Genomic DNA, 41,555 nt, shown 5'->3' on the forward strand with positions numbered 1-41,555 from the left:
ACTGTACGGGCCCCGTGGTTTTTGCGGCGTCCATCCACCTGTCGCTGAACGCGCCGAATGCTGTCTTCCAGGAATCGGTTCGTGCCTATTATTCCACCTGGTATCGAGATCTCGTCACCGTCATGCCGCGGATCGAGAACGGCATGATCTACCCGTTCGAGGGGGCGGGGCTGGGGCTAGAGCTCAGCGACTACGTACTAGATAATCCCGACGTCCAGCGCCGCACCACGTCGGTTCGTGACTTCTGATGCTGGACTTCCAGCCCATCGGCGGGGTCAGCCTGGCACTCGGCGAGAGCCCGGTGTGGGACGACAGGCGAGAGCTGGTTTTTCTTTGCGACATCCCGACCGGCAGGCTGCTTGCGTTGCGGCTCGGCGAAGGGATCGTCCGGGAGTGGGTGCTCGGGGAGAATGTCTGCTCGATCGGTTTGTGCGAAAGCGGCCGGCTGGTCGTCGCGCTCTCTCGCGAGATCATCCTTTTTGATCCTGACAGCGGCCTGTCGGAGCCTCTGGCGCAGCTTGACGGGGAATTGGAAACGAACCGGTTCAACGACGGCAAGGTCGGCCCCGACGGCGCGTTCTGGATTGGCACGACGGACCAGCGGGCGCAAAGAGAGGCGATCTGTTCGCTCTACCGGATCAGTGTCGACGGCCAGATGGTTGTCAGGAAGACGGGCCTTGTCATTTCCAACGGTCTCGCCTGGTCGCCGGATGGACGGATCATGTACCATTCCGATTCCGCCGGCCGATGGATTGAGCGGCATGACTTCGACCCAGCGACAGGAGCGATGGGTGAAAAGCTGCGGATCGTGGAGCCCGGCGAGACGGACGGGCGACCGGACGGCGGCGCCATCGATTGCGACGGCAATTACTGGAGTGCCGGTGTCTCAGCCGGTTGTCTCAACGAGTATGCGCCGGATGGCACACTGCAGCACAAACACGCAGTGCCGGTCCCTTCGCCGACCATGCCGTGCTTCTGCGGGCCGGACCTGAAGACGCTGCTCGTGACCTCGCACCGTTATCTTTCGACCGAGGCGCTCGAGCGCCATCCGCTCGCCGGAAGCGTCCTCCTGGCGCAGTCGGCGGTAGCGGGCACGCCGGTCCATCGCATGCGGGAGTTCTGACCGTGTCAGGGGAGACGGCGACCGTGCATCACCTCACGGCACATGGCTATGATCTCACAGTCGATGTCGAACACGGTGCCAGTCTCACGGCGCTCCGATGGCGGAAAACGGACGGCACCTGGTTCGAGGTCCTGCATCCATGTCCGCCGGCCAACACAGCCAGGACCGGCGGCTGCTTCGTCATGGCGCCGTTTGCCAACCGGCTGGACGGCGGTCGGTTTCCCGGCACGGCTGGCCCCATCCCGCTGCCCGTCAACAGGCCGGAGGAGAACTTCGCAATCCACGGCTTTTCCCGCGACCGGGCTTGGAGTGTGGTCGACGCGTCAGACGATCGCCTGACGCTCGTCGATGAGTTTGCTGAGCCAGGCAATCCGTTCGCCTACACGCTGACGCAGGAGATCAGCCTCAGTTCTTCCGGTGTGGAACTGCGGCTGCGTCTCACCAACACGGCGACAGAGAGCCTTCCCTACGGCCTCGGCTTTCATCCGTGGTTCCGCAAGACGGCGAGCACGCGGCTCACCTTTGAAGCGACGACGGGTTTTGGGCGGGATCCACGCGGCTTTGCGACAGACCCGGTCCCGCCAGACCAAGGCCCGACGTTCTCGTCGGCCGTGGATGTTTCGGCCATGCCCTGGTTCGACGGTCACTATGCGGGCTGGACATCCCGGACTGCTGCGATCGACTGGTTGTCGGACGGGGGAAGGATGACGATGCAGGCGAGGGGAGCACTGACCAACCTGCAGGTCTATGTGCCGGATAACCTACCCGTCCTCTGTGTCGAGCCGGTCAGTCACGTGCCAGATGTCCACAACCGCCGCGACCTGGCCGGGTATGGCGACGTTGCGCGGCTTGCGCCTGGCGAAACGATCGAGGGCACCATGATCCTCTGCTGCTCCGGCACCAGCCAGCCAGACGCGGACCAGTGCCGTGGTCTACTTCATCGATGCGAGCAGTGCCTTGCTTCCCGCGGTCAGCAGGCCGATATCGGTGCAGCCGGCAACGAATACGAAGCCCATGTCCAGGCATCGCTTTGCATCTTTGGGGCCGACCAGAATGCCGGGCGGTTTTCCGAGCTTCCGGATCCGTTCGGCAGCCGTTTCCAGAACTGTCCATACTTCCGGGTGGCCCGGGTTTCCGAGATACCCAAGGTCGGCCGAAAGGTCGGCAGGCCCGATAAAGATGCCGTCGACGCCATCGACCGCGGCGATGGCCTCAAGGTTTGCGAGTGCCTCGCGTGTCTCGATCTGGACAATAATGCAGATTTCCTTTTGCACATCGGCCAGTTCGGAGACAAAGCGGCCGTAGCCGTTGGCGCGGGATCCGAGCGAAAGGCCGCGGCTGCCACGCGGAGGATAGGTGGCACGTTCGACGGCCGCCTTTGCTTCTTCCGCGTTCTGGACAAAAGGCAGGAGCAGTGTCTGCGCGCCGGCATCCAGGTATCGCTTGATCAGCACCGGGTCGTTCCAGGCCGGACGCACCACAGCACTTGCCGGCGTCGCCCTCAACGCCTGCAACTGCGTCACCACACCGGGAAGTTCGTTGGGCGCATGTTCGGTATCCAGCAACACCCAGTCAAAGCCTGCCTCGCCCAGAATTTCAGCGGCGATGTTCGAACACAAGCTCGACCAGGCGCCGATCTGCGGCTGCATGTCCTTGATCGCCCATTTGAACCGATTGCGGTCGCTCAGCATTGTGATCGCCCTAGCGGCCGTTGTTCTTGCGCCAGGCCTCGTATTTATGCTGGTACTCATCCTTCGTGCCCGGGTAGAGGCCGATGATGGCATCTCCCGCTTTCACCTGTTCGAGCACGAAATCCTCGTAGCTTTCCATTGCCGTGCACTCGTCGGCCAGTTCTTCCGCAAGGTGGGCCGGAATGACCATCACGCCGTCGCGGTCGCCAACCAGCACATCGCCGGGAAACACGGCGACATCACCGCAGGCGATCGGGACGTTGATGTCGAGCGCTTCGTGGAGCGTGAGATTGGTCGGTGCCGAAGGTCTGGCGTGGTAGGCCGGCATGTCCAGTGCGCCGATCCCGGCTGCATCGCGAAAGCCGCCATCGGAAACGACGCCGGCGGCACCGCGCAAAGCGAGCCTGGTGATCAGGATCGACCCGGCTGTGGCAGCCCGTGCATCCTTGCGGGCGTCCATGACCAGGACTTGGCCGGGAGGGCAGGTCTCGATCGCGACGCGTTGAGGATGGTCGGCATTGCGAAAGATGGTGATCGGATTGCGATCCTCGCGGGCCGGGATATAGCGCAACGTGAAGGCCTGGCCGACCATCACCTCGGTCTTCGGCGAAACCGGCACAACGCCCTGGATGAACTGGTTGCGCAGGCCGCGCTTGAACAGCGCAGTGGCAATCGATGCGGTCGAAATTTTCTTGAACTTGGCGCGGGTAGCGTCGCTCAGCACGTAGTCGGTCATTATGTTGCCTCTCTCAGACATGGGCTCTAGTAGATTTCCGGTTCGCCGGCAGTCTTGCCGAAACCGGTCTCCAAGAAATCGAAGTCACAGCCCTGGTCGGCCTGCGTCACATGGCGGGAAAACAGCCAGCCGTAGCCGCGCTCGTAGCGGGGCTTCGGGGCAACCCATTCGGCCTTGCGGCGCGCCAGCTCCTCTTCGCTCACCAGCATGTCGAGGCTGCGGGCCGGCAGGTCGAGACGGACGATATCGCCGGTCTTCAGAAGCGCAAGCGGCCCGCCGATATAGCTTTCGGGCGACACATGCAGCACACAGGCACCATAGGACGTGCCGGACATGCGCGCATCCGATATCCGAAGCATGTCGCGATGGCCCTTCTTGATCAGCGCCTTGGGAATGGGCAGCATGCCCCATTCGGGAAAGCCCGGTCCGCCGAGCGGCCCGGCATTGCGCAGCACAAGGACATGGTCGGGCGTGACGTCGAGATTTTCATCGTCGATTGCCTTCTTCATTTCCGGATAGCTGTCAAAGACCAGAGCCGGGCCCTGGTGGACATGATATTTCGGATCGCAGGCGGCCGGTTTGATGACGGCGCCGTTGGGGCAGAGATTGCCGCGCACGACCGCCAGCGAACCCTCGTGATAGACCGGGTTGGACAGAGGTCGGATGACATCGTCGTTGTAGACCTGGGCTCCTTCGAGGTTCTCACCCATCGTCTTGCCGGTAACGGTCATGACTGACAGGTCGAGGCGGTCCTCGATCTGCTTCATCAGCCCCCGCAGCCCGCCCGCATAGAAGAAATCCTCCATCAGGTAGTCTTTACCGGAGGGGCGAACATTGGCGATGAGCGGCGTGACGCGTCCGAGAGCGTCCAGATCGTCGAGCGTCAGGTTGACCCCGGCGCGGCGCGCCATCGCAATCAGGTGGACGACGGCATTGGTGGAACAGCCGGTTGCCATGGCGACGATCGCCGCATTGCGGACAGCCCCTTCGCTGATGATCCTGTCCGGCGTCAGGTCTTCCCAGACCATATCGACAATCCTCCTGCCACAGTCTGCGCCCATGCGCTGGTGATTGCTGTCGACCGCCGGGATCGACGAGGCGCCCGGCAGTGTCAGACCCATGGCATCGGCGATGGCGGTCATCGTCGAGGCGGTGCCCATGGTCATGCAGGTGCCGGCCGAGCGGGCAATGCCACCCTGCACGCCGAGCCACTCTTCGTCGGAAATATTGCCGGCGCGGCGTTCATCCCAGTATTTCCAGGCATCGGAGCCGGAGCCAAGGATCTTTCCGGCGTAGTTGCCGCGCAGCATCGGTCCGGCCGGCAGGTAGATCATCGGCACGCCGGCGCTGATGGCACCCATGACAAGGCCGGGCGTGGTCTTGTCGCAGCCGCCCATCAGCACCACGCCATCCAGCGGGTGGCAGCGGATCATTTCCTCTGTCTCCATCGCCAGCATGTTGCGATAGAGCATCGACGTCGGCTTGATATTGCTTTCGTCGACGGACAGAGACGGCATCTGTACCGGGAAGCCTCCGGCCTGCAAGACGCCACGCTTGACGTCCTGCACACGCTCCTTGAAATGGGAGTGGCAGGTGTTGAGCTCCGACCATGTGTCGAGCACGCCGATGATCGGCTTGTTGCGAAAGTCCTCCTCGCCATAGCCGAGCTGCATCATCCGCGAACGGTGGCCGAAGGAGCGCAGGTCGTCAGGCGCAAACCATCGCGCGCTGCGCAGTGTTTCAGGTGTTTTTCTATCTGTCATGAGACTGACCTTGTTGGGCACGCAAAGGATGAGCTGAAGCCTATTCCTTCATGCCCCATTTCTGAATGGTGTGGCGCTCGATGGTCTGGAAGACGAGGTTTTCGACGATCAGCCCGATGATGATGACCGTCAAAAGGCCGGCAAACACGGCGGGAATATCGAGCAGGTTCCGGTTTTCGAAGATGAACCAGCCGAGACCGCCCTGGCCGGACGAGACGCCGAAGACGAGTTCGGCGGCGATCAGCGTGCGCCACGCAAAGGCCCAGCCGATCTTTAAACCGGTAAGGATCGACGGAAAGGCAGCCGGCACCAGAATGCGCAGCACATAGGAAATTCCGGTCAGCCCGTAATTGGCGCCGACCATGCGGAGCGTCCGCGATACGCCCAGAAACCCCGAATGGGTGTTCAGCGCCACGGCCCAGAGCACCGAATGCACGAGCACGAAGACGAGGCTGGAGGCACCGAGACCGAACCAGATCAGCGCCAGCGGCAGAAGCGAGATTGCCGGCAGCGGGTTGAACATTGCCGTCATGGTTTCGAGAAAGTCGGTGCCGATGCGGGTGTTGATGGCAAGGACCGTCAACAGGGCGGCCAGAACCGTACCGATCGTATAGCCCATGAACAGGACCTGCAGCGTTGTCCAGATGCGGGCCGGCAGCGTGCCGTCGGCAAAGCGATCGACCATGGTTGTCAGAGTGTCGCTGAGGGTCGGAAAGAGCAGCGGATTGTCGAGATAGGTCGCATAGACCTGCCAGATCACCGCGAGCGCCAGGATCAGCAGCGCCTTGCGCAGCGCGCTAATGCCCCACAGCGTCTCGAAGGCGCTGAGCTTCTGCTCGACCGGCTTGACGTTGTCATAGGGCTTGGAAGACTCGACGTCCGACGCAAGGATGATGTTTGGAGACAGCATGGCTCTATTCCTTGTGACCGGGCTCGTTCGAAAACAGCAGGTTGTGGATGTCTCGCTCGAGCGCTGCGGCGCTGCCGTCGGTCTGGCTGACCTTGTCGACATCGACGACCTCGGCCTTCACCCGGCCCGGATGCGGCGACAGAAGCAGAATGCGATTGGAGATCTTGATCGCCTCGGCGATCGAGTGGGTCACAAAGATCACGGTGAACTTCGTGTCTTCCCAGAGCTGCAGCAATTCGTCCTGCATCTGCCGGCGGGTGAGGGCATCGAGCGCGGCAAACGGCTCGTCCATCAGGAGGATATCCGGCTGCATCGCCATGCCGCGGGCGATCGCGACGCGCTGCTTCATGCCGCCCGATAGCGTGTGCGGATAGCTGTCCATGGCGCGGGTGAGTTTCACCTTGTCGATATACTGGCGGGCCAGCGCCTCGGCCTCGTCCTTTGGCAGCTTGCGGGCGACGAGCAGCGGAAACATGACGTTTTCCAGCACCGTCTTCCAGGGCATCAGCTGGTCGAACTCCTGGAACACCATCATCCGGTCGGGGCCGGGACGCGTGACCTGGCGGCCATTGATGTGGATCGTGCCGGACGACGGGGTCATATAGCCGCCGACCGCCTTCAGAAGCGTGGACTTGCCGCAGCCGGAGGGGCCGAGCAGCACGAAACGGTCGGACTCGCCAACCTGGAAACTGACGTCTTCGGTGGCTGTAATCAGCAGATTGGGCGTCTTGTAACGCAGCGTTACGCGGTCGACCGAGAGGAGAGGGGCCTTGGCTGGAGCCGGCGCGATGCGCTCGGCGGCAGAAACGGTTGCCTGCATCATGGAGTTTACTCCGTAAGAGGAGCAGCGGCGCATGCCGCCGCTGCAAAGGACGTTACGGGTCTCAGTTGCCGTTGAGATAAGCGCTGTCCGCCAGGTAATAGTCTGTCCAGGCCTTTGGCATGGATTTGAGCGTGCCGACCTTGTGAAGATGTTCGGCAAACTTCATGGTGCCCTGCGGATCGGTGCGCCATTCGTCCATTCCAGGCTCCTTCATCATCGCCATCAGGTCGTCGATGCTGGTCTTGTCGCCGGAGACCGACTTGTAGGCTTCGAGCGCCCCCTTCGGATCCTTCTTGATGAAGGCAATCGCTTCCTCGGTCGCGGTGCGCAGGGCCTTGACCAGTTTCGGGTTTTCTTCCGCAAAGGTCGTGGTGGTGAAGAACGTCGCCTGGGTCAGCGCGCCGCCGAGGATTTCGCGCGAGTCCGTTACCTTGTGGACGCCCGGCTGCTTCAGTTCGAGATACTGGAAGGGCGGCGCGGAGAAGTGGTTCTTTACCTCATGCTTGGAATTGGCAATCGCCGCAACCGCATCCGGATGGCCGAGCTGGACGGTGTTGGGATCGAATTTCTTGACCTGGTCTTCGCCGTAGAGCTTGGCGGCTGCCATCTGCAGCAGGATCGCCTGGGTCGAGACGCCAACGGTCGGTACGGCGATCTTGTCGCCCTGCTGGATGTCCTTGAGAGTGGTGATGCGCGGGTCGTTGGAAACCATGATCACCGGCTGTGCCGAGCTGGTGATGATGCCCTTGACCTTGCCGCGGGTCCGATCCCACAGGAGCAGGAGGTTGCCGGTGCCCGTATTAACCACATCGACATTGCCTGCGAGCAGCGCATCTGTCTGGGCGCCGCCACCGCTGAAAGTCCGCCATTCGACCGTGATGCCGGACAGTCCGTCGGCGGCTGCCTGTTTCTCGATCAGCTTCTGGGTCTCCATCACATGGCTTGCCAAGTAGAGAATGCCCGGCTGACGGGTGATCGAAAGCGTCGTCTTTTCCGCAGCATGACTTGGTGTGGCAAGCCCAAGGGCCAGCATCATGGCGGTCATCCCGCCGATAAGCAGTCGCATTTGTTTCCTCCAAGAAAGGGGCATGTGTTTGCCCATGCCGCTCTCACTCCCAAGCGGACGAGGTCATTGAAGCACTAAAACATCAGTGCATCAACCCTGATTTTGTGTTTAAGTGCCTTGGTTAGGTGACAGGATTGGATGGGTGCATGAATGGAATGATCAGGGGCGGGCAACTAGACCGATCGCGGCAGGTGGCACTGCAGGTTCACGAAATCCTGCGGGAGCGTATCCTCAAAGTGCAACTGGTACCAGGTACGGTTCTCTCTCGCGCATCTCTCCAACTGGAATTCGGCGTCAGCCAGACGCCGGTGCGTGACGCCTTGATGCGTCTTCAGGAGGAGAGCCTGGTCGACGTTTACCCGCAATACGCCACGGTCGTCGCAAAGATCGACGTGGATCATGCGAGACAAGCGCAGTTCCTGCGGCTCTCGATCGAGCTTGAGGCAGTGAGGCGTCTAACGACAGATGCACCGGCCGAGACAGCCGCGGAACTGCGCGAGATTCTGGCCCGGCAGGCCACGGTCGCGACACCGGAAACCTATGACATTTTTGACAGCATTGACCGTGACTTCCACAGGAAGCTTTATGAAAGGACAGGCATCCTGCAGCTTTGGGCAAGCGTCAGGCGTCAAAGCGTCCATCTCGACAGGCTAAGACGGCTCCACTTGCCCATGCCCGGCAAGATGCAGACAGTGCTTGGCGACCACGAGACAATCGTAGAGGGCATCGCTTCCGGCAGACTTGCGGATGCAGAGGCAGCATTGCGCAAGCATCTGTCCGGCACGCTGTCCAACATTGATGTGATCAGCTCTGAATTCCCCACCTATGTCCGCGTTTGAGCAGCTTCAGTGCTGGAGCCATCTGGTAGGGTGCGATCGATCTGATGCAGTGTCTTCATGCATATTACTGTATTAGCTGCGTGTTCGTGTGAGCTCTTTTCAATGGGATGATACTGCATCTAGCGCCGCGGGTTCGATTGCCATCAAGGCGTCGGAAGGGTTCGACATTGGGTAAGCGGAAATATTTGTCCGCTTACGATGGGTGCCACAGGTTCGCATACTTTCAAGGCGGCCGATTTTACAGGTCTCGGCGCAATCACGCCCCGCAACCAATAAAACTTGTAAATTAGACCATTCCAAATATTTGGATTAAGCTCCTCGGCATAACGGTCGAGGAGCTTTTTCTCCTTTGTGTCGATCTCACCAGACGCGATACGCGCCATCAGATCGTTGCTGGCTGCCGCCATGAACTGCAGCTCCATAAGATACAAGATCTCCAAGGATATGATGTTGTTGGCGATATCACCGTGAACCTGCAGGGTTGTCGGTTGGTAACCCGGGATCTTGTCGATCAGCACTGTCTGCATCAGATCGCGCTAGGTGTCCTTGTCGCCATTGTTGCACGCGAGGAACAGCAGCTTGGGTTTGGCAACCTTTGCTGCTTCCAGCTCGGCGATGTCCGCGCAAGGCTTCGCGACATCGCGGATGACTGTTCCAGTCGCTTGGATTCATCCGTTCTCTCGCAAGTAACCTAAAGTTGTAGACAGGATACGAGGGGATCCGGACGGACTGTTCCCGATAGATGGTTCGAGCACAAAGCCCGCTATCTTGCGGGTCTCCTGCATATCGATCCAATGGTGGGTCATCACTATTCACGAGCATTGCAATCGAGTTTAGAGCGTCAGGTGACTACAGGATCTCTGCGTTCATAAAGAGCTCCAACTTTGTCAGAACGCCCCAGACGATCCGGGCCATTTTAGCGGCAAGCGCGACTACAGAATGCATTCGGGCATGGAGAACATACTCGAATTGACGCTTCAGCAGGGTTTCGCCCAGCTAGTTCTCTGTCCCATCACTCCAACTAGACACATGGCCTAAGAATTGCGTGTGACCGGGAGATAGTGAGCCGGGAGACGTCATTGGCAGTTTACGCGCCCATCCAATGCACCGTGATTGCGCTGAGCTGCATCGGAATGAGAGCGATCAGCGCATTTTTGCGCCATGATAGGACCAAAGCACTTGTGTTGCCGGTCATTGCCGTACGCGATCTCGAAGTAAGGCAAACCCTGATCGTCGCGAGCAACAGGAGTGCGTCTTTGCTCCGGGGTCGGGGGGCTGCGTCAAGCGTGGGTCGCTTGCATCTCGCATGCCATTGCTCTGTTGCCCCGGCATGAGCAGATCAAAAATCACCACCGACCTGACGATCCTGGTCATCGACGAGAACGCCATCCGGGGTTCGATCATCGAAGAGGGTTTGAACGAGGCGGGGCACCTGAATGTCAGGGTCATCCATGAAATGCAGGGCGTGGCGCGGCTGATCGAGACGATGGATCCGGATGTCATCATCATTGATATCGAAAATCCAAATCGTGACATGATGGAGCACATGTTCCAGCTCACCCGGATGATTTCGCGGCCAATTGCCATGTTCGTGGACAGATCCGATACGGCGGCGATCGAGGCTGCTGTTGATGCCGGGGTTTCGGCCTATGTGGTCGATGGCCTCAAGAAAGAACGGATCAAACCGATCCTCGATATGGCGGTGAGCCGCTTCAATGCCTTCAGCCGGCTGCAGCGCGAACTCGCCGAGGCACGCAGTGCGCTTGAGGAGCGCAAGGTCATCGAGCGGGCCAAGGGCATTTTGATGAGGATGCGGGGGATGAGCGAAGAACAGGCATACGCGCTGCTACGCCAGACGGCGATGAACGAGAAGAAGAAGCTGGCAGACATCGCGCAAAGCGTCGTCACGGCTGCAGGAATGCTGCTTTGAGCGCGGCATCGATCGGAGAATGCTGGTGAGTGATCGTGTTTCCACGCAATCTGGCGACAGCGCCGTCAAAGCGCCGTCACGTGTCCGCGGCAAGGAGCAGAGGCTTCTGCGCGCGGGATTCATCCCTTTGATGGATGCCGCGATCCTGATCGTTGCAGCCGAGCTCGGCTTTGCGGAAAGGGAGGGACTGCGTCTCGAACTGGTACGGGATGTCACCTGGGCCAATGTGCGGGACCGGCTGGCGTTTCGTCAGTTCGACATTGCCCATATGCTGTCGCCGATGCCGGTCGCCTCCATGCTGGGGCTGGGATCCAATCCTTCGCCGACGATCACACCCTTTTCGCTTGGCCGCGGCGGCAATGCCATCACGCTGTCGGCGCGGATCTTCGAGCGGATGAAGTCGTTGACGGGGCTTGCTGATGATGCGGGCGCGCTTGCCAATGCGAAGGCTCTCGCGGCTCTACTCGCCGACATGCGCGCCCGCGGCGAAGCCATGCCGACGCTTGGCATGACCTATCCGTTTTCCTCGCACAATTACGAGTTCCGCTACTGGCTGGCAGCTGGCGGCATCAATCCGGACCGCGACGTCAAGCTGGTCGTAGTGCCGCCGCCGCTGACATCCGATGCGCTTTCGGCAGGCGCGATCGATGGATTTTGCGTCGGTGCGCCCTGGAACATGATCGCCTCTGAACGCGGGACTGGCAGGATCGTCGCGGCCAAGCAGGACATATGGCCTCTGGCGCCGGAGAAAGTGCTGGGCATGCGGCCGGACTGGGCTGAGACCAATGCCGATACGGTGTCGCGCCTCATCGTTGCGCTCGACAGGGCAGCGCGGTGGTGCGACGACGCCCAGAATCACAACGAACTCGCAGAGATCCTCAGCGCCCCCGATTATATCGCGGCGCCGACGAGCATTATCCGCAGTGTCCTCAGCGGCGAATTCAGTCTGGATGCGCAGGGCACGACGCGGGTCGTTCCCGACTACTTTCTCTACCACGGCAAGGCGGCAAACTATCCGCGGCCGGACCAGGCAAGCTGGATCTACAGCCAGATGATCCGCTGGGGGCAGGCTGATTTCAGCGAAGAAGGCATGGCACGGGTCACGAGCGCCTTCCGGCCCGACCTCTACGAGATGGCGCTGGGTGCAAACGCGGCCACCCCGGATGAGCCGGGCGAACGAAGTGCATCGGGATATGATGGCTTCATGGACGGGGAGATTTTCGACCCTCGTGATGTGCAGGCCTATGCGGAGCATTTTGCGGTTCGCTCGACGTCATCAGGCGACGACGTGACCGAAGCGTAATCGCGCGCGGTGCGCAAAGCTGAGGCATCTGCATCGAAAGTCAGGCTTCATAACGTGCAGCGCCGCTTGCCCTGCAATCGGCTACGCGTTCGGCAACTGTCCGTAAATGCAAACTAATCGTTCCCGTTGATGGCCTTATTTCGATCTGGCACGATGTTTGCTTGTATCTAACTGTCCGCGGTCAATGGCGATCGCAGGACAGATGAGCGCCCGATCAGGCGCAAATACCCATCCGACACCGACGTCGCATGCTCCCTTGCCGTCCGGCGCTTATCGCCCGGACCCGGCAGACGGGCACGCGGCGTTTTTTTGTTTCCGGATCTCCGTCACACCAGAGGGGCACAACGCTATGACGAAGACTACAGGAATGAACATCAACCGCCGGCAGATCCTGAAGATCAGTTCTGCCGTTGCTCTGGCAAGTGCTGTGCGCGCCGCATTTCCGTCCGGCGCCTTCGCCGCCTCGGCAGGTCCGGAAGTCAGCGGCCTGAAGATCGGCTACATCGCGCTGACCGACGCCGCGCCGCTGATCATTGCACAGGAAAAGGGCCTGTTTGCCAAGCATGGCCTGCCGGATGTGGAAGTGCTCAAACAGGCATCCTGGGGCGCGACGCGCGACAATCTCGTGCTCGGCGGTGCCGCCAACGGCATCGACGGTGCGCATATCCTCACCCCGTTGCCCTATCTCATGTCCACCGGCAAGGTGACCCAGAACAACGTACCGGTGCCAATGTCGATCGTTGCCCGCCTCAACCTCGACAGCCAAGGCATTTCGGTTGCCAAGGAATATGCCGGGACCGGGGTCCAGCTCGATGCTTCCAAGCTGCGGGAGGCGTTTGCCGCCAAGAAGGCTGCCGGCAGCGAGATCAAGGTCGCCATGACCTTTCCTGGCGGCACCCATGATCTCTGGATCCGCTACTGGCTCGCCGCCGGCGGCATCGATCCGGACAAGGACGTGTCGACGATCGTGGTGCCGCCGCCGCAGATGGTGGCGAACATGAAGGTCGGCAACATGGACGCCTTCTGCGTCGGCGAGCCTTGGAACGAGCAGCTCGTCAACCAGGGTATCGGCTTCACTGCCTGCACCACCGGCGAGATGTGGAAAGGTCATCCGGAAAAGGCGCTCGGGCTTCGCTCCGACTGGATCGAGAAGAACCCGAATGCCGCGCGTGCGCTGATGATGGCCGTCATGGAAGCCCAGATGTGGGCCGACAGCATGGACAACAAGGAAGAGATGGCCGCCATTCTTGGCAAGCGCCAGTGGTTCAACGTGCCGCCGAAGGATGTCGCCGGACGCCTCAAGGGCACCATCAACTACGGCAATGGGCGCCTTGTCGAGAATACCGGGCTGGAGATGAAGTTCTGGAAGGACCATGCCTCCTATCCGTTCAAGAGCCACGACGCCTGGTTCCTCACCGAGAACATCCGCTGGGGCAAGTTCGCACCCGACACCGACATCAAGGCGCTGGTCGACAAGGTCAACCGCGAAGACATCTGGCGCGCGGCAGCAGCCGATCTGGGCATCGCTGCCGCCGACGTTCCGGCGTCGAGCTCGCGTGGAAAAGAGACCTTCTTCGACGGCAAGGTCTTCGATCCGGAAAACCCGAAGGCCTATCTCGAGAGCCTGACGATCAAGGCAATTGCCTGAAGCAGCGGCCCCTCACGCGGCAGCGCATGGGGGGCCTGTCTTGTCCAGAACGAACATCACTTGAAGGGATCACCATGACTGCAACAGCCCGCAAGTCAGACCAGGCAACAACGCCAAAAACGCCGGCGGCGTCGGAGAAAAGCGCGACCGTTGTCATGATGGTCCAGCCCCCAGCCCGCAAGCTCAACATCCGGCGCGCCGCCACTGCCGTCTGTCGCAACGTACTGCCGCCGCTGGTGGTCCTGATCGCGCTCCTCGCCATCTGGCAGATCGCCTGCTCCGGTGCTGGCGCTACTTTGCCACCGCCATCACAGGTCTGGATCGACAGCTATGACCTGATCGCCCATCCGTTCTTCGATTTCGGGCCGCAGGACATAGGTCTTGCCTGGCGCGTGCTGATCTCGCTTCAGCGTGTCGCGATTGGCTTCGGGCTTGCAGCAGTGGTCGGCGTCTTCCTTGGCGCCCTTGTCGGGCAGTCGGTCTGGGCCATGCGCAGCCTCGATCCGATCTTCCAAATTCTGCGCACCGTTCCGCCGCTTGCCTGGCTGCCGCTGTCGCTCGCCGCCTTCCAGAATTCCAATCCATCGGCGATCTTCGTGATCTTCATCACCTCGATCTGGCCTGTGATCATCAACACCGCCGTCGGCGTGCGCAACATTCCGGATGACTATCGCAACATCGCCCGGGTCCTGCGCCTCAATCAGCTCGAATTCTTCATCCGCATCATGGTGCCGGCGGCAGCCCCTTACATCTTTACCGGCCTTCGCATCGGCATCGGCCTGTCGTGGCTTGCCATCGTGGCCGCGGAAATGCTGACCGGCGGCGTCGGCATCGGCTTCTTCATCTGGGATGCGTGGAACTCCTCGCGCCTCACCGACATCATCGTGGCGCTCGCCTATATCGGCGTGACCGGCTTTGTCCTCGACAAGCTGGTGGGCCTGCTCGGCTCGATCGTCACCCGCGGCACCGCCAGGAATTGAGGAGACGGCCATGAGCGCCTACCTGAAAATCGATCACGTCGACAAGAACTTCGAACGCGCCGGCACAACAACAGAGGTGCTGAAGGACATCTCGCTCACCATCGACAAGGGCGAGTTCGTCTCCATCATCGGCCATTCCGGTTGTGGCAAGTCGACCCTGCTGAACCTGATCGCCGGCTTGACGCGGGTTTCCGCCGGTGCCGTCCTGCTCGAAAACGTAGAGGTCAATGCGCCGGGCCCGGAACGCGCCGTCGTTTTCCAGAACCATTCGCTGCTGCCCTGGCTGACCGTCTATGAAAACGTCAATCTTGCGGTCTCCAAGGTTTTCGCCGGCAGGAAGACGCGGGCCGAAAAGCATGACTGGGTGATGCGCAACCTGGACCTCGTCCAGATGGGGCATGCCAAGGAGAAGCGCCCTTCCGAAATTTCCGGCGGTATGAAGCAGCGCGTCGGCATTGCCCGGGCGCTCGCCATGGAACCGAAGATCCTCCTGCTCGACGAACCTTTCGGCGCGCTCGATGCGCTTACCCGCGCCCATCTGCAGGATGCGGTGATGGAGATCCATTCCCGCCTTGGCAACACGATGATCATGATCACCCATGACGTCGACGAGGCCGTGCTGCTCTCCGACCGCATCGTCATGATGACCAACGGCCCGGCCGCCCGCATCGGTGAAGTGCTTGACGTGCCCATCCCGCAGGTGCGCGACCGCATCGCGCTCGCGGCCGACCGAACCTACCTCAAGTCCCGCGAAGCTGTACTGAAGTTCCTCTACGAACGTCACCGCTTCGTCGAAGCTGCGGAGTAACCGACATGACGGAAAAGCTCGTTATCATCGGCAACGGCATGGCGCCCGGTCGCATGCTGGAAGAACTGTTCGAAAGTGCCCCCGGTCGTTTCGACGTGACCATCTTTAACGCCGAACCGCGCGTCAACTATGACCGCATCATGCTCTCGCCGGTGCTTTCGGGCGAGAAGTGCTACGACGATATCGTCATCCACAATGACCATTGGTACGCCAGCCATGGCGTGACACTGCACAAGGGTGCAAGGGTCACTGAGATCGACCGCCAGGCGAAGACGGTCACCTCGGCCAACGGCATTACCGCAGCCTATGACAAGCTTGTCATCGCCACCGGTTCTCTCCCGTTCATCATCCCGGTTCCGGGTCACCAATTGCCCGGCGTTTTCGCCTACCGCGATCTCGCCGATGTCGAGAAGATGGTCGAGATTGCGGGCGCCAAGGGCCGCGCCATCGTCATCGGCGCCGGGCTGCTGGGCTTGGAGGCTGCTTACGGGCTGAAGCGGCAGGGCATGGAGGTGACCGTCATTCACCTCAACCCGACCATCATGGACCGTCAGCTCGATCCGCCGGCCGCCTATCTGCTCGAAAAGGCGCTGACCGAACGCGGCATCGACATCATCACCAAGGCCAATACCAAGCGGATCCTCGGCACCGACAAGGTGGAGGGTATCGAACTGGACGACGGCCGCGTCATCACCGGCGCTATGGTGATCATGGCCGTCGGCATCCGCCCGGCGTCGAGCCTTGCCAAGGATGCCGGCATCGCCGTCAACCGCGGCATCGTCGTCGACGACGGCATGATGACCTCCGACCCGAACGTTTTTTCGCTCGGCGAATGCGCCGAACACCGCGGCATCTGCTACGGGCTCGTTGCGCCCCTTTATGAAGCCGCACGGGTTCTCGCTGATCGCCTCATCGGCGGGACCAGCGAATATCATGGCTCTGTCGTCAACACGAAGCTCAAGGTCACCGGCATCAACCTGTTTTCGGCAGGCGATTTTGCCGAAGCGCCCGACCGCGAGGAAATCGTGCTGCGCGATGCGTCCGCCGGTATCTACAAGCGGCTGGTGCTGAAGGACAATCGCATCATCGGCGCGGTACTCTACGGCGAGACGGCGGATGGCTCTTGGTTCTTCGACCTGATGAAACGCGGGACGGATATCTCGCAAATGCGCGACACCCTGATATTCGGCCAGTCCTACCAGGGAGGGTCTCCGCTGGACCCTATGGCGGCCGTTGCAGCCTTGCCGGATGATGCGGAAATCTGCGGCTGCAACGGCGTCTGTAAGGGCAAGATCACCACGACCATCACCGGTAAAGGGCTGACCTCGCTGGATGACGTCCGCGCTCACACAAAGGCATCCGCTTCCTGCGGCTCCTGCACCGGGCTCGTCGAGCAGCTGATGGCGCTGACGCTGGGCGATGCCTACAATCCGGCCGCCGTCACGCCGATGTGCACCTGTACCGAACTTGGCCACGACGACGTCCGCCGCCTAATCAAGGCCAAGGGTCTGAAGACCATTCCCGCCGTCATGCAGGAACTGGAATGGAAGACCTCCTGCGGCTGCGCCAAGTGCCGGCCTGCGCTCAACTACTATCTCGTCTGCGACTGGCCGGACGAATATGCCGACGACTACCAGTCGCGCTATATCAACGAGCGTGTGCATGCCAACATCCAGAAGGATGGCACCTATTCGGTCGTGCCGCGCATGTGGGGCGGCGTCACCAATGCGGCGGAACTTCGCGCCATCGCCGATGTCGTCGACAAGTTCGAAATACCGATGGTGAAGGTGACCGGCGGCCAGCGCATCGATTTGCTCGGCATCGAGAAGGAAGATCTGCCGGCCGTCTGGGCCGACCTCGGCAAGGCCGGATTCATCTCGGGTCAGGCCTATGCCAAAGGCTTGCGCACGGTAAAAACCTGCGTCGGTTCCGACTGGTGCCGCTTCGGCACGCAGGATTCGACCGGGTTCGGCATCCGCGTCGAGAAGTTCATGTGGGGCTCGTGGACACCAGCCAAACTGAAACTTGCCGTCTCCGGCTGTCCGCGCAACTGCGCCGAAGCCACCTGCAAGGATATCGGAGTGATCTGCGTCGACAGCGGTTTCGAGATCCATTTCGCCGGTGCCGCCGGTCTCGACATCAAGGGCACGGATGTTTTGGGTCTGGTGAAAACCGAGGATGAGGCGCTGGAGCATATCGTGGCGCTCACCCAGATGTATCGCGAGCAGGGCCGTTACCTTGAGCGCATCTACAAATGGGCCAAACGCATCGGCCATGACGAGATCCGCCGGCAGATCATGGGCGACCCCGAAAAACGCCGTTCCTATTACGACCGCTTCGTCTTCTCCCAGACATTCGCCCAGATCGACCCCTGGTCGGAGCGTGTCTCGGGCAAGGACAAGCACGAGTTCAAGCCCATGGCGACCATCAGCTACAACCAGGCAGCGGAGTGAGGCGATGAACAGCAACTGGATGACGATCGGTCGAATCGACGATATTCCGCTGCGCGGGGCGCGTTGCGTAAAGACGCCGCAGGGCAAGGTTGCCGTGTTTCGCACGGCCGAAAACGAGGTCTTTGCAATCGAGGACCGTTGCCCGCACAAGGGCGGTCCGCTCTCCCAGGGCATCGTCCATGGCAAGGCCGTGACCTGCCCCTTGCACAACTGGGTGATCTCGCTTGAGAGCGGCCGCGCACTCGGCGCCGACGAAGGCTCCGTCGCGACACTGCCGCTGCGCAACACGGACGGCGAATTGTCCATCCTCCTGGAGAGGCGGCTGGAAGCGGCCGAGTGAACACCCCCATCCCGCATATTCCCAAGGAGGCAATGATGCTGTCAAAATCAGACGTGACCGAGATGATCTACGAGAAGAAGCGGCAGGCCGGCCTGAGCTGGGCCTCGATTGCCGAAGGGATCGGCATGAGCGAGGTATTTGTTACCTCGGCCTGCCTTGGAATGAATGCGCTGCCACGCGTGAAGGCCGATCTTCTGGTGCGCGATCTCGGTCTGCCCCAGGAATGTGCTGTCGTCCTGGCGGAGTTCCCGACCAAGGTCTGGGGTCGCGATATCCCTACCGATCCCTGCATCTACCGGCTCTACGAGATCGTTGGAGTTTACGGCGAGACCCTGAAAGAACTCATCCAGGAGAAATGCGGTAACGGCATCATGAGTGCCATCGATTTTGACATGGTGGTGGAGAAGGTTGCCAATCCGAAGGGCGACCGCATTGAGATCCGCATGAGCGGAAAATATCTCGGTTACAATAGTTGGTGAGATGCGGGAAGCCACCATGTCCGGTGTAACCAAGACGACCTGCCCCTATTGCGGTGTCGGCTGCGGCGTGATCGCCGCAGTCGACGACGAGGGCAAGATCAGCGTGACGGGCGATCCTGACCATCCCGCCAATTACGGAAGGCTTTGTTCGAAAGGCTCGGCGCTGGCCGAAACGCTGGATATGGACGGTCGCGCACTTTACCCTCAAGTGCATGGCGAAAGAGCCGGCTGGGACGAAGCGCTCCATCTCGTTGCCGCAAACTTCCAGCGGACAATTTCCGAGCACGGGCCGGATGCCGTCGCCTTCTATGTTTCCGGGCAGATGCTGACCGAAGACTATTATGTCGCCAACAAGCTGATGAAGGGGTTTATCGGCTCCGCCAACATAGACACCAACTCACGCCTGTGCATGGCCTCGTCCGTTGCCGGTCATCGCCGCGCCTTCGGCGCCGATACCGTCCCGGCCTGCTATGAGGACCTGGAGCTGGCGGATCTGGTGGTCTTGGTCGGCTCGAACATGGCCTGGTGCCATCCTGTCCTTTACCAGCGTCTGGCGGCGGCCAAGGCTGCCCGGCCTTCCATGAAGGTGGTGGTGATCGACCCGCGCAAAACCGCGACCAGCGACATCGCCGATCTGCATCTGGCCGTGGCCGCCGATGGCGACATAGCCCTGTTCAACGGCCTGCTCACCTATCTGTCCGAGACCGGAGCGGTGGACGAAAACTACGTGTCGAGGCACACATCCGGGTTCCCTGAAGCGTTGATGGCAGCGGCACCTGGCTCTGTCTCTGACCTTTCGGAGGCGACGGGCGTGTCCGGCATGCTCATCCGTCAGTTCTACCGTCTCTTCGGACAAACCGAGAAGGTCGTCACTTGCTACAGCCAGGGCGTCAACCAGTCTGCCGTCGGCACGGACAAGGTCAACGCCATCATCAACTGCCATCTCGCAACCGGTCGGATCGGCCGGCCCGGAATGGGACCCTTGTCACTGACCGGCCAGCCAAACGCCATGGGCGGGCGCGAAGTTGGCGGTCTCGCCAACATGCTCGCAGCCCATATGGCGATCGAAAACCCGGTGCACAGGGATCGGGTGCAGCGCTTCTGGAGTTCACCCACCATCGCCGACAGACCCGGCCTGAAGGCCGTCGACATGTTCGAGGCGGTGGCGGACGGTCGGATCAAGGCGATCTGGATCATGTCGACCAATCCGGTTGTCTCCATGCCCGAGGCCGATGCGGTCAAGGCGGCCCTCAAGGCATGCCCCTTCGTGGTGGTCTCGGACATCCAGCAGGATACCGATACGGCCCGTCTCGCCCATGTCCTGCTTCCGGCCACCGGCTGGGGCGAAAAATCCGGCACGGTGACGAATTCTGAGCGTCGGATCTCCCGGCAGAGACCGTTCCTATCTGAGCCGGGCGAGGCCCGCGCCGACTGGTGGCAGATGGCTGAGGTGGCTAAGCGTATGGGGTTCGGCCCGGCTTTCGATTACGGCGCTCCGGGCGAGATCTTCGCCGAGCATGCAGCCCTGTCCGCCTTCGAGAACGAGGGCGAGCGCGATTTTGATATTGGCGCCCATGCCGCAATCAGCCACAGCGCCTATGAGGAGCTCCAGCCATTCCAGTGGCCGTCGCGTTGTGACGGTTCAACGCTTGCCCGTTTCTTCGCCGAGGGTGGTTTCTTCACTGCCGATCGTAGGGCTCGTCTCGTACCGGTCGCGACGCCTGCGCTGGAAAAGACGGGTGCCTGTTTTCCCTTCACCCTCAATACGGGCCGGATCCGCGATCACTGGCATACGATGACGCGCACGGGAAAGAGCGCCCGGCTCTCCGCCCATATCGCGGAGCCCTTCTGCGAGATCCATCCGGCGGACGCGGCGAACGTCGGTATCGGCGATGCCGACCTCGTGCATGTCGAAGGCGAAAACGGCAGGTCGATCATCGTGCGCGCCCTGTTGACTGAACGGCAGATGCGGGGTTCGGTCTTCGTTCCCATGCACTGGACCGGCGAGACGGCGCCGAGTGCACGCGTCGATACGCTTGTCCCCTCCCGCGTCGATCCGGTGTCCGGCCAGCCTGCCTTGAAGATGGCGCGCGTTTCCGTTGCCCGCCAAGAGGCGCAAGCGCATGGCTTCCTGGTGACGGCGAAGCGTCCGCTCGACCTCCCGTTTGCCTATTGGGCGATCGCGAGAACCGAAGGTGGTTACCGACTGGAATTTGCAGGCGACCCGCCCGCCGATGGCTGGGAGGACTGGTTGCGGCGCAGTTTGCAGCTCGACGAGCGCCAGGACTTCTCCGGTTACCTCGACCGGCAGGCCGGGGATCACCGCCTGCTCGCCTTTGACGGAGAGCATCTGCTGGCAGCCTTGTTCGTGGCACCGGAACCGGTCAGCGTATCGCGGCAATGGGCGGTCGAGCAGCTGAAGGAGCGGCATCTGGACAGCCGCACCCGTTCCATGCTCATAGCCGGCCGTCCGGCAGCGGGGCGACCGGACAAGGGCGCGATCGTCTGCTCTTGTTTTTCGGTCGGTATCAATGAGATTAGTGCCGCCGCCCATCGCGGTTGCCGTTCTGTGGAAGCCGTCGGCCTAGTCTTGAATGCCGGAACCAATTGCGGCTCCTGCCGCCCCGAAATCAGGAGGATCCTGGATGCGACGCAAACCCTTGCAGCAGAGTGACGGAAACGAACGCATCGCAGCACTCGCCAAGCTGCCGGTCTTCTGGAACCTTTCGGGCAAGCGGGCGGTCATGGCGGGTGGATCGGATGGCGCCGCCTGGAAGGCAGAGCTTCTGCAAGCCTGCGGTGCTGAGGTGGAGCTTTACTGCGAAACCGCCGAGCTTGGCGACACGATGAAGGCGCTGGTCGAGCGGACCGGGCTGACGCATCATGACCATCCCTGGCATTGCGGTATTTTCGCCGGGGCATCGCTGGCGCTCGCCGACTGCGAGACCGAAGCCGAGGCGCAGGCCTTCTACTGTGCGGCGCGCGCGGCTGGCATCCCCGTCAATGTGATCGACAAGCCTGCCTATTGCCAGTTCCAGTTCGGCTCGATCGTCAACCGGTCGCCAGTGATCGTGTCGATCTCGACGGATGGGGCCGCACCGATTCTGGCCCAGGCAATCCGCCAGCGGATCGAAACACTGCTGCCGCCGGCGCTGAAGCAATGGGCAGGCCTTGCGCAGTCGGTGCGGGAGGCGGTCAACCGCCGGCTGTCGCCGGGCCCTGCACGACGCCTTTTCTGGGAGCGTTTCGTTGCCCGAAGCCTGTCGACCAACGAGCCACCCGCGCAAGATACCGCGGACCGGTTGCTCGCCACCGCCGATCAGATCGCTTCGGTTCCGAGTTTGGGATCGGTGACACTGGTCGGTGCGGGGCCGGGAGATGCCGAACTGCTCACGCTCAAGGCCATGCGGGCGCTGCAGGCCGCCGATGTCATCCTGTTCGATGATCTTGTCTCGCCGGAGGTGCTGGAACTGGCGAGGCGTGAGGCAAAGCGGTTCCTCGTTGGCAAGAGAGGCGGACGGGAGAGCTGTCGCCAGGATGACATCAACGACATGATGGTGCGGTTCGCAAAGGACGGCAAACGGGTTGTCCGGCTTAAATCCGGTGACCCGATGATCTTCGGGCGGGCAGGCGAAGAAATCGCCCGTCTGCAAAGCGAGGGCATCGCCGTGGACGTGGTACCGGGCATCACCGCAGCGTCGGCCATGGCCGCGTCGCTGAAGACATCGCTCACCAACCGCGACCACGCCCAGCAGGTCCGTTTCGTCACGGCCCATTCGCGGGATCATGAACTGCCCCAGACCGTCGACTGGCCCTCGCTCGCCAAACCCAACCAGACCTCGGTGTTCTACATGGGCGGACGCATGGCAGGCCAGATCGAGCAGAGATTGATGGACAATGGGATGACAGCTGACACGCCCGTCGTCGTGGTTTCCTCCGTCAGCCGCACGCACGAACATCGCTGGGCTGGTCCGCTCGCAAGCCTTGGCGATGCCATGCGCACGATCGGCGTCGAGGAGCCTGTGCTGATCGGGGTCGGAGAGGTGTTCGGCGCGGTTGCCGGAGTATCGGATTACGCAGGATTACCATCTCGAATTCGCAGCTGAAGCCTGTCTGCGTGAAAACGGCAACCGCTTTCCTAGCCGCTTAATCGGCTCGTCCTTGCAAGCTTCACACACTTGCAATGCGATTAGCATCGCCTTCAAGACATCAGCCTCGTCCCGAGGATCGACCGTCTCCGACATGTTTGAAGGTCTGAATCGCGAAGCATGTCGCCGCCGAAGTTTGCGATAGGAGCCATTGTTACAGAGCTCTTCGAGTGCCGTCGGCGCACGTCGGTCAACAGACGCGACCCGCCGCGAGTTCGTCTCCGAGCATATTCATCCGTGCCGCGCGTTTCAACGCCTCCCCGGAGGCCGACATACGCTGTTCGCGAGTAACGACGGCCAAGCTGGAGCACGATTGCAACTTCGGTCTCGTATCATGTCTCGCCGTCATGGTTGAAGAACGGACATTTGCGATAGGCATCGGCTTGCGTCGTCATTGTGGACTTTTCAAAAGCGCCGCCTAGTTTCCATGAAAAGCGGCCGGATTGGGGCGGGATCGTCCGTCCCAATGATCCGCAAGTCGGAGCGCAGGAGGACAAATCCGCGGTATGAAAAGTTTTGTCATCAACCCCCCGGTTTTCTACGGCTCAGTCATCGTCATCGGTCTGTTTCTGGTGGTCGGCATCGCCATACCCGGGCAAGCGGGCGCTTTTTTTGGCGCCGTACAGGCATCGATCCTCGGCGCGTTCGGCTGGTTCTATTTGCTTTCCGTCGGTATATTTCTCGCATCCGTCCTGCTGCTCTGTTTCGGCCGCTTTGGACAGCTCAAGCTTGGTCCGGATGATTCCGTTCCCGATTTCCGCTTTCTGTCGTGGATCGCCATGCTGTTTGCCGCCGGCATGGGGATCGGGTTGATGTTCTACGCCGTCGGTGAACCGATGACGCATTTCATGGCGCCGCCGACGGCCGAGCCGCGTTCGGTCGCAGCCATGCGCGAAGCAATGACCGTGACCTTCTTCCATTGGGGGATACACGCCTGGGCAATCTACGCCGTTGTCGGCCTGTCGCTCGCCTATTTCGGCTATCGCTACAACCTGCCGCTGACGATCCGTTCCGGCCTCTATCCGCTTCTCAAAAACCGTATCGATGGTCCGATCGGTCACGCGGTGGATATCTTTGCAATTGTCGGCACGATGTTTGGGATCGCCACGTCGCTCGGTGTCGGCGTCTCGCAGATCAATGCGGGTCTCAACCATCTTCTCGGCGTTCCGATCGGCATCGCTGTGCAGTTGCCGTTGATCGCAGTCGTGACCGCGATGGCGACCGTGTCGGTCGTGACCGGCCTCGACAAGGGCGTCCGCATCCTGTCGGAAACCAATCTTATCGTTGCCATCCTGTTGATGATCTTCGTTCTCGTGGTTGGTCCGACCAGCCTGTTGTTTCGGGATTTCGTGCAGAACCTCGGTCTTTATTTCGACACGCTGGTCCTGCGCACATTCAACATCTACGCCTATGAGCCGACGCCCTGGGTCGATGCCTGGACCCTGTTCTACTGGGCCTGGTGGATCTCCTGGTCGCCCTTCGTCGGCATGTTCATCGCCCGCATATCCCGCGGCAGAACCGTGCGGGAATTCGTCGTCGCCGTCCTCTTTATTCCCGCCGGGTTCACCTTCTTCTGGATGACGGTGTTCGGCAATACAGCGATGTTTATCGATACCGGCATCGCCAACGGCGCTCTCGGCGCGGCTATCGCCAATGACGTCTCAGTCGGGCTGTTCCGGTTCTTCGAGTATCTGCCGCTGCCGGCAATTACCTCGACGCTCGCGGTTCTGCTGGTGTCAATCTTCTTCATCACCTCGGCAGATTCGGGTGCGCTTGTTGTGGACTCCATTGCAGCCGGCGGCGAGACGAACACGACAACAGGACAGCGGGTTTTCTGGTGCGTTATGGAAGGTTTCGTGGCGGGGTGCCTGCTGCTCGCCGGTGGCCTGACGGCGCTGCAATCTGCTACTGTCGCCAGCGCGCTGCCGTTTGCCGTGATCATGCTCGGTCTCGTCCTTTCGCTGTATCTGGGCATGCGAGAGGACCTTGCACAGCGCGATGCGCACAACGGCGCCACCCTTCCGGCTGCCCAGCCGGCATCCGGGCAGACCTGGCAGCGGAGATTGGCCCTGATGCTGGCCACCGCGACCGAAGCCGATGTCCGTCGCTTCATCGACACGCATGTGCGTCCAGCCCTTGATCAGGTCGCGCAGGAACTGACCTCCAGGGGACGGCATGCGCAGGTGGTCGATGACACGGACGGGGCGATCGTCCTGCGCTCACCCGCACAAGATGTTCGTGACTTTGTCTACGGTGTCACACCCACAAAGCAGCGCGTCGCGAGTTTTACGCCTGTGCGGGCCGGAGAGCCTGAGTTTCGCTTTGAGGCGCGGACCTATTTCTCGAGCGGCAATCGCGGGTATGACGTGATGGGGATGTCGCGCGATCAACTCATCAGCGACGTCCTGGCGCAGTTCGAACGCTATCTTCACCTGGTGCATTCGCCGGAGTTTCAGCTGGTCCACAGTGCTCCAGAACATCCATCCGGAATATAGCTGTTATGGGGGGCGGCCTCGTTGCAAGGTGCGCCTGTTACCATAACAGGTCCGACGCTCATCGTAGCGGAAGGCGGTCTGTTCGCAGACGCTTGATCCGAGGTCCCGCTACGTGGGTTGAACTCCAAAGCGGACACCAAGTGTCGCGGCAGACTGACGGGCGACGTCATTAATCCCAACTTGGCAGGCAAAGGCGTACACCTGAGACGTCGACAAGAGACGGCCCGCGATGAGCCAGAAGAGTGAGAATACCGATGACGTCACGCTGGGTTTGGCTTTTGTCGAAACTGGTCCGGAAAATCTGGTTTCGGGCAAGTCTGTTTTCCATCCTTGCCATTATCACCGCACTTGTCGCCATCGTCGCCAGTCCGTTCATTCCGGGTGATCTTCCCACGAAGATTGGCGCTGACGCTGTCGATAATATACTGGGCATCATTGCCTCAAGTATGCTGACAGTCACGACATTCTCTCTCAGCACGATGGTGTCGGCCTATTCGGCTGCAACCAGCAACGTCACGCCCCGCGCGACCACGCTGGTCATGGAGGACAGCACGACGCAGAACGTGCTCGCGACCTTCATCGGCTCCTTTCTCTTCAGTCTTGTCGGGATCATCGCGTTGAGCACCGGCGCCTACGGCGACCGCGGCCGTGTCGTTCTCTTTGTTGTGACAGTTGCCGTGATTGTGCTGATTGTCGTCACGCTCTTGCGTTGGATCGACCACCTTTCCAGGCTCGGGCGTGTCACAGAAACGACCGAGAGAGTGGAAAATGTCACCATAGAGGCGATGCGGTCCCGGCGTAAGCAACCGTATCTCGGCGGAAGCCGGTTAAGCGCTGCAGAGACCATTCCGGCCACGGCGAGACCGGTCTTTGTCGATCGGATAGGGTATGTGCAGCACCTTGATACCGGCGCCCTTTCCGGCATCGCAACCGACGCGAAAGCGCAGATATACATTCACATGATTCCGGGTCAGTTTGTTGATCCGTCGACGCCGGTTGCGTGGATCGACGGCGCCGATGACGCCGAGGAGACAACGGCAATCTCCCGCTGTTTCACGGTGGGCGATACCAGGTCCTATGATCAGGACCCGCGATTTGGCGCTGCAGTTCTGTCGGAGATTGCGTCTCGCGCCCTTTCGGCGGCGACCAACGATCCCGGTACCGCGATCGATGTTCTCACGCGGACAGTGCGCGTTCTGGCTGTCTGGAACGAAACGACAGGGGAGGATGAGCATGAAGTGCCGTATCCAAATGTCTACGTGCCGGCGATCAGCCTTGACGAACTGTTTGATGATCTCTTCACACCGATCGCGCGGGACGGCGCCGGCGTTGTCGAAGTCGGGCTGAGATTGCAGAAAGTGCTGCGAATTCTCGCGACGTTTGAACATGATCGCTATCGCGAAAATGCCATACGCCACTCGAGGGAGGCCCTTGAGCGGGCCAAACATGGACTGACTTTGCCGGCGGATTTCGAGCGCGTAAAAGCCGCGGCAGAGGTGGTTGGGGGGTTGTAGCTGCGGTTGTTCAAGCGTGACGAGCGAAACCAGCATCGCGCGATAGCGCTGTTCTGAAGGGAAAATCCAATCCTTGCAGAAAATCTTGATGCAGCCTTGTAACAATGTGGATTCCTGCGCGTCTTCCTGAAGCAACGTATATTGCGGGTGGAAAGACGAAATCTATGGACCAGAACGAGGGCTTTTCCCGATCCACCTGGACGCGGCCGAAGCGTTTCGATCGCAACCTAGTGGTCATTGGCGCCGGATCCGCTGGGCTGGTGTCGGCCTATATCGCTGCCGGCGCCAAGGCGAAGGTGACGCTGGTCGAGGCGAACAAGATGGGCGGCGATTGCCTGAACTATGGCTGCGTCCCCTCGAAGGCCCTGATCAAGAGCGCAAAGGTGGCGCACCAGATGCGCCATGCGGACCATTATGGCCTGGAGCCGGTCGAGCCGAAGGTGCCTTTCTCTGCGGTGATGGAGCGGATCCACAAGGTGATCGCCGAAATCGAGCCGCATGACAGCGTCGAACGCTATACGGGGCTGGGCGTCGACGTCCTGCAAGGCTACGCAAAGCTGATCGATCCCTGGACGGTGGAGATTGCCCTGAACGGAGGCGGCATGCAGCGTCTGACGACGCGCGCGATCATCATTGCGACCGGCGCCCAGGCCTTTGTGCCCCCGATACCGGGCCTCGCCGAAATTGGCTATCTCACATCCGATACCATGTGGGAGCGGCTCCGCGATCGCCCTTCTGTGCCGCAGAGGCTCGTCGTTTTGGGCGGAGGGCCGATCGGCTGCGAGCTGGCTCAGAGTTTTGCTCGACTTGGCTCCGAGGTCACGCAGATCCAGATGGCACCACGGCTGATGATGCGTGAGGATGATGATGCGGCCAGGGTCGTCGAAGCCTCGATGAAGGCGGACGGCGTCAATGTGCTGACCAGCCACAAGGCGGTCGCCTGTGGCGCGGATGCCGGTGAAAAATGGATCGAGGTCGAGAAGGACGGGGCCAAGTTCCGCATCGGCTTTGACGAGATCATCGTCGCGGTCGGACGCGCCCCGAGGCTGAAGGGCTTCGGGCTCGAAGATCTGGGCATCAAGGTCGATCGTGTGGTCGAGACCAACGAATACCTCCAGACCCTTCATCCGAACATCCTGGCGGCAGGCGATGTTGCAGGGCCCTACCAGTTCACCCATGTCGCCGGGCATCAGGCCTGGTTTGCGGCGATCAATGCGCTGTTCGGTGATCTCAAGCGCTTCAAGGCCGATTACTCGGTCATTCCGTGGGCGACCTTCACCGATCCGGAAGTGGCGCGTGTCGGGCTTTCGGAAGACGATGCCAGGCAGAAGAATATTCCGCATGAGGTGACGCGTTTTGGCTTGGACGATCTCGATCGCGCGATCGCTGATGGATCCGCCCGCGGCTTCGTCAAGGTGCTGACCGTGCCGGGCAAGGACAAGATCCTGGGTGCAACCATTGTCGGCGAGCACGCCGGCGACTTGCTTGCAGAATTCGTCTTCGCCATGAAACATGGCCATGGGCTCGGCAAGATCCTCGGCACGATCCATATCTACCCGACGCTGGCAGAGGCCAACAAGATGGTGGCAGGCCAGTGGCGCCGCAATCACATCAACGGGTTTCTGCTCTCGCTGCTTGAACGCTTCCAGACCTGGAGGCGCGGATGATCGACGCCAAGATCCTGCCGCTGCAGAAGGCAGTACTGCAGCCCGTCGCTGCATTTCTGGCCCATCGTGGGGTTCGTGCAGATCAGATCAGCCTCGTTGGTTTCGGGGGCGGGCTCGGCGCCTTCGCCGCTCTCTGCCTCGGCTACTTTTGGGTGGCGCTTCTGCTGATCCTTGTGAACCGGGCGCTGGACGGGCTCGATGGTGCGGTTGCCCGCCTGCATGGTCCGACGGATCGTGGCGCGTATCTCGACATCGCGCTCGACATGGTCTTCTACGCGCTGATCCCGCTCGGTTTCGCGGTTGCGGTGCCCGAGATCAATGCGCTGCCCGCAGCGGTGCTGATCGTGTCCTTCGTCGGCACAGGCTCGTCCTTCCTCGCCTTTTCGGCGGTTGCGGCGAAACGCGGCCGCGAGGCCCCGGAATTTCCCACCAAGGGCATCTACTACGCTGGCGGTCTCGCCGAAGGCTTCGAGACGATCGCGGTCTTCATCGCCATGTGCCTCTTGCCTTGGCATTTCCCGCTGATTGCCTATGGATTTGCCGCGCTTTGCGGGGTGACGACCGTCATCCGCTGGCGCCAGGGCTGGGTCGCCTTTTCCGGAGATGATCAATGAGCGACGCCGTGTCCCTCTCAGGGATCCGCATTGAGCCGGTCAAGCGCGTTCCGCACCGTCAGCCGCGCCCGGTGCAGAAGTACGCGCATATTGCCCTCGGAAATGTCGAGAAGGGTGCAGACCTCCGCCGGATCAAGCTCCTGCTGGCCACGAAGGATCAGCACTGCGCGTTGCGCCTGCGGCAGAGTTTCGATGACGGCTTCCACATGCTGCAGAATGCTTCGACCCTCGACATGGCGTTCCGGCGTCAGATTTTCCCAAAGTGCGGGCATGATGCGCCAGTGGCCGCGCCCGTCGAACGCGTCGTTGAGGGTGCCGTCGACACCAAAATCGTCGAAGGACACCGTGCGGCCTTCGCGTCTGGCGCGGCTGCGCGCCTTGTTGATCAGGATAGTGTAGATCCAGCTTGCAAGCGATCCGCGCCCTTCGAAGAGATCGATGCGGTCGAGCACTGTGACCCAGGTGTCCTGCGCGACGTCTTCCGCGATGACACGCGAGCGGACGATGCCGTTGCAAAGACGGATCATCGCGGCATTGTGCCGGCGATAGAGCAACTCGAACGCTACCGCATCCCCATCGACGAGACGCAGCGCCAGAGCCCGATCATCACCATCAACCTGCGCCATGCTGCCCCCAGCCTCAGCTCAGGCGTCATTAGCAAAACAATCGCCTTCAAAGTCCAGCCGCATTCGATCCTATCAAGCCATAGTGACCACGAGGGATCTGTCGCGCCGGTACATCCGATCCCACAAGGCATGCCGCAGCTTCACGGAAACCGCCATGATTGACAGCCGTTCCCCACAACATGGCGCGCCGCCGGATGACGAGCCCACCACCTCGAAGGGCGCTGTCGGCAAAGGTAGCATGTGGCGTTATACGCCCTTGGTCCTCGTCATCGCCGGCCTCGCACTTGGCTATGCCTTCGGCCTGCAGGACTATCTCAGCCTCGGATTTCTTGCCGAACAACGGCAGGCTTTGAGGAGTTACGTCGACACCAATGTCCTCTGGTCGGCCGTGATCTTCCTGCTCGTCTATATCGCGGCCGTCGCCTTCTCGTTTCCGGCAGCGTCCGTGCTGACCATCTTCGGTGGTTTCCTCTTCGGCTGGATGATCGGGGGGGCGCTGGTGGCCGTTGGTGCCACGGTCGGTGCGGCGATCCTGTTCCTCGCCACGCGCTCGGCCTTCGGCAATTTTCTGCGCCACCGGGTTGATGGCGTCATCAAGAAGATGGCGGACGGTTTCCGGGAGAATGCCTTCGGCTATCTCTTCGTCATCCGTCTCGCTCCGGTCTTTCCCTTCTTCGTCGTCAATATCGCGGCCGCCCTGTTCGACATCAGCCTCGGGCGTTTCATAGCCTCCACGTTCTTCGGCATCCTGCCAGGCACTTTCGCCTATGCCTATCTCGGCCAGGGAGTTGACAGTGTGCTGGTCGCCGCGCAGGCGAGCGGAAGGCAAGCGCAGATTTCGGATCTCGTGACGCGCGATATCACGCTCGCCTTCTTCGCGCTGGCGCTGGTGGCGCTGATCCCGACGCTCGTGCGACAGATCGCCAAGCGCAGGAGTTCGCAATGAGCGTTCACTTCACCACATCCGAGGAGGGCTGAGCCATGTTTCGATGCAGTGAAGTGGTCGAGCGCGCCAGCCTTCTGATCGACGGCGATCTCGGCTTCTGGCCGCGGCTCAACATCAGGCTCCATCTGGCGATTTGCCGGGGATGCCGGGCCTTCGTCGAACAGATGCGCATCACCCATGATCTGACTGCAATGGCGGGCGCCCTGCATGATCCGGCACCAAGCGAGGAGATTGCGGCCGCGCTCGCGCGACGGAAAATGGGGCCCGGCAAGAAAGCATGAAACCCGGCGCATCTCGAAGACGTAATTCAAACAGGAGCCGCAGCGCGTCAGCGTCAGGCGGTCGACTTTCAGGGAGTAGGGCACATCATGCGATTGATGACAGGAATTTTCGCCGCCGCTTTGATGGCAGCCACAAGTAGCTTTCCGGCGAAAGCCGCCGGGCCCGAGCTTTCCGATTGGGCAGTCGTCGAGAAGGCCGCAACCGGCCAGACGGTCTATTTCAACGCCTGGGGCGGATCGGAAAACATCAACGCCTATTTCGAATGGGTAGGCGCCGAGATGCAGTCACGCTACGGGGTGAGCGTGGTACAGGTGAAGCTTGAGGATACCGCAAGTGCGGTCGCCAAGGTGATCGCCGAGAAAGCCGCCGGCAAGAATGACGGCGGCTCGGTCGATCTCATCTGGATCAACGGCGAAAACTTCGTCTCGATGAAGCAGCAAGGGCTGCTCCTCACCCCCGGCTGGGCAAGCTCGCTGCCCAACTGGGCCTATGTCGATGTCGAAAACCAGCCGACCATCCTCACAGATTTCACCGAGCCGACAGAGGGCCTTGAAAGCCCCTGGGGTGGCGCGAAGATGGTTTTCTTCCATGACAGCGCGCGCACCGAAGCCTTCGCCATGCCGGACAACGCGACTGCGCTTCTCGATTGGGCGAAGAAGAACCCAGGCCGGTTTTCCTATCCGGCCCCACCGGATTTTACAGGCTCGTCCTTTCTGAAACAGGTTTTGAGCGAGGTGATCGCCGACCCCTCCAAACTGGCGAAGCCGGTCAGCGAAGAGACTTTTAACGCTGATGTCGAGCCGCTCTTTGCCTATCTCGACCAGTTGCATCCGGCAGCCTGGCGTTCGGGCAAGACATTCCCGCAGAACTATTCGGATATGAAACAGAAGCTGGCCGACGGCGAACTGGACATCATCTTCGCCTTCAATCCGTCGGAAGCCTCTGCCGGGATCAAGGCCGGCGAACTGCCCCAGACCGTGCGCTCCTTCACCTTCTCCAAAGGCACGCTCGGCAACACTCATTTCGTCGCCATTCCCTACAATGCCAATGCGAAGGAGGGGGCGCTGGTGACGGCGAACTTCCTCATCTCGCCTGAAGCGCAGCTTCGCAAGCAGGACCCGACCTATTGGGGTGATCCGACCGTTCTCGCCATGTCAAAACTGCCGGAGCCGGATCGTGCCGCCTTCAAAGCGCTCGACCTCGGCGCAGCCACCCTTGCGCCGGACAAGCTCGGCCCCGTGATTGCCGAGCCGCATGCGAGCTGGATGGAGCGCATCGAGGTCGAATGGCGCCGGCGCTACGCCAGCGGAAACTGAGCTGTGACAGCCCAGGCGACCGATCGCTCCTTTTTGAACGGAATGACCGCACTTCTTCCGAGGAGTGCGGTTGCCGTCACGCTTAGCCTTCTGGTCCTGCCGATCACTTTCGGGCTCCTCGGCACGTTGCTGCCGGCCTTCGGCTATCTGCCCGCACTCGGCGGACATGACCTCAGCCTGCAACCCTTTCGAGATCTTGCGGCGACACCGGGTCTGCCAACAGCGGCAGTCTTGAGTGTAGCAACCGGCCTCGCCGCCACCCTGATTTCTCTCGGCATCACGCTGATCTTCGTTGCGAGTTACGCCGGCACACCGACGCTGTCACGCCTGCAGCATCTGCTGTCGCCTCTCCTGGCCGTGCCCCATGCGGCGGCCGCTTTCGGGCTCGCCTTCCTGATCGCGCCATCGGGTTTCCTTATTCGCCTCGTCGCGCCTCTCTTTGGCATTGATCGGCCGCCGGACATTCTTATCCCGCATGACCCGATGGGGCTGACGATGATCGCGGGCCTCGTGATCAAGGAAACACCGTTCCTGTTTCTGGTCACGTTGGCGGCCCTGCCGCAGGTGGAGCTTTCCGCTGCGCGAAGGCTTGCAGCCTCCTTCGGTTATGGGCGTATTGCGGGCTTCGTCTACCTGCTCTGGCCGTCGCTTTACCGGCAGATCCGTTTTGCCGTCTATGCCGTCATCGCCTACTCGTCCTCGGTCGTGGATGTGGCGCTGATCCTTGGTCCCAACCTGCCCGGCACGCTCGCGACCCGGCTCGTCCAGTGGATGAACGATCCGGATCTGTCCGTGCGTTTCTTCGCCTCGGCCGGTGCCGTCCTGCAACTGGGCGTCACCCTGGCAGGATTGCTCTTGTGGTTGATGCTGGAGCGGGTCGCTGCGGTCCTGCTCCGCGCATCGCGGGACAGGGGATGGCGGTTCGTTCGCGACCAGTTGCTGCGCCGCGCGTCGATCCTGGTCGTCGGCCTGATCGGCGGAGCCGTCTTCGCAGGCCTCGCCATTCTGGCCATCTGGTCTCTCGCCGGTCTTTGGCAGTTTCCCGATATCCTGCCGCAGAGTTTTACGCTGAGGAGCTGGATGAGTGCCCTGCCGCGCATTGGCGATCCACTCGTAACGACACTGGTGACAGGTCTCGCCTCGACGCTGCTGGCCATCCTGCTGACCATCGGCTGCCTGGAGCGGGAGATTCAGACGGGACGCAGCGTGAGCCAGAAGGCGCTGTTGATGCTCTACCTGCCGCTGATCGTGCCGCAGATCACGTTCGTTTTCGGCCTGCAGCTTCTTTTCATCGGTAGTGGTGGCGGCGATTACAGGCTGACAGCCCTCGTGCTCGTGCACCTGGTCTTTGTGCTGCCTTATGTCTTTCTCTCGCTCGCCGATCCCTGGCGCGCGCTCGACCGTCGCTACGAGATCATTGCGACAGCACTCGGCCGGTCACGGCTGTCGGTGCTCGTGTCGATCCGCCTGCCCATGCTGGTCCGTCCGATCCTGACAGCGCTTGCCCTTGGCTTTGCCGTCTCGGTTGGGCAGTATCTGCCAACCCTCCTGATCGGGGAGGGGCGGCTCTCGACCATCACCACGGAGGCCGTCGCTCTAGCCTCCGGCAACAACCGCCGTGTCATCGGAGTCTATGCCCTGCTGCAGACTGTCTTGCCTTTTCTCGCCTTCGCGCTCTCTGCGCTGATCCCCGCAGCGCTCCACCGCAACCGCCGGGAGATGAGGGTCTGATGATAGTCCAGCGACAGCCGACCAACGGCCTCTCCCTTTCGAACGTGCTGATCCGTCTGGGTGACGTCAGCCTGATCGCGCTGACCGCGGACGTTCCTCCCGGTTCCGTCGTCACCGTCATGGGACCGTCGGGATCGGGCAAATCCACCTTGCTGTCCTTCATCGGCGGGTTCCTCGATCCTGTATTCGACGCCAAAGGGACCGTCTTTGTCGATGGTGTCGATCTCCTGTCGCTGGAGCCGCAAGCCCGTCGCGCCGGGATCCTGTTCCAGGACCCGCTGCTCTTCCCGCATATGTCTGTTGGCGCCAATGTCGCCTTCGCCATTCCGGCAGATGTGCGAGATCGCCGCCAACGCCGGCAGATCGCGGCAGACATTCTCGCCGACATGAACCTTGCAGATTTTGCGGACCGGGACCCGGCCACGCTCTCCGGCGGACAAAAAGGCCGGGTGGCGCTTGCCCGCGTTCTCGTCTCCCGGCCCAGATTGCTGCTTCTCGACGAACCCTTCTCCAAGCTCGACATGGAGCTGCGCGCCCATATGCGAACCCTCGTGTTCGAGCGCGCAAGGACCGCCGGCCTGCCGGTCATTCTCGTCACCCATGACGAGGCAGATGCCGAGGCCGCTCGCGGTGCCGTTCATCGTATCGGAGTAAAGGGAGCGGCTCATGACTGACGCGAGCGGGAAAATCCCGGTCGTGCTTCTCGGTGGTGGCCACGCCCATGTCGAGGTGGTGCGCCTTCTTGGGCAGATGGGTCTCGGTGCGCAGATCACGCTGGTTTCGCCGGCTCGCTATGCGCCCTATTCCGGCATGCTTCCGGGCCATATTTCGGGGGAATATGGTTTCGACGATTTCCACATCGATCTGGCGACCTTGTGCGCGCGATCTGGCGTCACCTTTGCTGAAACCGCGGCGACCGCTATCGACCCGGAACGCCGCGTCGTCTTTCTTGCAAGCGGCCAAAGCCTCGCCTACGGCCTGCTCTCGATCGATATAGGCTCCACCCCTATACTGCCCGAAGGCATATCGGCTGGCATCTCCGTAAAGCCGATCGCAAGCTTTGCCGATCGCCTTGCCCGGCTCGATGCGCTGGCCGCAGAAGGACGGCTCTCAACGCTCGCGGTCGTCGGGCAGGGGGTAGCAGGCGTCGAGGTCGCCTTTGCGCTCAGACGCCGGTTCGCCGGACGAGACATCCGCATGATACTCGTCGGACGGGCAGCGGAGCCGGTTCCGGAGCGCAGTCGGCGGGCGCGGCATTTGTTGGAGCGGGAATTGCGAAGGGCGGCCATCGCCCATCACCCCGCGTTCGATGTCGTCGCTTTCCACGACGCTGAACTCATCGCCCGTGATGGGCGGCGGCTCGCAGCAGATCAGGTCATCTGGACGACGTCGAGCGGCGCACCAGGCTTCTTGCGCGAGACCGGCCTTCTCCTCGACCAAAACGGTTTCATTCGCGTGGATGATACGCTGCGATCCCTTTCGCATCCGGATGTCTTCGCTGCCGGCGACGTCGCATCTCTGCCGAGCCCCCGTCCAAAGGCCGGCGTGTTTGCCGTGCGCCAAGGACCGGTCCTGGCCGAGAACATCCGCCGCAGCCTCTGCGGAGAAGCCCCGCTTTCTTATCAACCGCAACGGCAGTGGCTGGCACTGATCTCTCTCGCCGACGGGCGGGCCATTGCCGACAAGTGGAACATAGCCGTGGCCGGCCGCTGGGTGGCCAATTGGAAGCATCGCATCGACAGCCGCTTCATGCGGAAATATCAGGAGTGAAGAGAAGAGCGGGCCGCTTTCGACTTCCTCACCCCAGCCCGAGGCTCCCCCGTTCTGTTTACTTCCTCCAGCCTATCGATGTGGAAGCATACCTGGAATGTGGTAACTAGATCTTCAGGTTAAGAAAGCCCGACTGCGTACTGCCGAACGCACTCGTTCGGGTGCTCAGCGATTGACGACGGATGTCCAGGCAATTTCGGCTATGAGATAAGCATACTCAACATCGCAGCTAACTGTAAAAGGTTAAGAGAACGGACCGACGCCTCTTCGAAATGGCGTAACCTTTAGCTGACGGTTGGCGTTGCAGTCAAAGCATAAGGCCTTACTGTCCAGTCCGCCAGTGAAGCGTTCTTAGGTGTGTTTGATTCCAGACGATTTACACATTTACCCCTCACAATTGCGAGTGTCTTTCTCGTTTTTCGACTGCTGATGTCGCTGCGCTAGGGCCGTTTCGCTGATCCAGGTCTTCTCTAACAGTTGGGCATCAATCATCTTCTTTATATACGACTGTTGTCCTGGGGAAGGATGGAAAGAGGATGCATTGATTACAAACAACAGGGTGCGCATTGCGGACAATTGCGGCATTGACGCATGTTTGACTGCGAGCAAGACCCACTAGAACCGCGGCATGCGGCGCGCCTTCGTCGAACAACGAGATAGGCGCCGGGGAGGCGGTGTCACAGGGTGAAAAATCGTTAAGATTTAGTGCACTATCTCAACTGCCCTCATCCGGAATGTTCAACACCTCTCCACAGGCCTTGCAATGCACCGCGTCTGCGTCATGGCGTTGCAGAGCGCAGCGCGGGCAGGGAAACGTGACCTTGTGCGGCCTGACGATCGCCTGCGCCAGCCGGACGAACAGCGAGATGCCGATGATCATGGTGAAGACGGATGTCAGCTTGCCGACCGTTCCCGGAAGCGTGATGTCTCCGAAACCGGTCGTGGTGACCGTTGCCACCGTGAAGTAGAGCGCGTCGATGAAACCTTCGCTTCCGTCACGATTGTAGAAGAACGTGGTGTAAACGAACCCGGTCATCAGAAACAGGAACACCAGGAAGTTCAGCACGGCGCGCACGACGTCCAGATAGGACACGCAGCCCGCACGCCGCAGAACCTCCTTCAGCAAGGGGCTTTGTCCGATGGCCCAAAGGCGCATGACGCGAAGAAAGGCAAAGTTGAACAGCGCGTCGGGGAAAAGCAGCGTCACCAGGAGGACGAGATCGATCCACGTCAACGGCCTTGCGAGCCAGTGTCGCAGTGACGGCGCTGCGACGGCGCGGACCATGAGCTCCAAGCCGATCCAGGCTGCGATGATGTAATCGACGATCAGATAGGACGGGCTGGATCGAAGATACGGGCCGAGCAGGAAGAATGCCAAGATCGCCAGATCGACGACCGCAAATGCAGCCTGCATGGCGATGGCGTTCCGACCCGTAGGGCGCTCGAGCAACCGCACGCAGTCCCTGAACTTCATCCGGTCGCTTCTTTTTTCGACAATTTTCATGAGGTCCAGATAGATCGAAAGGAGATGTCATCAAGCGTACGCACAAAAACACGTTGCTGACCGCGCCAGTAGCAAATTGCGGAGGCCTCGCTCAACTGGTTTTCAAGGCAGCGATCAGCGCCCGCAACGCCGGCGGGGATTGTCGCCGGCTCGGGTGATAAAGATGAAAACCCGGAAATCTTGGGCACCAGTCGGCGAGGACCTGGATGAGCTTGCCCGACGCAATATCCTCCGCCACGTCATGCTCCATGATGTAACCAAGTCCGGCGCCCGCTCGTACGGCTGCAGCCGGAAGATCGCCGTCGTTGGCGACCAGAGGCCCGCGGGTGCGGATCTTGATGTCCTTGTCACCCCTCTGGAATTCCCAGGGAAGAAGGCCGCCCGATGTCTTCAGCCGATAACCGATGCAGGCATGACGGTCGAGATCATAGGGTGTCAGGGGAGGCGGGTATCTCTCGAAATAGGAGGGCGTGCCGACGACCACCGTCCTCAGGTCCGGGCCGATCTTGACTGCGATCATGTCCTTGTCGACCGTTTCTCCCAGCCGGATGCCCGCATCGAAACCGGCCGCGACGATGTCGGTCAAGCCATCATCGATGTTGACCTCCACGCGCACATCCGGGTTTGCAAGCAGGAATCCCGGCAGTTTCGGGAGGAGAACGATCCTGGCCGCATAGGCAAAGGTGGTGATCCGCACTGTGCCAGACGGGTTGTCGCGCCATTCAGCCATTGCCTGCAGGCCGTCTTCTATCTCCGCCAGCGCCGGGTTCAGTGATCGAAGCAGCCGCTCGCCCGCTTCCGTCGGAGACACGCTGCGTGTCGTGCGCGCCAGAAGCCGAACGCCCAGCCTCTCTTCCAACCCGCGCATCGCATGGCTGAGTGCCGATGGCGACATGGCGAGGATCGCGGCCGCACGGGTAAAGCTGCACTCTCGTGCGACCGTCGCGAACGCCACGAGATCATTGAGGTGGTTGCGCTCCATTGCTGCAAGCTGCTCACAAGTTCATGCCGCCCGCAACCTCTAATCGGCAGGAGCAGGTGTTGCTAGGTTCTTCGTCATCACCAGCATGGAGAAGACGCATGGATCTCACGCATTACCGCACACTCGGCAAATCCGGACTGATCGTCAGCCCGCTCGCGCTCGGAACGATGACGTTCGGCGCCGGTCGGTGGGGCGCCGGTGAAAAGACGTCGCGTGATTTGTTCGATACCTATACCGACGCTGGCGGCAACTTCGTCGATACCGCCGACATCTATTCGGGCGGCGAAAGCGAAACCATGCTCGGCACTTTCATGAAGGACAAAGGCAACCGGGATCGTCTGGTGATCGCCACCAAGTCCGGTTTTTCCCGCGCGCGGGGCACGCCGCTCTGGGGTGGGAATGGCGCGAAAAACATCCGGCTCGGGATGGAGGGTTCGCTGCGGCGGATGAAAACCGATTATATCGACATGTACTGGATCCATGTCTGGGATCGTACGACGCCCGCCGAGGAGGTGCTGCAGACCCTGGCGGACGCGGTGCACGCCGGAAAGATCCTGCATTACGGCTTTTCCAACACGCCGGCCTGGTATGTCGCCAAGATCGCAACACTTGCGGAAGCGCACGGCCTTCCGAAGCCGATCGGCCTGCAGTACAGTTATTCGCTCATCGACAGAGGCGTCGAGCTCGATGTTATCCCGGCAGGTGCCGAGTTCGGCTTGGGGCTCGTTCCCTGGAGCCCGCTCGCTGCCGGCTTGCTGTCCGGCAAGTATGGTCGCGACAAGATTGGCGATGCGGGGCGCGCCACAGCGATGCCCGATAGCGGTGCACCGACGAGCGAGGGAGACAGCGACGGCCGGTTAAACGGGGACAATCCGTTTGGGGGCATGTTGTTTACCGAGCGCAACTTCGACGTGGTCGATGTGGTGAAGACGGTCGCAGACGAGATCGGCCGTTCCCCGGCGGAAGTTGCGCTTGCCTGGGTTGTCAACCGACCCGGCGTGTCCTCGGTTCTGATCGGTGCGAGCCGAGTCGCCCAACTCACGGAGAACGTCGCGTCGCTCGCAATCACACTGAGTGATGATCATTTGCAACGGCTGGAACAGGCAACGATGCTGCCGCTCCTCAATCCGTATTTCATCTTCCAAATCCCACGGGAAACATTGTTCGGCGGTCAGGCGGTTCAACCCTTCGCACCGTCCTGACGGGCAGGACCCTTGCCGATGTTTTACCGTTGTCGGCCGGGATATCGAGCGGGCTGATCCCCTTGCCCCCAGATTGCGTGCGGTATTTGCGCGAAAACAACCGGTCGGTTCTTGCCGACCGGGAGGCTGCTGCTAAGCTTCGGGCAAGTGTGCGCAGAGCGGATCGATACCGCGCACCGATCGGCATCAATCGGGAGTTCGAAATAACAGCATGGCGCGTCGCGACAAACTCAAGCTTGGCACATTCGTCTATACCTTCGGCTTTCATCCCGCTTCATGGCTGCATCCTGATAGCGATGTGAACGGCGCCAATGATTTCGCCCATCTCCTCAACGTCGCGAAACAGTCCGAGGCGGCCAAGTTCGATTTCATGTTCATGGCGGACTCTCCCGCGGCCGCTGTCGGCGATCCGGCAGCCCTGGCGCGACAGCCGACCAAGATGAACCGTTTCGAGCCGCTTTCGCTTCTCTCGGCGCTCGCGGTTTCCACCGAAAAGCTCGGTCTGGTCGCGACCGTTTCGACCAGTTATTACGAACCCTACAACGTCGCGCGCATCTTTGCCTCGATCGATCATTTGAGCGGCGGCCGCGCCTGCTGGAATGTCGTGACATCAGATCACAACGAGACGGGCTATAACTTCAACCGCGACGGACTCGATCCCCACGCCCTGCGCTACGAGCGGGGTGCGGAATTCGTCGATGTCGTTTTCGGTCTGTGGGACAGTTTCGAGGCCGACGCGCTCAAGCTCGATCGCGAGACCGGGATCTATTACGACAAGGATAAGCTGCATACGCTCAACCATGTGGGCAAGCATTTCCAGGTCCGGGGTCCCCTCAACATCGCACGTTCGCCCCAGGGCCGCCCGGTGATTGCTCAGGCCGGCGGGTCGGAGCCCGGCATGGATCTTGCCGCGCGCACCTCGGAGATCGTCTTCAGTCTCGCCTCCAACATCGATCGCAACCGGGCCTTCTATAAGAACGTCAAGGATCGCATGCCCGCCTACGGTCGGGATCCTGACGATCTCAAGATCATGCCGGGCATTGTCATCAACGTCGGAGAGACCGAAGCCGAAGCGCAGGCCAAGGTCGATTTCATGATCGACAAGCTGCATCCCGATGTCGGTCGGCTGATGCTGTCGGAATTTCTTGAGGCGGATCTCGCAGGCGTTCCTCTCGACCAGCCGTTCCCCATGGACCGTCTGCCCGAGACGCCGCGCGGTTCGCGGGCGCTGTTCGACGAGCTTGTGGATTTCGTCAAAAGCGGCCGGACGGTCGGCGAGCTGATCCGTCACTATGCGGAAAAGCACACCGGCAATGGTATCACCGGGACGCCCACCCAGATTGCCGACTTCATGGAGGAATGGTTCGAGACCCGGGCAGCCGACGGCTTTATCCTGATGTTCCCGACCCTGCCGTCCAGCCTCGATGATTTCGTCAAACTGGTGCTCCCGGAACTGCGCCGCCGCGGTCTCTTCCGTGACGAGTACGAAGGAAAGACGCTGCGAGAGAACCTTGGTCTCTCCATGCCGGTCAATCGCTTCACCGCAGCGCGTGAACCGGTAACATGAGCACACCGAGATATGCCAAGTTTCGTGGTTTCCCGATATTATCCATCAGAAACAACATCTTAACGTTTTCTTGAAGTTTTTGCGACGACCCCTGTTGACTTGAACTGGGCCTCGGATCTATAACCCGCTCACTGAACGAGGGCGGCGGCGCTGCTAGCGACGGACTTCTTCGTTTCGGTGAAAACCTAAAAAGATTGGCAGATGCTGATTGGGGCCGGGTTACGGTTTGGCTCTTGGGTTTTGTGACGTTTTAGCCTTTTGGGGTGGGAATGTCGGTTCTTTGACAATTGAATATGAGA

General features: G+C 61.0%; 35 protein-coding genes and 1 pseudogene (1 of these 36 only partly in view). 26 read left to right on the plus strand and 10 right to left on the minus strand.

The window, feature by feature from the left end; genetic code table 11:
* From G6K99_RS14785 to G6K99_RS23540, 3 genes and pseudogenes are all read left to right on the plus strand, one after another.
* Positions 1-248, plus strand: partial view of a mandelate racemase/muconate lactonizing enzyme family protein gene (locus G6K99_RS14785; RefSeq protein WP_174196984.1) — the final stretch only. Its footprint begins 955 nt before the window's first position; only the last 248 of its 1,203 coding nucleotides appear in the window; the start codon falls outside the window, past its left edge; its stop codon occupies positions 246-248.
* Positions 248-1,123, plus strand: a complete 876-nt coding sequence (locus G6K99_RS14790; RefSeq protein WP_174196985.1) for an SMP-30/gluconolactonase/LRE family protein — start codon at positions 248-250, stop codon at positions 1,121-1,123. The genes G6K99_RS14785 and G6K99_RS14790 overlap by 1 nt, the downstream gene beginning before the upstream one ends.
* A gap of 23 nt (positions 1,124-1,146) precedes the next feature.
* Positions 1,147-1,995 (plus strand): annotated as a pseudogene (locus G6K99_RS23540) (hypothetical protein); the annotation flags it as partial.
* Positions 1,996-2,055: 60 nt separating this feature from the next.
* Here the strand turns inward: G6K99_RS23540 and G6K99_RS14800 are convergent.
* The 6 genes from G6K99_RS14800 to G6K99_RS14825 all read right to left on the minus strand — a co-directional run bounded on the left by G6K99_RS14800 (position 2,056) and on the right by G6K99_RS14825 (position 8,112).
* A complete protein-coding gene (locus G6K99_RS14800; protein ID WP_174196986.1) occupies positions 2,056-2,814 on the minus strand; it encodes an HpcH/HpaI aldolase/citrate lyase family protein in 759 nt (252 codons plus the stop codon).
* 10 nt (positions 2,815-2,824) lie between these two features.
* Entirely contained in the window at positions 2,825-3,550 is a 726-nt protein-coding gene (locus G6K99_RS14805; RefSeq protein ID WP_174196987.1) for a ribonuclease activity regulator RraA, read from the minus strand.
* Positions 3,551-3,576: 26 nt separating this feature from the next.
* Positions 3,577-5,313 (minus strand): L-arabinonate dehydratase, encoded by a 1,737-nt coding sequence (gene araD, locus G6K99_RS14810; RefSeq protein ID WP_174196988.1) that lies wholly within the window; start codon positions 5,311-5,313, stop codon positions 3,577-3,579.
* A 40-nt stretch (positions 5,314-5,353) separates the two neighbouring features.
* Entirely contained in the window at positions 5,354-6,223 is an 870-nt protein-coding gene (locus tag G6K99_RS14815) for an ABC transporter permease (RefSeq protein ID WP_062463225.1), read from the minus strand.
* Positions 6,224-6,227: 4 nt separating this feature from the next.
* Positions 6,228-7,046, minus strand: coding sequence for an ABC transporter ATP-binding protein (locus tag G6K99_RS14820; RefSeq protein ID WP_174196989.1), 819 nt, complete (start codon positions 7,044-7,046; stop codon positions 6,228-6,230).
* A 61-nt stretch (positions 7,047-7,107) separates the two neighbouring features.
* Positions 7,108-8,112 carry an ABC transporter substrate-binding protein gene (locus G6K99_RS14825; protein WP_174196990.1) on the minus strand — a complete coding sequence of 335 codons (1,005 nt, stop codon included), beginning with the start codon at positions 8,110-8,112 and terminating at the stop codon, positions 7,108-7,110.
* Between the two features lie 146 nt (positions 8,113-8,258).
* Here G6K99_RS14825 and G6K99_RS14830 point away from each other — a divergent pair, with 146 nt between their 5' ends.
* Positions 8,259-8,951, plus strand: a complete 693-nt coding sequence (locus tag G6K99_RS14830) for a GntR family transcriptional regulator (RefSeq protein ID WP_062463235.1) — start codon at positions 8,259-8,261, stop codon at positions 8,949-8,951.
* 143 nt (positions 8,952-9,094) lie between these two features.
* Here G6K99_RS14830 and G6K99_RS14835 read toward each other — a convergent pair whose 3' ends face one another.
* The gene (locus G6K99_RS14835; RefSeq protein WP_174196991.1) at positions 9,095-9,478 is read right to left on the minus strand and encodes a hypothetical protein; all 384 of its coding nucleotides are present in this window, start codon (positions 9,476-9,478) and stop codon (positions 9,095-9,097) included.
* A gap of 803 nt (positions 9,479-10,281) precedes the next feature.
* Here G6K99_RS14835 and G6K99_RS14840 point away from each other — a divergent pair.
* The 14 genes from G6K99_RS14840 to G6K99_RS14905 all read left to right on the plus strand — a co-directional run bounded on the left by G6K99_RS14840 (position 10,282) and on the right by G6K99_RS14905 (position 29,330).
* A complete protein-coding gene (locus G6K99_RS14840) occupies positions 10,282-10,881 on the plus strand; it encodes an ANTAR domain-containing response regulator (protein WP_062463239.1) in 600 nt (199 codons plus the stop codon).
* Between the two features lie 19 nt (positions 10,882-10,900).
* Positions 10,901-12,184, plus strand: coding sequence for a CmpA/NrtA family ABC transporter substrate-binding protein (locus G6K99_RS14845; RefSeq protein WP_174196992.1), 1,284 nt, complete (start codon positions 10,901-10,903; stop codon positions 12,182-12,184).
* A gap of 349 nt (positions 12,185-12,533) precedes the next feature.
* Positions 12,534-13,832, plus strand: coding sequence for a CmpA/NrtA family ABC transporter substrate-binding protein (locus G6K99_RS14850; protein ID WP_174196993.1), 1,299 nt, complete (start codon positions 12,534-12,536; stop codon positions 13,830-13,832).
* Between the two features lie 74 nt (positions 13,833-13,906).
* On the plus strand, positions 13,907-14,812 hold the full coding sequence (ntrB, locus tag G6K99_RS14855) for a nitrate ABC transporter permease (protein WP_174196994.1): 906 nt from the start codon (positions 13,907-13,909) through the stop codon (positions 14,810-14,812).
* Between the two features lie 10 nt (positions 14,813-14,822).
* Complete coding sequence (locus G6K99_RS14860) at positions 14,823-15,620, plus strand: ABC transporter ATP-binding protein (protein ID WP_174196995.1); 798 nt, start codon at positions 14,823-14,825, stop codon at positions 15,618-15,620.
* Positions 15,621-15,625: 5 nt separating this feature from the next.
* Positions 15,626-18,073, plus strand: a complete 2,448-nt coding sequence (gene nirB, locus G6K99_RS14865) for a nitrite reductase large subunit NirB (RefSeq protein ID WP_174196996.1) — start codon at positions 15,626-15,628, stop codon at positions 18,071-18,073.
* 4 nt (positions 18,074-18,077) lie between these two features.
* Positions 18,078-18,413, plus strand: coding sequence for a nitrite reductase small subunit NirD (gene nirD, locus G6K99_RS14870; protein WP_062463257.1), 336 nt, complete (start codon positions 18,078-18,080; stop codon positions 18,411-18,413).
* Entirely contained in the window at positions 18,410-18,892 is a 483-nt protein-coding gene (cynS, locus tag G6K99_RS14875; RefSeq protein WP_348635233.1) for a cyanase, read from the plus strand. The genes nirD and cynS overlap by 4 nt, the downstream gene beginning before the upstream one ends.
* 16 nt (positions 18,893-18,908) lie before the next feature.
* Positions 18,909-21,566 (plus strand): nitrate reductase, encoded by a 2,658-nt coding sequence (locus tag G6K99_RS14880; RefSeq protein ID WP_174196997.1) that lies wholly within the window; start codon positions 18,909-18,911, stop codon positions 21,564-21,566.
* Positions 21,538-22,998, plus strand: coding sequence for a siroheme synthase CysG (gene cysG, locus G6K99_RS14885; protein ID WP_174196998.1), 1,461 nt, complete (start codon positions 21,538-21,540; stop codon positions 22,996-22,998). The genes G6K99_RS14880 and cysG overlap by 29 nt, the downstream gene beginning before the upstream one ends.
* 548 nt (positions 22,999-23,546) lie before the next feature.
* A complete protein-coding gene (locus G6K99_RS14890; protein ID WP_062463266.1) occupies positions 23,547-25,535 on the plus strand; it encodes a BCCT family transporter in 1,989 nt (662 codons plus the stop codon).
* A 254-nt stretch (positions 25,536-25,789) separates the two neighbouring features.
* Positions 25,790-27,049: a DUF2254 domain-containing protein gene (locus tag G6K99_RS14895; protein ID WP_174196999.1), complete on the plus strand. Its 1,260-nt coding sequence runs from the start codon at positions 25,790-25,792 to the stop codon at positions 27,047-27,049.
* A 164-nt stretch (positions 27,050-27,213) separates the two neighbouring features.
* On the plus strand, positions 27,214-28,716 hold the full coding sequence (locus tag G6K99_RS14900) for an NAD(P)/FAD-dependent oxidoreductase (RefSeq protein ID WP_174197000.1): 1,503 nt from the start codon (positions 27,214-27,216) through the stop codon (positions 28,714-28,716).
* Complete coding sequence (locus G6K99_RS14905) at positions 28,713-29,330, plus strand: CDP-alcohol phosphatidyltransferase family protein (RefSeq protein WP_174197001.1); 618 nt, start codon at positions 28,713-28,715, stop codon at positions 29,328-29,330. The genes G6K99_RS14900 and G6K99_RS14905 overlap by 4 nt, the downstream gene beginning before the upstream one ends.
* A 17-nt stretch (positions 29,331-29,347) precedes the next feature.
* Here G6K99_RS14905 and G6K99_RS14910 read toward each other — a convergent pair whose 3' ends face one another.
* Positions 29,348-29,956, minus strand: a complete 609-nt coding sequence (locus G6K99_RS14910; protein ID WP_174197002.1) for an RNA polymerase sigma factor — start codon at positions 29,954-29,956, stop codon at positions 29,348-29,350.
* A 154-nt stretch (positions 29,957-30,110) separates the two neighbouring features.
* Here G6K99_RS14910 and G6K99_RS14915 point away from each other — a divergent pair, with 154 nt between their 5' ends.
* From G6K99_RS14915 to G6K99_RS14940, 6 genes are all read left to right on the plus strand, one after another.
* Positions 30,111-30,902: a TVP38/TMEM64 family protein gene (locus tag G6K99_RS14915; RefSeq protein WP_174197003.1), complete on the plus strand. Its 792-nt coding sequence runs from the start codon at positions 30,111-30,113 to the stop codon at positions 30,900-30,902.
* 35 nt (positions 30,903-30,937) lie between these two features.
* Positions 30,938-31,183: a zf-HC2 domain-containing protein gene (locus G6K99_RS14920; protein ID WP_174197004.1), complete on the plus strand. Its 246-nt coding sequence runs from the start codon at positions 30,938-30,940 to the stop codon at positions 31,181-31,183.
* An 87-nt stretch (positions 31,184-31,270) separates the two neighbouring features.
* Entirely contained in the window at positions 31,271-32,500 is a 1,230-nt protein-coding gene (locus tag G6K99_RS14925; RefSeq protein WP_244631485.1) for an ABC transporter substrate-binding protein, read from the plus strand.
* 42 nt (positions 32,501-32,542) lie between these two features.
* Complete coding sequence (locus G6K99_RS14930; protein ID WP_174197020.1) at positions 32,543-34,231, plus strand: ABC transporter permease; 1,689 nt, start codon at positions 32,543-32,545, stop codon at positions 34,229-34,231.
* The gene (locus G6K99_RS14935) at positions 34,231-34,905 is read left to right on the plus strand and encodes an ATP-binding cassette domain-containing protein (RefSeq protein WP_174197005.1); all 675 of its coding nucleotides are present in this window, start codon (positions 34,231-34,233) and stop codon (positions 34,903-34,905) included. Before G6K99_RS14930 ends, G6K99_RS14935 begins: the two co-directional genes overlap by 1 nt.
* On the plus strand, positions 34,898-36,001 hold the full coding sequence (locus G6K99_RS14940; protein ID WP_174197006.1) for an FAD-dependent oxidoreductase: 1,104 nt from the start codon (positions 34,898-34,900) through the stop codon (positions 35,999-36,001). The genes G6K99_RS14935 and G6K99_RS14940 overlap by 8 nt, the downstream gene beginning before the upstream one ends.
* Positions 36,002-36,716: 715 nt before the next feature.
* Here the strand turns inward: G6K99_RS14940 and G6K99_RS14945 are convergent.
* A complete protein-coding gene (locus G6K99_RS14945; RefSeq protein WP_062576393.1) occupies positions 36,717-37,505 on the minus strand; it encodes a potassium channel family protein in 789 nt (262 codons plus the stop codon).
* A gap of 91 nt (positions 37,506-37,596) precedes the next feature.
* Positions 37,597-38,487: a LysR family transcriptional regulator gene (locus tag G6K99_RS14950; protein ID WP_174197007.1), complete on the minus strand. Its 891-nt coding sequence runs from the start codon at positions 38,485-38,487 to the stop codon at positions 37,597-37,599.
* A gap of 98 nt (positions 38,488-38,585) precedes the next feature.
* Between G6K99_RS14950 and G6K99_RS14955 the strand changes: the two genes are divergently transcribed.
* Positions 38,586-39,689: an aldo/keto reductase gene (locus G6K99_RS14955; RefSeq protein ID WP_174197008.1), complete on the plus strand. Its 1,104-nt coding sequence runs from the start codon at positions 38,586-38,588 to the stop codon at positions 39,687-39,689.
* 211 nt (positions 39,690-39,900) lie between these two features.
* Positions 39,901-41,256 (plus strand): LLM class flavin-dependent oxidoreductase, encoded by a 1,356-nt coding sequence (locus G6K99_RS14960; RefSeq protein WP_174197009.1) that lies wholly within the window; start codon positions 39,901-39,903, stop codon positions 41,254-41,256.
* Positions 41,257-41,555 lie beyond the last annotated feature (299 nt).

This window comes from Neorhizobium sp. AL 9.2.2 (genome assembly GCF_013317225.1).
GTDB lineage: Bacteria > Pseudomonadota > Alphaproteobacteria > Rhizobiales > Rhizobiaceae > Neorhizobium > Neorhizobium soli.

Coding starts and splice junctions, on each gene's coding strand:
- G6K99_RS14880 (WP_174196997.1), top strand. CDS start 18,909: ATGTCCGGTGTAACCAAGACGACCTGCCCCTATTGCGGTGTCGGCTGC.
- G6K99_RS14930 (WP_174197020.1), top strand. CDS start 32,543: ATGACCGCACTTCTTCCGAGGAGTGCGGTTGCCGTCACGCTTAGCCTT.
- G6K99_RS14800 (WP_174196986.1), bottom strand. CDS start 2,814: ATGCTGAGCGACCGCAATCGGTTCAAATGGGCGATCAAGGACATGCAG.
- G6K99_RS14835 (WP_174196991.1), bottom strand. CDS start 9,478: ATGCAGACAGTGCTGATCGACAAGATCCCGGGTTACCAACCGACAACC.
- G6K99_RS14945 (WP_062576393.1), bottom strand. CDS start 37,505: ATGAAAATTGTCGAAAAAAGAAGCGACCGGATGAAGTTCAGGGACTGC.
- cysG (WP_174196998.1), top strand. CDS start 21,538: ATGCGACGCAAACCCTTGCAGCAGAGTGACGGAAACGAACGCATCGCA.
- G6K99_RS14850 (WP_174196993.1), top strand. CDS start 12,534: ATGACGAAGACTACAGGAATGAACATCAACCGCCGGCAGATCCTGAAG.
- G6K99_RS14790 (WP_174196985.1), top strand. CDS start 248: ATGCTGGACTTCCAGCCCATCGGCGGGGTCAGCCTGGCACTCGGCGAG.
- G6K99_RS14925 (WP_244631485.1), top strand. CDS start 31,271: ATGCGATTGATGACAGGAATTTTCGCCGCCGCTTTGATGGCAGCCACA.
- G6K99_RS14950 (WP_174197007.1), bottom strand. CDS start 38,487: ATGGAGCGCAACCACCTCAATGATCTCGTGGCGTTCGCGACGGTCGCA.
- G6K99_RS14915 (WP_174197003.1), top strand. CDS start 30,111: ATGATTGACAGCCGTTCCCCACAACATGGCGCGCCGCCGGATGACGAG.
- G6K99_RS14820 (WP_174196989.1), bottom strand. CDS start 7,046: ATGATGCAGGCAACCGTTTCTGCCGCCGAGCGCATCGCGCCGGCTCCA.
- G6K99_RS14895 (WP_174196999.1), top strand. CDS start 25,790: ATGACGTCACGCTGGGTTTGGCTTTTGTCGAAACTGGTCCGGAAAATC.
- nirB (WP_174196996.1), top strand. CDS start 15,626: ATGACGGAAAAGCTCGTTATCATCGGCAACGGCATGGCGCCCGGTCGC.
- G6K99_RS14955 (WP_174197008.1), top strand. CDS start 38,586: ATGGATCTCACGCATTACCGCACACTCGGCAAATCCGGACTGATCGTC.
- G6K99_RS14905 (WP_174197001.1), top strand. CDS start 28,713: ATGATCGACGCCAAGATCCTGCCGCTGCAGAAGGCAGTACTGCAGCCC.
- ntrB (WP_174196994.1), top strand. CDS start 13,907: ATGACTGCAACAGCCCGCAAGTCAGACCAGGCAACAACGCCAAAAACG.
- G6K99_RS14935 (WP_174197005.1), top strand. CDS start 34,231: ATGATAGTCCAGCGACAGCCGACCAACGGCCTCTCCCTTTCGAACGTG.
- G6K99_RS14830 (WP_062463235.1), top strand. CDS start 8,259: ATGAATGGAATGATCAGGGGCGGGCAACTAGACCGATCGCGGCAGGTG.
- G6K99_RS14890 (WP_062463266.1), top strand. CDS start 23,547: ATGAAAAGTTTTGTCATCAACCCCCCGGTTTTCTACGGCTCAGTCATC.
- G6K99_RS14960 (WP_174197009.1), top strand. CDS start 39,901: ATGGCGCGTCGCGACAAACTCAAGCTTGGCACATTCGTCTATACCTTC.
- G6K99_RS14825 (WP_174196990.1), bottom strand. CDS start 8,112: ATGCGACTGCTTATCGGCGGGATGACCGCCATGATGCTGGCCCTTGGG.
- G6K99_RS14860 (WP_174196995.1), top strand. CDS start 14,823: ATGAGCGCCTACCTGAAAATCGATCACGTCGACAAGAACTTCGAACGC.
- G6K99_RS14840 (WP_062463239.1), top strand. CDS start 10,282: ATGAGCAGATCAAAAATCACCACCGACCTGACGATCCTGGTCATCGAC.
- G6K99_RS14910 (WP_174197002.1), bottom strand. CDS start 29,956: ATGGCGCAGGTTGATGGTGATGATCGGGCTCTGGCGCTGCGTCTCGTC.
- araD (WP_174196988.1), bottom strand. CDS start 5,313: ATGACAGATAGAAAAACACCTGAAACACTGCGCAGCGCGCGATGGTTT.
- G6K99_RS14805 (WP_174196987.1), bottom strand. CDS start 3,550: ATGACCGACTACGTGCTGAGCGACGCTACCCGCGCCAAGTTCAAGAAA.
- G6K99_RS14815 (WP_062463225.1), bottom strand. CDS start 6,223: ATGCTGTCTCCAAACATCATCCTTGCGTCGGACGTCGAGTCTTCCAAG.
- G6K99_RS14845 (WP_174196992.1), top strand. CDS start 10,901: ATGCTGGTGAGTGATCGTGTTTCCACGCAATCTGGCGACAGCGCCGTC.
- G6K99_RS14940 (WP_174197006.1), top strand. CDS start 34,898: ATGACTGACGCGAGCGGGAAAATCCCGGTCGTGCTTCTCGGTGGTGGC.
- G6K99_RS14900 (WP_174197000.1), top strand. CDS start 27,214: ATGGACCAGAACGAGGGCTTTTCCCGATCCACCTGGACGCGGCCGAAG.
- G6K99_RS14920 (WP_174197004.1), top strand. CDS start 30,938: ATGTTTCGATGCAGTGAAGTGGTCGAGCGCGCCAGCCTTCTGATCGAC.
- nirD (WP_062463257.1), top strand. CDS start 18,078: ATGAACAGCAACTGGATGACGATCGGTCGAATCGACGATATTCCGCTG.